Origin of the sequence: Buttiauxella cochleicola, from assembly GCF_021283185.1 — a bacterium.
GTDB lineage: Bacteria > Pseudomonadota > Gammaproteobacteria > Enterobacterales > Enterobacteriaceae > Buttiauxella > Buttiauxella massiliensis.
This window is the reverse complement of the sequence record NZ_JAJSOS010000004.1, coordinates 115344-171974: the sequence shown is the minus strand read 5'-3', so window position 1 is coordinate 171974 and position 56631 is coordinate 115344. Positions and strand designations below refer to the sequence as shown.

The following is a 56631-nucleotide window of genomic DNA, read 5'->3' as shown; positions in this document are numbered from 1 at the left end:
AGGACAATCTTTCAGGCATGAACCGCAGACGTTTTATCAAAGCCTCAATGGCTCTCGCCGCAGTCAGCGGCACGACCTCAATTGCCACGCTTTTCTCGCGCGCAGCTTATGCGGGTGAGTCTGAAATTGCCGATGGTCGCACCACCGCATTCGATTTCTCCGTGCTCCAGTCAATGGCTCATGATTTGTCGAAGAAACCATGGGTTGGCAAACCGCGTCCGTTGCCGGACACACTGGCAAACTTAACCCCACAGGCCTACAACGCGATTCAGTATGATGCTGAACACTCGCTGTGGAACAACATCGAAAACCGCCAACTTGACGTGCAGTTCTTCCACGTTGGTATGGGCTTCCGTCGCCGTGTACGCATGTTCTCCGTAGATTCAGCAAGCCATCAGGCACGTGAAATTCACTTCCGCCCTGAGCTGTTCAACTACAACGACGCAGGTGTTGATACCAAACAACTCGAAGGCCAGATTGATCTTGGCTTTGCCGGGTTTAAAGCATTTAAAGCACCAGAACTGGCGCGCCGTGATGTGGTTTCATTCCTCGGTGCGAGCTATTTCCGTGCGGTCGATAATACATACCAATATGGGCTTTCTGCTCGAGGCCTCGCGGTAAACACCTATACCGATCAGTTGGAAGAGTTCCCGGACTTCACCTCTTTCTGGTTTGAAACCGCGAAAGCAGGCGATACGAAGTTTGTGGTCTACGCATTGTTAGATAGCGCAAGCGTCACCGGGGCGTACAAATTCACTATCAGCTGTGAAGCTGAGCGCGTGGTGATGGATGTCGATAATCACCTGTATGCCCGTGAAGATATTAAGCAATTGGGCATCGCACCGATGACCAGTATGTTTGCCTGCGGCACTAATGAACGTCGTATGTGCGACACCATTCACCCACAAATTCATGACTCCGACCGCCTGGCAATGTGGCGTGGCAACGGCGAGTGGGTGACACGCCCGTTGAATAACCCGCAGAAATTACAGTTCAACGCTTATCTCGATAACAACCCGAAAGGCTTCGGTTTGCTGCAACTCGACCACGAGTTTGCCAATTACCAGGACATCATGGGCTGGTATAACAAGCGTCCAAGTCTGTGGGTTGAGCCGCTGAATAAGTGGGGTAAAGGCGCGATTGGGCTGATGGAGATCCCGACTACAGGGGAAACGCTCGATAATATCGTCTGCTTCTGGCAGCCGGAGAAACCGGTGAAAGCCGGTGATGAGCTGGAATTTAAATACCGTCTGTACTGGAGCGGTTTGCCGCCGATTCAGTCGCCGTTGGCGCGTGTTTACGCGACCCGCACCGGTATGGGTAGCTTCCCGGAAGGTTGGGCACCTGGCGAACACTTCCCGGAAAAATGGTCGCGCCGTTTCGCCATTGATTTCATCGGTGGGGATTTGAAAGCTGCGGCACCGAAAGGTATCGAGCCGGTTATCACGCTGTCTAACGGCGAAGCGCGACAAATTGAAATTCTTTATGTTGAGCCATTCGACGGCTATCGTATTTTGTTTGACTGGTATCCAACGGACGACTCAACTGCGCCAGTCGATATGCGCATGTTCCTGCGTTGCCAGGGCGATGCCATCAGTGAAACCTGGCTGTATCATTACTTCCCGCCAGCACCGGATAAACGTAAATACGTTGACGATCGGATCATGAAGTAACAGCTTAAGCCCCGTAACAAATACGGGGCTTTATCTTTTGTAGGTCGGATAAGTGCAGCGTCATCCTACAAATTCACTTTAGTTTCATCTGCTTGCTGAGCATTTCAACAATATAGCTATTTACCGACATGCGCTGTTCGGCGGCGGCAATCGCCAGGCGTTCGCCAAATGACTCGGGGTAGCGCAGAGTAAAGGTTTTGATCTTCTCTTCGCGCTCATACGGCTCAATGCCGCTTTCTTTGCAATCCGCAAGATACGCTTTCAGCGAAATCTCACCTTCCTGCATCAAGCCCTTAGCGCTATCTGCCACAAAATCGCAGTAGCCTGAAAGCCCAAGAAATTTGCCGCGAAATAGGCTGATTTCAGGAACCCAGGTGATTAACGCCGGTTGCCCGCAAATCACCATTGTGTTTGGAATTGAATGTGAATCCGTCATGGTGTTACTCCAATACTTTCAAACCATTCTCGTAAATTGACGATGGCACACTTTGTCAGTGTCAGGCGATGGGTGGGGGCGGTGAAAACGTGCAATGCTACCTTTTAGCAGGAAGCGCACTCTCGAACCGTTTCCGTTACTGACTTCGCCACCCAGCGCGAGTATCAACATCTCCACATCTTGCCATTTGACGCTCGTTGACGTGGGTTTGCTGAAAATCTGCTTTAACGTGCCTTGATGTTTATTTCTGAGGTAATCCTTGCCATAGCCCATGAACCCTTCCGTGAAGTCAATTTATGAAGTCATGCTAGCATATAAAAAAATGACGTCAATTTCTGACGTCATTTCTGGAACATCCTTCAGGATTTGAGTGAAATTTTGTGAAACTTATTCCAGCGGCCCACCGAGAATCGTTTCGCGCATGCCCGACAATACGCGCTCGCCGGTTTCGCTTTTTAGTTCTTCATACCAGCTATGAGTGATGTTCATATCTTTACCATGGGTCACATCGCAGCGTTTGCGCGCCTTGAGCACCAGGTCTTTTACGCGATATGCGCGCTTCTCCTGATAGCGTAGCAGTGCATCTTCTACGCCTAGCGAGTTGGTTTGCAGCGCGACGGCCAGTACAACGGCGTCTTCCATGGCAGCGCATCCGCCCTGGCCGATGTCCGGCGTGGTGCTGTGACCTGAGTCACCAAGTAGTGCAACTCGCCCACGGACTAATTGCATAAATGGCTCAATATCATGAATTTCTATGCGATTGGTGGTGTCGGGGTTAATTGTGGAAATCAACTTTTGCACCGGATCTGCCCAACCAGAAAAATAACGGGTTAAATCGGCTTTTAACGTGCTGCGATCTTCCGGCAGTCCTTTTTCTAATGGCACATCAAAGAAGAAGTAAAAACGATTGCCCGCAACAGGCATCAGCGACACGCGTTTGCCTTCGCCGACAAATGTCGTCCACTGGTTGGCAGGTGCAATAGATTCATCAATATCGACCAGACCATTCCAGTTAACGTAACCGGCATAACGGCGCTCTGTCTGGTGGCCGAGCACATAGGGGCGGATCACCGAATGGGTACCATCGGCGGCGATTAACACATCACCAACGGCAACATGACCATCTTCAAAATAAGCCCGCACGCCGCCATCGAACTCTTCGATACGCGCCACGCGTTTGCCAAACTGAATATCTGCACGCCCATAAGTATCAATCAGCATATCTTGCAATTCAGCACGGGCCACCGGATATGGGCGCTCGCCAACACTTTGAATTAAAGGATCGAGACTAAAGCGCGTCAGGGTTTGGCCGTGGACAAATTCTTTATAGGCCATAAATTCCATAGGCCCACCCAATTGCTGGAGCTGCTCTTTCATGCCGAGCCAGTTGAGGCACTTCACGCCATTTGGCCAAATCGAAATCGCCGCACCAACCGGTTTGATTTCTTTGACCGCTTCATAGACTTCCGTTGTAATGCCACATCTTTTCAGGGCAATTGCCGCCGAGAGTCCACCAATGCCGCCGCCAATTATGATCGCTTTCATCTAAGTCTCCTTTGGGTTACAAAGATGTTAAGCAATATCTATACCAGCATGTGAAGCAGCCCAGCAGCGGCGCGAGGCGTGCGTTAAACTGATTTGTGCATTGGTGGGGATCGTCTGTGGTGCAATCTATTTTTCTGCACCATTATTTTCCACAGATAAAAAGAAGGAGAGGGTGCGTGCGCGATTCTGATAACTGGCAAGACGACGTGATTAACATTGATGACCACATAACACTTCATTCAATCAATGAACGTTATGTGGATGAGATTTTTGCTTTGGTACAAAAGAACAAAGCCTGGTTACAAACAGCGATGGACTGGCCGAGGTTCGTGTTGTCGGTTGAGGACTCGCGCAAAATGGCGCAGGGCAACTATATCCTCCATCATCGTGGCTACGCGAAAATGTTCCTGATTTTCCAGGATGAAAAAATGGTGGGGGTGTTCTCGTTTAACCAGATAGAGCCGACCAATAAAACCGCCTATATCGGCTATTGGCTGGATAAAGATGTCCTGGGATTGGGAATCATTTCGCGAGCTTTAGACGCGGTCATTCGTAAGTACTCCAAAGAAGGGTTGGCCCGCCGTTTTGTGATCAAATGCATTGTCAGTAATGTCGCCAGTAATCAGGTGGCGTTGCGTAATGGTTTCCTGCTTGAAGGGCGCCTGAAACAAGCTGAGTTTTTAAATGGCGAGTTCCATGACCAGAACATCTACGCGCGGATTATTGGTTAACGCGACGGTTCTCAAAACACGCCATAAAACGGTGAGCGAGTAACACGCTGCTCGCCGTTAATATCCTTAATCCCACGTATATGAATGAGCTCACCGTCCAGCCCATCAACCGCCGCTTTATCGTAGATCTGCACATTATTCTCTATCAGAACATTGCCGGTGACCCGCGCCTGGCCGTAAATCTGCACCTGGTTATCTAATTGGATAGGGCCACCAATGAGTGTGGCATCGTCGAAGATATGCACATGGTGTTTTAGCACGCAGTCGCCTTCAATAAGCGCATTGCCGTAGACCTGCGAGGAGTAGCGAATGGTTGGGATCTGGTCATCACCACGCCCTGCGATAATACGCGCGTTGTCGAACACTCGGGCGCAGTCGCAGATCCAGATATTGTTCTCGTCATTGCCTTCGAGAATTGCCTGCCCGAACACTTCAGCGCGGTGTTCAATAAAGGCATTGTTCACCACCGCGTTACCAAAGATCTGTGCCTGATGAACCACGCGCGATGCGTTTACCGTAGCGTTGCCATAAATTTGCAGCACTTTATCGTTGTCGGCAGTCAGTCCACGAACCGCAATCACCTGGCTGCCGTTAACAATGCGCGCGGCATCGTAAATACGGCACTCACCGCTAATCAGTGATTCTTTAATGATGCTTTTCCCGCTGATATGCGCCTGGTGGCAAAGGGTGGAACTGCCATGAACTTGCGCATCATCGTTAACACTTGAGCCGCCGTATACCATGCAATCGCCGCCATAAATCCAGCAATTTCCTTGTTGGCTAAGGTTTTCTTCGTTTTCAATCCAGCCGCCCAGTTGCCCGGCTTTGATGTCGCTGAAATCACACAGGGCCATGACTTGCCAGAGTTTGACCTGCTGTTTTTTGCCATCGACCAGATAATCATGTAGCTGCGAATCACCCGTTAACTGATACTTGTTCATCATCTTCGCCTTAGTTTTCTTTCTGTTTAAAACTTAGCAGGTAAATCCTCAGATGGCGTTCTTCGGTGCAATCACATAAAATGCATCTAAAATACATTTTAAGTTTTAAACGAAATGAATAAATCAGTAACGCGAACCATGCTTAATCTCCCGGCCGGGTATTTTGGTATGGTTCTTGGGACCATCGGAATGGGTTTTGCCTGGCGCTACGCTGCTACGATTAGGCCAGTATCCCCGGTGATTGGTGAGGCATTCGAAAGCCTGGCAATTGCTATCTGGCTCGGTCTGGCGCTGGCTTTTATAGTGCGACTGGTGAAATATCCGCACACGGTTATCGATGAGGCTCGCCACCCGTTAAAGGGCAGTTTTGTGAGTCTCTTTCCTGCGACAACGATGTTAGTGTCCATCGCCATAGTGCCATTTATTCGCCCGTTAGCCGTGGGTATGTTTGCTTTTGGGGCGACAGTGCAATTGGTATACGCCGCATGGCAAAGTGCCGGGTTATGGCGTGGCAGCCACCCGCATACCGACACCACGCCTGGGCTCTATTTGCCAACAGTTGCCAATAATTTTATCAGCGCGATGGCCTGCGGTGCGCTTGGTTTCCACGACCTCGGTATTTTGTTTTTTGGTGCGGGCATATTTTCCTGGCTAAGCCTGGAACCGGCGATTTTGCATCGTTTACGCAGCGCTGGTGAGCTCCCGGAACCGATGCGAACTTCACTTGGCATTCAACTCGCACCTGCGCTGGTTGCTTGCAACGCTTATTTGAGTGTTAACGGTGGGCAACCTGATTTCTTTGCCAAGATGCTGTTTGGCTACGGGTTGCTGCAATTACTGTTTATGTTGCGCCTGATGCCGTGGTATTTGATGCAGCCCTTTAATGCCTCGTTCTGGAGCTTCTCGTTCGGTATTTCAGCACTTGCTGCCACGGCCCTTCATCTGGGCATGGGGAGTAACGACGGGCTTTTTACCGCACTCGCTGTGCCGCTATTTATCTTCACTAATTTCATTATTGGCCTGCTGCTGGTGCGCACGGTAATCCTGCTTTATCAGGGTAAATTACTGCTGCGTGTCGAACGGCCTGCAAAAAGGACAAACTAAGATGCTTTCTGAGAATTATTTCACCGAGAAATATGGCTTAACTCGCACCCATTCTGACGTGGTGAATGCGGTAACGGTTGTCAGGCCTGGAAGAACGTTGGATCTCGGTTGCGGTAGCGGACGTAACAGCCTGTATCTGAATCAAAAAGGGTTTGATGTAACAGCGTGGGATATAAACCCGATGAGCATTAGCAACCTGAATAAAATTATTGCAGCGGAAGGGCTGAAAAACATCACTGCAGATGTGGTCGATCTCAATACATTACATTTCGACGGTGAATACGATTTCATTCTCTCAACCGTGGTGATGATGTTTTTAGAGCGCAATACCATACCAGGGCTTATCAGCAACATGCAGCGCTGCACCAAAGTTGGTGGTTACAACCTGATTGTTGCTGCGATGGATACCGAAGATTTCCCTTGCACCGTCGGCTTCCCGTTTGCTTTTACTGAAGGTGAGTTGAGTCATTATTACGCGGGTTGGGAATTGCTGAAATACAACGAAGATGTCGGTGAATTACATAAAACCGACGCGGAAGGTAACCGTATCAAATTGCGATTCGCCACTATGCTGGCACGAAAAGTCTAAGCTGTAGGCCAGGCACGGTTTTGCAGCACGATGCGATAACCATCGTTATCAACAAAGGTGCGCCCGGCGATATCCCAGTACGGATTAAAACTGTTAATGGTTACAAAACCTGCATTCAGCATTTGCTGGCAGGTTTTTTGCCATTGAGCGTTATCCGGATAGTACAGCACTAAGAGGTCATCAACCGTTGCGGCGGGTTCGACCGGGTGGCGGTGGCAAACAGTAAATTCAAGATGCCAGCTTAAACCATCACGACCCAACATCACGCCGCTAAAACCGTCGTGCTCGCTAAAATCCCCGAGTTCTTGCAGACCCAATCCCAGACAGTACATCTCTTTGCTTTGAGCAAGATCGGTCACCGGACGAGCAATACGCAGATGTGGAATCATGGTTACTCCATATTTATTCACTGTATGTAAGATTATTTTATATACGAAAAACTATGTAGTTCGAGTTAAATAATGAGCATGTTAAAAATAAATTTCGAGGCTGTTATCTGAATTATGAAAAATAGCATTTATAACTTCATGCGCAATCCCAATTTTTTGCTATAACTGAAAGGCTTACATGCAATTTACAGGGATAAATTATGCGCACTTCTTTATGTGTTAAAGCCGCCTGCCTGACAGGCCTGTTAGCCTTGGCCGGCTGTTCATCATCTGTTACCGCTCCTGAGAAGTATTCGGGTTTTTTAAAAAATTATTCCGGTATTCAGGAAACAAAATCTGCATCTGGGAAAACGATTTTACGTTGGGTTGATCCGAGCTTCAAAAGCAGCAACTACGACAAACTTATCTTCAATCCACTGACTTACTACCCGGTGCCGAAACCAACTACCCAACTGGGTGCTCAGACACTGGATAAGATCCTTGCTTACGCCAATCAACAGTTGAAAGCGAGTGCCGAGAAGCGCATCCAACTGGTCAGCAAGCCAGGTCCGCGTACTTTGATTTTCCATGGTGCAATTACGGGTGTAGACAGCAGCAAACAAGGTTTGCAGTTCTATGAAGTGATTCCAGTGGCGATGATTGTTGCGGGTACTGAAGCAGCAACAGGCCACCGTACGATGGAAACAAACCTCTATTTTGAAGGGGAGCTTATTGACTCCTCAACCAACAAAGTTGTAATGAAAGTCGTACGTAAAGGCGAAGGTAAAACGGTAAGCAATGAAAGTGCACCGATTACCGTAGACTCGCTGAAATCAGTGATTGATGACATGGCGACAGATGCGTCCATGTTTGAAGTTAAATAACGCGCTATTACACGGAAAAGGGAGCTAAGCTCCCTTTTTTTACCTCTTATGCTGCCCGCTTGCGCCATGGCAGTGCACTAAACATCCCCGGTTTTGAAAACATCACCAGATTCCCCAGCAGGATCATGATAAGCCCGATAATGGCATTACTGTGCCAGACATAGCCTTCATAAATTGTTGACAGACTCAGCGCCACTAACGGGAACAGCAATGTGCTGTATGCCGCCGGGCCTGATCCGATACGCCCAACCAGCGTGAAATAAGCGCCAAACGCAATCACCGAACCAAAAATCGCCAGGTAGAACAGCGAACCAAGATAGCGCAGCGTCAATTCCGGCATAAACGAATCTCCGCGAACCAGCGCCAGCACACCCATAATAATGGTGCCGTAAAACATCGCGTAGGTATTGGTGGACAGTGTCTCAAGCCCACGGCGCTGATGGCGCGTGCTGATCATATTCCCCAGTGAAAAACCGAAGGTGCCCAGGGCGCTTAAACCAATTCCCAACAGCAATGATGGCGCGAGTTGTGTTGCGACCAAATCATGCCAGAACAGCGCAACAACCCCGGCAATGCCGAGAACTGCGGCCGGCAGTAAATTTTTGCTCGGGCGCTGACGGAAGAAAACCATACTATTGACTGCATTAAACAGCACAGCCATGGAGAAAATCACCGACTCAAGACCTGAGCTGATATACGCCGCGGCATGGTAAAAACACAAAAAGTTAAAGCCGAAAACGCAGCCACCTTGCAGCATACAAAACAGATGATCGCGCAAACTGATACGGCGCAAGCGCCCAAGTGCCAGTAACACCACCAGCATCACGACTGCCGCCACGGCAAACCGCCAGAAAATTGATACGGGCACCGACACCACGCCTTGCTGCATGTAAATAGCAAGCCAGGTCGTCCCCCAAATAACCACCACCGAAATATAAAGTATTGCATTCATTTTGTTATCTCCCTGTACCGATAGCGGGAGTATCCACATCTGCGCGTGCAGATGCTTTCACCTGCTTGCCTGGCTTGCATATTCTTGCGGTTTTTTTTACCTGATGGTTTGTTAATGGCTGGTAACGGAGGCGGCCACTACATACACTGTTATCCCGAACTTCGATGGTGTAAGTCATGACCCAGCCGTATCACGCATTTGAAAATCTTCGCCAGCACAACGCCGTGTTGGAAGATAATGTGCAACTGGGTTCCGGGATTCAACTGTCGGCCTGGTCAAACAGTCTCGACCGTGTGACGCAATGCAGCGATCACCATACGTTAAGCATGTATGTGAATGAAGGTTATGAAACCTACCAAAAAACCAATTCAGGTTGGAAAAATGGTGGTGGGCCAGATCGATTCTGTCTGATGCCAAAAGACGGAGAAACTACCTGGGATATTCGCAACCATTTTTCATTTGTGCATCTGTATTGTACGGATGAACATCTGCGTCATATTGCGGAGCAAATCTGGGATCGCAGCCCGGCCGCTCTTCAGCTCGATGAAAAAATCTTCAGCGAGGACCCGCGTATTACTCAGTTGTATCGCCACTTTCTACTCAGCAGTGATTGGCAACAGCAGGCGAACCATTTGATGTTGAGTACGGCATCAACACTGCTGCTGACCCACCTGGTTCAGACGTACAGCAACGTGCAGTGGCGTTTACCTAATGTGCGCGGAGGCCTGGCACCTGCGGTGTTGCGAAATATCCAGGCATATATTGAACAGCACCTTAGTGAGCCATTAACACTGACCGAACTGGCTCAAGAAGCAGGGCTCAGCGAGTTTCACTTTGCGCGCATGTTTAAGCAATCAACCCAACTTGCACCACACCAATTTGTGATGCAAAGACGCATGTTACGCGCCGAAGCATTAGTGAAAAATAGCCAGTTATCGCTGACGGATATTGCGATGGCCTGCGGGTTTAGCTCGGCAAGCCATTTCAGCAATCGTTTTAAAGCGACGATAGGCGTAACACCGTCACAGCTACGCGCGGCGGGTAAATGAGAACAACGCGTAACATATCCCGCCAGCCACCAACCCCCAAAAAGCAGAACCAATCCCCAGCAAACTGACGCCCGAAGCGGTGACCAGAAACGTCACTATCGCCGCATCACGCTCACGTTCATGATTAAGCGCCTGATACAAACTCCCGGCGATGGTACTCAGCAGCGCCAGCCCCGCCAGCGTATGAATATAGGCGACAGGCAAAGCCGTGAGCAGCGTGGTGATCGAACCGCCAAACACACCCGCCAGCAAATAAAACACGCCCGCCGCAGCGGCGGCAAGCCAGCGCTTCGACGGATCGGGATGCGCTTCAGAACCCTGGCAAATTGCGGCAGTGATCGCAGCAATACAAATAGAAAATACGCCAAAAGGTGCCAGTAACAGAGCTATCGCCGCGGTGACCACAATCAGTGGCGATACAGGAATCTCATAGCCGGAGGCTTTGAGTGTGGCAATACCTGGTGCGTTTTGTGACGCCATGGTCACCAGGAAGAAAGGGATGCCGATGCCTAACAGGCTCGAAAGTGAAAAATGTGGTGCGGTAAATTCTGGCATAACCATTGCGACCGGCACACTGCCGCTTTGTAGGCTTCCGCTCATGATGCAAACCAGCAGGCCGACCACCATTGCCACCACAACGGCATAACGTGGCGCCCAGGTTTTTGCCAGTAGCCAGCCGAACAACATACTGGCACAGAGTAAGAAATTCCCCTGCAAAGAAGTAAATGCGTCCAGGCCGAAGCGCAGCAGAATGCCTGCCAGCATCGCAGCGGAAAGTGTTGAGGGAATAAGGCGCATCAAACGGGCGAAGAGACCGGTCACACCGCACAGCAGAATTAAAAATGAGGCGAAAATAAACACGCCGATAGTTTCATTGAGCGAATGGCCTGGCAAACTGGTCGCGAGCAGAGCCGCACCCGGAGTGGACCAGGCAGTGAGAATAGGGGTGCGATACCAAATCGTCAGCACGAGAGTACTCACCCCCATGCCAATCCCAAGCATCGTCAGCCAACCCGCGATTTGCAGCGTGTTAGCACCAGCAGCTTCCGCCGCCTGCCAGATAATTGCCGCCGAACTGGCGTAGCCAACTAAAACAGCAACGAATCCAGCCAGGATCGTCGGCAATGGGATGGATATTGTGCGCATTTTATCCCTTCATGTTTATAGCGTCGTCGAACTATAACATCACAACTCATTAACAACAGACGTGATGATGTTGAAAACTCTGCAAGTTCGTTGTTATGCGAAATATTTGGCAAGGGCAAGAATAGGGGGGATTGCTCTCCGGGGGGAGAGCAATTAAACGTCTTATGCGTATTCGTTACAGGATTCTTGTTCTACGGCCTTGTTGATATAAACCAACGCATTTGGGCGTTCCAGTGGTCGTGAGAAATAGTAACCCTGCATATAAGGGATGCCACATTGCTCAAGTAACTGGCGCTGTTTTTCCGTCTCCACACCTTCGGCGATAACACTGAAGTTGAGGCTTCTGGACATATTCATCATCGCCTGAACAATAGATAGACCTTTGTGTTCAATATGCTGAATAAACGAGCGGTCAATTTTGATGTAATCAATATTCATATTCTGGATAACTGACAAACTTGAGTAGCCCGTCCCAAAATCATCTACTGAGAATTTCACGCCACATTGTTGTAACTGACTGACCTTTTCATTAATCATCATCTGTTCAGACTGGAAGAGTGATTCAGTGACTTCCAGATGCAGTAAATGCCCTGGTATTGCATAGCGTTCGATAACCCGGTTGACGTTATTGACGAACCCTTTGTCGTAAAATTGAATCAGCGAGATATTTACGCACATGCAAATTTGAGCATTTGTTTTATGCATTTGCGCCAGTGTTTTACAGGCTTCTTCCAGTACCCAGCTTCCCACCTGAACAATGCGGCCGCTTTGTTCCATTAATGGGATAAATTCAACTGGCGAAATCTCCTGCTCCTGATAACGCCAGCGCATCAAGGCTTCAAAACTGACTATTTGGCCGGTTGCGTCAACAATCGGTTGATACACAAGGCGGAACTCATCACGCTCAAGTGCACCTTTTAGTGCTTCATTGAGAGTCATCTTGCGGCGCAGGTTGTGTTCTAGTTCGAGATTATAGAAAGCAAAACGTTCAGGATATTTGCCTTTTTGCGAATACATGGCGATATCCGCAAGCTGAATCAGTCGCGTGATGGAAAAGTCATGCTCAGGACAAACTGAAATACCGATTGTTGCATTCAGGGCAATGGTTTGGTCATCAAGACGGATCGGTAGGGAGAGGCTGGCGATGATATTCTCAGCAAGCTCACTGGTAATGTCATGAGAACTTTCCTTAACCAACAGAATAAATTCATCACCACCCCAACGGCACATAAAGTTACCGTCCCCGATAAAGCTTTTAAGTCTGGTACTTAATGCAATCAGTACCTTGTCGCCGACATTGTGACCGAGGGTGTCATTAATATTTTTAAAACCATCAAGGTCGATAAAGAAAATGGAGAAGCCAGCAATATGGTTCTGCTCAAATTCGCGCTCAATGCCTTCTACTGCCGACAAAAAAGCAGTGCGGTTATACAGACCCGTGAGGGAGTCTATATTGGATATAACATACACTTCCTGCGTTCTTTCTCGGATGGTCTCTTCCATGCTGGAAACAAGTTTTTTGTTTCGGTAACGCAACAAGATAGCTTCTTTAATATAATTTGCTGAGCGTGCAGAAGAGATAATCATGATTAAAGTAAAACAGACGCCCAGCCCGCCGAGGTTAATTTTATATTGTTCTGGCTGCAGCATCAGCAAGACGGACATCGGCATTAAAATAATAATGTTATAGAGCGCGGATAGCAGAAAGCTTGCCGAGAGGATACTTGTGGCTCCGCCAGCCATCGCGGCAAGTATTACATTCGTAGAGCTAAGTTCTTCAATAGTAAATTGCGGATAGAAAGTGACCGCATAGACGCTCCACAACATGGCCGTTATTAAGCAGCCTATTGAAAAACGCACGACCCAGTCCTTTCTGCCTTTACAGTCGGCGTCACTTTTTATCCACATATGGGTATCAATGACTCGAATGACCAGAACCAGGGTCATGATCAGCCACCAGGTCATTTTGGCGTAAAAATTATTATGGTCGGTAAAAGTGAAGGCAAGAGTGGTAGACGCAATAAAAGTAATCAGAATGCCTGGTAATGAGTTGTTGTATAACAACTTAACGCCTTCTGACTTATAAAGCCTTGAATGTTCTATGTTTATGGTCATTTCCAATCATCGTAACTGAGTCATTCAACTAGCTCCCACTTTAATAGGTCTAATATGATCACTCTTTGTAATTATTCCTTATGGAAGTATAGGTGAAAACATTTTGTAATACACCGTCTTTAGCAGCCGCCAGCATTATTATTAGCCTATGTTGTTGCGCCGTTTCATATATGTTGGAAACTAACAAATTGAAGGTTGCTGGATGTTTCATTTGCTTTGGCCTGTGCAGATCTATACCCAAAATACTTCAAGTTGCAGGAAGCCAACGCACATGCAACTTGAAGTATGACGGCTATATGCTTACGCGGCCAATCTGACTACAATACCCGCCTTTCACCCATAACATAGAAACAGACCCACTATGCGCCTGCACGCCAATCATCTTGAATTACTCAGCCCAGCCCGTGACACCTCCATCGCCCGCGAAGCCATTCTGCATGGTGCGGATGCGGTCTACATCGGTGGGCCTGGCTTTGGCGCTCGCCATAATGCCGGCAACAGTCTGAAAGATCTTGCTGAGCTGGTGCCGTTTGCTCACCGTTATGGGGCGAAGATTTTTGTTACGCTCAACACCATCCTGCATGACAACGAACTGGAACCTGCACGACGTATGATCCACGACCTGTATCAGGTGGGCGTTGATGCGCTGATTGTGCAGGACATGGGCGTGCTGGAAATGGATCTGCCGCCGATTGAAATTCATGCCAGCACTCAGTGCGACATTCGCAGCGTAGAAAAAGCAAAATTCCTGTCTGATGCAGGCTTCTCGCAAATTGTTCTGGCGCGTGAGTTGAACCTCAACCAAATCCGTTCGATTCACGACAACGTTGACGCGACGATTGAGTTCTTTATTCACGGTGCGCTATGTGTGGCGTATTCCGGCCAATGTAACATTTCCCACGCCCAGACCGGGCGCAGCGCAAACCGTGGTGATTGCTCGCAGGCTTGTCGTTTGCCGTACACCCTGAAAGACGATCAGGGCCGCGTAGTGGCCTATGAAAAACATCTGTTGTCGATGAAAGATAACGATCAAAGTGCCAACCTTGCAGCATTGGTCGATGCTGGCGTGCGTTCCTTCAAAATTGAAGGGCGCTACAAAGATATGAGTTATGTGAAAAATATCACCGCTTATTATCGCCAGTTGCTGGATGAATTAATGGAGCAGCGCACCGATTTGGTTCGTGCCTCCGCCGGCAAGACTTCGCACTTCTTTATTCCGTCGCCGGATAAGACCTTCCACCGTGGCAGCACGGACTATTTTGTTAACGAGCGCAAAATCGATATCGGCGCTTTTGATTCTCCAAAATATATCGGCTTACCGGTAGGTGAAGTACTGAAGGTGGGCAAAGACTTCCTGGATGTTAGCGTGACCGACACGCTGACCAATGGTGATGGTCTGAACGTGTTGATCAAGCGTGATATCGTTGGCTTCCGTGCTAATACGGTGGAGAAAACCGGTAAAAATCAGTATCGCGTCTGGCCAAATGAGATGCCGGAGACACTAAAAAATGTGCGCCCGAACCATCCGCTCAACCGTAACCTTGACCATAACTGGCAGCAGGCGTTGACGAAAACGTCCAGCGAACGCCGTATTGCGGTGGATTTGGAGCTAGGTGGTTGGGAAGAACAGCTGATTTTGACCCTCACCAGTGAAGATGGTGTCAGTGTCACTAAAACGCTGGAAGGGCAATTCGAAGTGGCGAACAACCCGGAAAAAGCGTACTCGAACCTGCGTGACGGCCTGACGAAACTGGGTCAAACCATGTACCAGGCGCGAAAAGTAGAGTTGAATCTTCCCGCTCCATTGTTCGTACCAAACAGCCAGTTGAATCAGCTGCGCCGTGAAGCTATCGACGAACTGACCGATGCGCGCCTGCAACAGTATCAGCGCGGCACCCGTAAACCTGTTAGCGTTCCACCTCCGGTCTATCCGGATGAGCATTTGACGTTCCTTGCCAACGTTTACAACCATAAAGCGCGTGAGTTTTATCAGCGTTATGGCGTGAAACTGATTGATGCCGCTTATGAAGCGCATGAAGAGAAGGGTGAAGTGCCGGTGATGATCACTAAACACTGTCTGCGTTTTGCGTTTAACTTGTGCCCGAAACAGGCGAAAGGTTCAGTGAAAAGCTGGAAAGCCACTCCAATGCAGCTGGTGCATCAGGATGAAGTGTTGACGCTGAAATTTGACTGCAAACCGTGCGAGATGCACGTGATTGGCAAGATGAAGAACCACATTCTCAAGATGCCATTACCAGGCAGCGATATTGTGGCGTCCATCAGCCCGGATGAATTGCTGAAGACAATGCCGAAGCGCAACAAGTAAGCCATATAAGAGAGGGCATCCAATGCCCTCTTGTTAATTCTGCGCCCGCAACTGGTCAATCATCCAACGCCCGGCGGGGCCTGGTGGCGTTTTATTCGACCACAACACATCCACATCAATACGCTGCGGCCAGCCCGCAACCGGCAATTCCTGCAACACATCGTGACCAAACTGCTCCACCAGCCAGCGCGGTAAAATCCCCCAACCAAACCCTTGCTCGGCCATTTCCAATAGCATCAATAACGATGGTGATGACCACATCGAGCCGCCGCTTTTATTGCGGGTCGGATCGGTAAATGTACTCAAACAAAGCTGGCGTTCGGTCTGCAGCATATCCATTTCGACAATCGGCAAATGGGCTAACTCATGCTGGCGGTGAATAAAAATCGCCATCTCTGCACCGACCTGCAAACGCGCCACCGTGACATCAACCGGGTAGCGTGGCTGCACGCGCAAGACGCCGACATGCGCCCGGCCAATTTGTATCAGGTCGATGACATCTTCATCCTCAGCAATCAGACACTCGAATTCGATATCGGGGAAGCGCTGTGAAAAACGCTGCAGGATGGACTCGTGATGTGACGTTTGCCAGACATCCGACAGCACAAAACTCAGGCGCGGCTCAACGTTGCCTGCAAGGCGTACCGAGACTTCATTCAACCGCTCGCTCGCCGCCATGATCGACTGGATGTATGGCAAAACGTGCTTACCCTGGTCGGTCAGAATCGGCTGGCGGCTCTGGCGATCAAACAGCGTCACACCTAAATCCGCTTCCAGATTGGCAATCGCGCTACTCACCGTTGACTGGCTTTTTTTGAGTTTGCGAGCCGCCGCAGAAAACGACCCGGTCTCAACCGCATGTAAAAACGCTTCGAGGGATTCGGGGGAATATTTCATCGTCTATCGCTTTTCTCGATGGGTATTAACTTAATACTATCACTAATAACGATAATAATACGCCGCAGAGCCATATTGCTTTTATTTCGTCTGGAGTTGAATTATGCAGTCCCAAAAGAGAACATTTGCCGAACGCATCCTGCATGCGGTGGGTTTTGAAGTTATCGCTATTGCGATTTGTGCGCCGTTGGCGGCGTGGATTATGAATAAGCCACTGTTCCAGATGGGCGCTCTGGCGATCATGCTGTCCACCGTCGCGATGGTGTGGAACATGATTTATAACGCCGGTTTCGACAAATTCTTCCCGGTCGGGCAAAAACGCCGCTTGCCGCTGCGCATCGCGCACTCGCTGGGCTTTGAAGGGGGCTTTATTCTGATTGGCCTACCGCTGGCGGCCTGGATGCTGAATATATCCTTGCTGCAGGCGTTTATGGTGGAGATTGGTTTCTTCCTGTTCTTCCTGCCGTATAGCGTGATTTACAACTGGGCGTACGACACCTTGCGCGCCCGCTGGACGCAGTGCCAGGCGTAACGATAAACAACAGAACGCACCGCCATGGTGCGTTCTTATTCTGAGCGACTCTTTTTGCCTCAAAAACAGACAAATCCCCCCCTGAAATGCACCAAACACGGCCTGGCATATTTCCTGCTTAATATTTAGATAACTTTATCGATATACCCTAAGTCATTCGAGTTGCGTCGCGGCGGCAAGAGAACGAATCCCGATGAGCTTACATAAGTAAGTGATTATCTCGGCCCATCCATGGGCCTCACCCTTCGGGTCGCTGCTTGCAGCGTTCAAATCTGCTCCCGGCAGATTTGTCGGGTGAGTGAGCGTAGCCAACAAAGAGGCAGCTCGAAGGACGACGGGTAGAAGTGAGGGAATTATGATCAATATGGACCCTGGTGCTGCGTCTTTTTTTGATGAAATGTTTGCGCTCGACGGCAATCATCGTGGCCATTACGGCAATTACTGGAACTGGTTACAGCGTGCCGATAGCTCGGCGGTAATGCGCAAGAAACAGGAAGCGGCGCTGCTGTTTCACCGCGTCGGGATTACTTTTAACGTCTATGGCGACGAAGACGGAGCCGAGCGTTTAATTCCTTTTGATAGCGTGCCGCGCATCATTCCCGCCACGGAATGGGCAATGCTCGATGCCGGGATTCGCCAGCGCGTGCAGGCGCTAAACCTCTTTTTGCACGATATCTATCACGATCAAAATATCCTCAAAGCGGGCGTGATCCCGGCTGAACAAGTGCTGGCAAACGATCAGTATCAGCCGTGTATGCAGGGCATTAATCTGCATCGCGATATTTACGCGCACATCATTGGCGTGGATATGGTGCGCGGCGGTGACGGGCAATATTACGTGCTGGAAGACAACCTGCGCACGCCATCCGGCGTTTCCTACATGCTGGAAAACCGCAAAATGATGATGCGGCTATACCCTGAATTATTTGCTCAACAGCGCATTCGCCCGGTCGAACGTTACCCTTCGCACCTGCTGCAAACCCTGCGGGAAAGCTCGCCGGTTAATGACCCGACCGTCGTCGTTCTCACGCCTGGCCGCTTTAACAGCGCCTATTTTGAACACAGTTTCCTGGCGCAACAAATGGGCGTCGAGCTGGTGGAAAGCGCTGATTTGTTTGTCAAAGAGGGTGCGGTGTTTATGCGCACTACGCTTGGGCCATGCAAAGTCGATGTGATTTACCGCCGGGTGGACGATGCGTTTCTCGACCCGCTGGCGTTTCGCCCGGATTCGATGCTCGGCGTGCCGGGTTTGCTGTCGGTGTACCGCACTGGCGGCGTGGTGCTGGCGAATGCGATTGGCACCGGCGTGGCCGACGACAAATCCATTTACCCGTATGTGCCCGCCATGATCCGTTTTTATCTCTCCGAAGAACCGATTCTGAATAACGTGCCAACCTGGCAGTGTCGCCATGCGGATCAACTCGGTTACGTGCTATCGCGCCTTGAGCAAATGGTGGTGAAAGAGGTTCACGGCGCAGGCGGTTACGGCATGTTGATTGGCCCGGCGGCCAGCAAAGCGGAAATCGAAGCCTTCCGTGCGGTGCTCAAAGCTCGCCCGCAAAACTATATCGCCCAGGACACGCTGGCGCTGTCAACGTGCCCGACGTTTGTCGAAGAAGGCTTGGCACCGCGCCATATCGATCTTCGCCCGTTCGCATTGTATGGCGCTGAAACGCGCTTAATCGCAGGCGGCTTAACGCGTGTGGCGCTCAAAAAAGGCTCGCTGGTGGTGAACTCATCGCAAGGCGGCGGCACCAAAGACACCTGGGTTCTGGAGGACGACACATCATGCTAAGCCGCACCGCCAGTGAACTGTATTGGATGGCTCGTTATCTGGAACGCGCCGAAAACATTGCCCGCGTATTAGACGTCACCAACCGTTTATCAATGATGCCGTTTCGCGAAACCGGGCATCAGGATTTGCAGGTGCCGCTGAATTTAACCGGCAGCGGGGCGGCGTACTGGGAGTATTACCAGCAACTCACCATGCCGGGGATTTTCGACTACTTTGCGTTGGACACCCGCAATCCAAGCAGCATTTATAGCTGTTTCCAGTCGGCCTGGGAAAACGCCCATGCGGTGCGCGGCAGCTTGTCATCAGAAGTGTGGGAAAGCATCAACTCGGCGTGGATTGAGATGAAACGGCTGCGCAAAGAGGGCGTCAACAGCAGCAATGCCGATGACTTTTTTGACTGGGTGAAAGAACGCTCGCACCTGTTTCGCGGGGCGATGTTTGGCACCATGCTGCGCAATGATGCGATGTCGTTTATCCGCATCGGCACATTACTGGAACGCGCCGACAGCACCGCGCGTTTATTGGGCGTGAAAAACCAACTGCTGGATAACGACCCGGACGCCGTGCGCGAGCATTACCGCATGGACACTTTGCTGCGCGCGGTGAGTGCGCGCGAGGCGTATCACAGTATCTACAAGCAGCAACTGGTGCGCGAAATGGTGGCCGATTTGCTGATATTACGTAGCGAAAGCCCGCGTTCTTTGCGGTCGTGCATCGAAGAAGTGGTCAACCAACTGGAGCTGATCGGCGGCCACAGCGCCAACGCTCCACGTCGCCTGGCGCATGTTCTGCATGCCGAGCTACGCTTTAGCACATTGGATGACGTCATAGATTCCGGCCTGCAACCCTGGCTGACGCGCTTTTTAAGCCAGGTTAACGCGATTTCCGAAAGCATCCAATACACCTATCTGGAGGCACAATGAGACTGACAATCGAACACAGCACGCACTATAGCTATGACGAGTTGGTTAAGCACAGCACGCAATATTTGCGCCTCACGCCGCAGGAATCGCTGCATCAGCACATTATTTCCTGGGAGCTGGCGCTACCGGAAGAGGCGGTACAAACCACCGATGCTTTTGGCAATATTCTGCATGTTTTGACGCTCGACCGCCCGCATCAGTCGATCAGCATTAAAGCCACGGGCGTGGTGGAAATTGCCGAAGGTGAAGCGCTGGACGATGGCACTCACGAAGCACTTTCGCCGCTGGTGTGGTTGCGCCATACGCCGTTAACGCAACCGGATGGCGCGATTCTGGCCTTTGCCAATCTGCACTGGCGCGAATCCGCGCCGCTGGAAAGCCTGACAGTAATGATGGGTGAAGTGCTGGAACGCATGCCCTATACACCGGGCGGAACCGACGTTAAAGACAGCGCCGCGCAAGCATTCGAGGCTGGCGTGGGCGTTTGCCAGGATCACGCGCATGTGTTTGTCGCCTGTTGCCGCAGCCTGAATATCCCGGCGCGTTACATCAGCGGTTATCTCTACACGCCGGACAGCGCGCATGTGGCGATGCATGCATGGGTTGAAGCGCTGGTAGAAGGGCGCTGGCGCAGTTTTGATATCACCAACAATACGCGCAACACCTGCCACCACCTGAAGCTGGCGGTGGGGTTTGATTATCTCGATGCCTGCCCGGTGCGCGGCGTGCGCATTGGCGGTGGCGACGAAGGGATGGAAACGGTGGCGGCGGTGCAGCGCATGCAGGGCCAGCAATAACTCACATCAGGAATCAACCATGACCTACTGCGTTGCCATGCGCTTAGCCAGCGGCATGATTTTTGTCAGCGACTCGCGCACCAACGCGGGCGTTGACCACATCTCAACCTTCAAAAAACTGCACGTCTTCCAGCGTGGCGATGACCGCACGCTGATCATGCAAAGTGCCGGTAATCTGGCGACCACTCAGAGCGTCATCAACCTGTTGCAGCACCGCGCACAAGACGCCACCACGCAAAATCTCTACACCGTCAGCTCACTTTACGACGCTGCCGTTCTGGTGGGGCAAACCTTAAAAGAGGTGATCGCCCGGGACGGTGCAGATTTCACCGCCACCTTTATTCTCGGCGGGCAAATTCGCGGCGAATCCACGCGCCTGTTCCACATTTATGCCGAAGGGAATTTCATCGAAGCGACCAGTGACACGCCGTATTTCCAGATTGGCGAAAGCAAATATGGCAAACCGATCATCGATCGTATTGTCAGTTACGACACCAGCCTGGAACAGGCGGTGCAGTGCGCGCTGATTTCGATGGACTCAACACTTAATTCGAATTTATCCGTCGGCCTGCCGCTGGATGTGATGATGTATCACGCCGAAACTTTTGATGATTCACAACAATACGCCATCACTGCGCAACATGAGTATTTCAGCGAGATTCGCAATATGTGGGGCAGTTGCCTGCGCTCGGTATTTGACCAGTTGCCACCGCTGCGGCTGAGGGGATAATCCGGCACATTTGCAGGATTGTGCAATCATCTGACAGCATTGCTCTAAAGAAAAATAAGCCTTCAGGCGACACTAAACGCGTCAAAACACACCTGGAGCGCAACATGAAAACCATCAATAAAATCTATATTAACGGCCAGTTTGTTATTCCGCACGGTGAAGAAATACTGGAGTTGGTCAGCCCGGTAACAGAAGAAAAAATCACGCAGGTCAGACTGGCTGATGTTGTGGACACGCAGCTGGCGATTGCAGCGGCAAAAGCGGCGTTCCCTGCTATGCGCTTATCAACACGTGAACAGCGAATGGCCTGGTTACAACAGCTGCATAACGCAGTCTCTCTGCGCAAAGCAGAAATGATCGAGACGATGGTTGAAGAATATGGTTGCGCGGTGGGATTTGCCGAAGCGACGTTCAACCATGCCTGCGACAGCTTCCTGCAAATGCGCGACGTGTTATCACGATTCCCCTTTGAAACCCGTGTCGGCAATGCCCGTGTGATCATGGAACCGTTGGGTGTGGTTGGCCTGATCACCCCATGGAACGGCAACTACGGTTTTATCGCGACTAAACTTTCAACGGTCATAGCCTCCGGTTCAACCGCCGTGATCAAACCCAGCGAATTCAGCGCACGGCAAACAGAGTTAATCACCGAATGCCTGCATGCGGCGGGTTTGCCTGACGGCGTGTTCAACATTGTCACCGGGCGCGGTGATGTCGTGGGCGCGGAAATCACCCGTCATCCGGATATCGCTAAAATTTCATTTACCGGGTCGACCGTTGTCGGCAAAACCATTGCCCGTGGCGCGGTGGATACCTTAAAACGTGTGACGCTGGAATTAGGCGGGAAATCAGCCAACGTGCTGCTCGACGATGTGGATCTGGAAAAAGCGATTCCACTTGCGTTGCAGGTGATGTCGTGGAATAGCGGCCAGGCGTGTATCGCCGGTACACGTTTGTTAGTCCATGAAAGCCGCCTGGAGGCCGTGACAGCGCAAATACTCAACGACATTCCGTGCCTGGTGCCAGGGGAAAATCACGGTACGGCGGTGACGGCACAGCAATATGAACGCGTGCAGGCATACATCCGCAAAGGGATTGAAGAAGGTGCTGAATTACTCTGCGGGGGGGAAGGCCGCCCGGAAGGGTTTGAACGCGGTTACTTTGTGAAGCCAACTGTTTTTGTGAATGTTCGCAACGATATGACTATCGCCCAACAAGAAATTTTTGGCCCGGTGCTATCGGTGATTACCTATAAAGATGATGCAGAGGCTATCGCGATTGCCAACGATACCGTTTACGGATTACAGGCATATGTGAGTGGCAAAGATGCGCAACGTACACAGATAGTTGCAAGCCAACTTATCGCCGGACGAGTGTTCGTCAATGGTGTTTATAATGAGCCACAAGCCCCATTTGGCGGTTTTAAACAGTCAGGGATTGGACGTGAATTTGGTACTTTCGGGTTGGAAGGGTATCTTGAACCAAAAGCCATAATGGGGCAGTGATATGCCGGAACGAGAAAACATTCTGCGGCCTGAGGGCCGCATTTTAGCTGAACTTTGTAAAAGCGTGGCGCGGCATTACCAATGCGCAGAAACATCCGAGATGGAACTGCAAACCGCAGTGCCATGGCTTCGATTTATCCGCGTATCTGAACCGACACTGTTTAACCGAGGCATGCTGGAACCGTCGATGTGTATGCTGCTTCAAGGGCGTAAAAAAATGCTTATCGGTGACAATGTCACGGAATATGGCCCAGGGAACTACTCGATGGCGGCGGTAGACATGCCGGTCTCCGGTCAGGTGACTCAGGCCACTGTGTCCGAGCCTTATTATGGCGTGCGCATAGACCTCAATAGCCGAGAAATTGCCGATTTAATCGTCTCATTACAAATTACGCTGCCTGAAAAACAAGGTGAGAGTGTCAATCCTGGGGCCTGGATATCCAGCGCGGATGAAGCGTTGCAGGATGCCTTTTTACGGCTGGTGAAAGTGTTGGATACCCCTGATGATTTACCGGTGATGTCTAAACTGATTAAGCAGGAAATTCTTTATCGCCTGGTGACATCGCGATCAGGTGCGACGTTCTGGAAACAGACGCTCTCCTGGAACCAGGGCAAAGGCGTGGGGGAAGCTCTGGCTTGGATTAAGCGCCATTTTGCTGAGCCGCTAAAAATTGATGAACTGGCAAAGCGTGTCGGCATGAGTACTTCAAGCCTGCATCATCGCTTTAAAGCCCTGACCGTGATGAGCCCATTGCAATATCAAAAGCAGATCCGTCTGCTCGAAGCCAGGCGATTATTACTCAGTGGCGGCCAGGATGTGGCGAACGTCGCCTGGCAAGTAGGCTATGAATCGCCATCGCAGTTTAATCGTGAGTACCGCCGTTCGTTTGGCGCAGCGCCTTTGCAGGATGTCGAAACGCTACGCCAGATGGGCGTTACGCTATAGTTTTTCTTGCCACAATAAACAGGCGTGGGAACAGCATCAGCACATTGCCATCGTGTCGCGGTGGATAGGCCTGTTGCAACAACTGGTGGTAACGTTCAAGAAACGCCTGTTGCTGAATGCTGTCCAGGTTTGCGAGATAAGGCCGTAAACCGGTAGAGCTCAGCCATTCAATAATCGCCTGTGCTGACGGCATGACGTGGAAATAGGTTGTACGCCAGATATCCACCGTACAGCCCGACTGCGCCAGCAAATCGTAATACTGTTGTGCAGGTAGCAACGCTTCTCGCCCGGAGTCAGGACTCCCCAATTCAGCAGCGACCTGGCGCATTAATGTATGCGTTGGCTCCTGCCAGTTATCCGGCATTTGCACCGCTAATACGCCGCCTTCAGCCAGTTGCGCGACGAGGTGTGGAAACAGTGACGAATGATCGCCCAGCCACTGCAATGACGCATTCGCATAAATCACATCTTGTTTCACCGCCGGTTGCCAGTGGGCAATATCGGCGCTCTCAAACTGACAATTCGGCAGGGCGACACGCGCTTTTTCCAGCATCGCTGGAGAATTGTCGACACCCGTTACGGTCGAATGTGGAAAGGCTTTATGCAATAGCGCCGTGCTATTGCCGGGGCCACAGCCTAAATCTGCAATATGTTTTGCTTCGGGGTGTTGAATGCGCGCGGCGAGTTCTGCTGCCGGGCGCGTACGTTCAGCTGCAAACTGCAAGTAAAGGGCGGGGTTCCAGTCCTGCATAGGTTTCTCCAGTGACTTAATTGCATTAAGCGTAGTGATGAATTAAGAAATTGTGCATGGTTTAGAATCTGATTAATTACTGTAACGTAGTGACTAAACTCAGGTAAGGAAAACCGCTATGAAAGTGACTCGCAAACAGGAAAAGATCGTCAAGCGCACACTGGAGGGCTGGCGTAAGGAAGGGGTGATTGATGCCCCAGAACAGCAGCGTTTGCAACAAAACCTCTCGGTTCAGCTGTTCGACTGGCAACGAATGAGCCGCTATGCATTCTGGATAGCGCTGGCCTGCTTCATTATCGCAATGGGCAGCCTGGTTGCTGATGAATATTTGATGGCGTTGCTATTTAATTTTGGCTACCTCACGCGTGCGGTTATTTTGCTGCTTATCGCTATTGCCTTTTATTGCTGGGGATTCTACCGCCAGAGAAAGATGCCGGATAAACGCTACAGCAATGAGGCTATTCTGTTCCTGGGCGTATTATTCACCGCGCTATTTTTATGGCAGCTCGGCATGGCGCTCGATAACGGCAGCGGAAATGTAGCACCGCTATTTTTGCTCGGCTGCGCGATTTACGGCGTCATTGGCTACCTGAGCCGTTCGGGTCTTATCTGGCTATTTTTCCTACTGGCATTAGGGAGCTATTTCGGGACATCGACAGGGTATTCTTCTGGTTGGGGCGCTTACTGGCTCGGTATGAACTACCCAATTCGTTTTGTATTATTCGGCGGGGTATTACTCGCGGCATGTTACCTGCTTAAAAAACCTTTACTGCAACGTAACGTGTTTGCAGTCAGCAAAGCGATGGGGCTGCTGTATCTGTTTATCGCCTTGTGGATTTTGTCGATCTTTGGCAATTACGATTTGGATATCTGGCAAAGTGTGCGCCAGATTGAGCTGTTGCACTGGTCATTGCTGTTCGCCCTGGCGGCAGGTGCATGTATCTGGATTAGCCTGAAAACAGACGATGGCATGCTGCGCGGATTCGGTCTAACGTTCCTCGGTATTAACCTCTACACCCGCTATTTCGAGATGTTCTGGGACGATACCAATAAAGTGATTTTCTTCCTGCTGCTCGCCATCTCGCTGGCCCTTGTCGGGCGCTATGCCGAGAAGATTTGGCGGCTGGGGGAGAAGTGACATTCGCCTGGCGGGTAAGCACAACATTACCCGCCAGCGAGTCGCACAGATCATTCAGGTGTAAAAGTCAGATACCCGGCCACGCCACCGCCGCCATCTTTCGGGTGATGGATGCCATCCATCACCGTGACTTTCGGGAAATCGAAAGGTGAAACGCCTTCAATGCAGGCGACATTAACGCCATATTGCTCAGGGTTTGAGCGGCGCTGGTGAAAAGTATAAATCCCGCATACGGAACAGAAGAAATGCACCGCCGCTCCGGTGTTAAAACGATACTCGGTGAGTTTATCCTGCCCTTTAGTAACCTTAATCCCCGACAACGGAGCAGAGACAGCAACCGCGCCGCGCATACGGCAAAATGAACAGTTACAGCGGCGGATAGTGTTAAAACCATCGCTAAGCTCGACGGTAAAAGCGACAGCACCACAATGACATTGAGCAGAAACTTTTTGTTGCATAGCCCACCTCAGTCCAGATTTTTAATTCTCCTGAGTTTAGTGGTTAACTGAGTCTTGTCATTACGCTCAGGCTGTCTTTTCGCGTCATCTTTTGCGAGGATAGCGCGGAATTTACACCTATCAACAAAAGGTAACGATATGGCTAAGCATCCAACGGGTAAATATTTGCGCGCCCCAATTACATCCAACGATAAAAATCTGCTGATTTACGTGGTGCGTGGCTCGAAAATTGACGATATGCCACCTGATGAAGATGAGGATTATCCGGGCGATATGCAGATGTTGATGCCACAGTTATCTAAAGATTTTGATGCGGAATTAAACGATTCGCTCGACGAGTGCGAGTCCGGTGATGTGATTGTCTTTATGTGTACGACGGATATGATTTTTGAGCACGCTTACTCGAAGATTAAAGCTATGCTGCGCGCTTAATTAACGCCTGTTTGAAAACCAAACCCCGGTGCGATGACCGGGGTTTGTTCTGTTAGTGGCCGTAAAAAATCTCACCTTTCATGGCACGCACAATTTTGCCTTCCGCGTCGGTAATCAACACGTAATTCCCGCCCATGTATGTCCAGTGGCTTCCCGCCTCTGGTGCTGGCAGGTGCCTGATTTGCCAGGCATCAATGCGGTACTCCTTGGTGCGATACAAATCCGGTACGATGTCGCCAATTTTATATGGCTTGTAATCGGCATGAAATTCTTGAATTTCAAACGAGGAAGCTGGCTGCGGAGCGGCTGGTGCAGGTGCGACAGCAGGCGCATCAGCTGCTTGAGCAGTCATCGCCAATGGCAAAGAACCGGCCATCAGGGCCACAGAAAAAACAAACACATTCAATTTACGCATATCTTCTCCAGATACATTCATCTGCTAACTTTCAAATAATGCCGTTATCTCTATCACGTTGTTTCACTGGTGATAATCAATTTTTCGTTACTTGAAGTAAATGACTTGCGGTATGCGGCGGGTGTGGTGGAGAACTTAGCGCGGAAATGGTGGCGCAGGGTTGCCGCACTGCCAAATCCAACACGTTCGGCAATTTCATCAATGGAGAGTGTGCTGATTTCCAGTAAATCCCGACAGCGCGCCAGGCGCATATTAAGCAGCCAGCGTGCGGGCGTAGTGCCGGTTGTTGCGGCAAAACGGCGTAAAAATGTTCTCGGACTCATGCCGGTAAACACCGCCAGCGACTCTACAGAGTGTTCATCAGCCAGATGGATTTGCAGATAATCGAACAGTGGGCTTAGACGCTTGCTCTCATAGGCAACTGGAATAGGTTGCTCGATAAACTGAGCCTGCCCGCCAACGCGATGAGGGGGGACGACCAGGCGACGCGCCACGCTGTTTGCGGCAGCCTGGCCGTAATCACGCCGCACCAGATGCAAACTCAAATCGATACCGGCGGCGCTTCCGGCAGAGGTCAGCACCGATCCGTTATCGATATATAACACATCTGGCATCACCTGAATGGCAGGATAGCGTTGCTGAAGTTTTTCGGTATAACGCCAGTGGGTTGAGGCTGGTAACCCATCGAGCAGGCCGCTGGCTGCCAGCACGAATACGCCGGAGCATATCGACATAATCCGCGCACCGCGTGAATGCGCCGTGCGTAACGCTTCACACAACTGTGGTGGAACCGGTTCGTCGGTACCTCGCCAGCCGGGCACAATAATCGTTCCGGCGTCTTCCAACAAAGAAAGACCACCATCGACCGCCAGTCGGATACCGCCGGTCGCTCTAAGCTCACCGGGTTCGATTCCTGCGACCGCAAACCGATACCAGTTATCACCCATTTCCGGACGCGGCAGGCCAAACACTTCAACAACGACACCAAATTCAAAGGTACACAGACCGTCATATGCCAGCGCAACAACTAGAGGGTTTTGCAAAGGGGAATCCCGAACGATTGTCATGATCTTCACGTTATCTGTCATTTCTGCCATACGTCAAGCTACACGCTGCGCTCTATAGTGAGATCTCACCATCATGAGGAGTATTTATGAGTTACGTTACTGACTATCCAGCCGCCGCCCCAGAAATCGCTGCCGCTCATTTTCTCCAGCGTTTGTGTCTCGAAACAGACTGCGATGATGTCCATAGCGCGATGAAAGATGAAGATATGGATTTTGTTCTGCTGCATGTGGTCGGCTCCCCGGAAGCATTCACCCGTCGCCATATTCCGGGCGCGTTGCATTTGCGTCATCGGGATATGTCGGCTGAACGCATGGCCGAATGGCCTGCTGATACTTTATTCGTGGTTTATTGCGCCGGGCCACATTGCAACGGTGCGGATCGCGCAGCGTTAAAACTGGCGCGTCTGGGCCGTCCGGTGAAAATTATGATTGGTGGAATCACCGGTTGGGCAGATGAAGGATTTAGCTTTGCCTGAGCCGTGAATTTGCTATCCGCAGGGCGCTAACTGGGTGTAATCTTTGCCTCAAATTTGTCATATCTAAAGGAAGCCATAATGTCGATTTACAGTGAAACCAATGCGCAGTTCATCCTGGGTCTAAGCAACCTGTCTGCAATCCTTGAGAAAGCGGCTAACTGGGCGAAAGAGAACGGCAAAACGGAAGAGAGCCTGCTGACTGCATCACTGGCGGAAGATATGTATCCGTTGGTGCGTCAGGTGCAAATTACCACCGATATGGCTAAACGTGCCGTTGCTCGCCTGGCAGGTGTTGATGCTCCGGTGATGGAAGATAACGAAACCACTATTGAACAGCTTCAGACCCGTATCAAAGCAACGGTTGAGTTCATGAAAGGCATTAGTGATGAGCAACTCGCTGGCGACGACGAGCGCCCAATTGTTGTGATGGCTCGTGAACACGAATTGCGTTTCACCGCTCGCAACTACGTGTACAAATTCGCTACGCCGAACTTCTATTTCCACTTCACTACCGCTTACGACATCTTGCGTCAGGCGGGGGTGCCGTTAGGTAAGCGTGATTTTGTCGGCCCAATCTTCTAAGCCGCTTTACCCGTCATACTTCAAGCTGCAGGGGTGTTGGCTGCACTCACAAACCCCAGTCACTTACTCAAGTAAGCTCCTGGGGATTTGCTCTCTTGCCGCCTACCTGCAACTTGAATTATTTAGGGTATGCATGAATAAATAGTGCGCCTAGCTCAGCCGATAATAGCGATTCGGGCGCAACTTCTCAGGCAGTTCTTCCCTCTCATCCATATCCTGCAAATCCCGCTCAATAGTGTTGCAAATTGCATCCAGCGGCAGGTCGTTGTCTTCGGTGCCAAACGGCTCTTCCAGCTCTTCAGCCAGCGTATCAAGCGAAATAAAGGTATATGAAACAAATACCGACAAGAACGGTGTCATGTAGTGTAGGTCGGTGACCAAAGCGAACGGCAGCATGATGCAGAACAGGTAAACGGTGCGGTGCAAAATCAGCGTGTAGGCAAACGGCAACGGAGTGTTGGCAATACGCTCACAGCCTCCGGCAACCGCGGAAAGATCGTTCAGATGATGATTCAGGCTGCTCCACACTACATCGGAAATCAGGCCCTGTTTACGCTTATCGGCGAGCCAGTCACCCATCAGCAAGAGTATGCGGTTACAGGGCGCGTGGCTTTTCATCACCCACTGTAATTCATCGGCAGTTAAGAATTTTTTCAGCGTCTCTTCCATCGGGCGCTTACGCAATGTGAGCCTGAGTGCGTGGCAAAAGGCAATCTGCAAATTCACAAACGACGTAATCTGACTCTGGTTTTCACCCAACAGACTTTTAGTCTCGCGCAAAAACGAACGCTGAGTAATCGCCAGTTGCCCCCACAAGGTGCGAGCCTCATTAAAGCGTGCGTAACAGACGCTGTTTCTGAACCCGAGAAAAATCGCTATCGCCACACCAAGAATACTAAAGGGTGCTGTAGTCAGCTTAATGCCGAGGGTTTCATACCAGGGGAGAAAGAAAATGACGCTTATGGAAAGCGCGAGGTTCAGTAATAGGCGTGAATAGATTTTTTGTAGAACCGAACCATGCCAGACAAATAAGCGAATAAACCAGTGTTGATGCGGGCGAACAATCATAATCGGGAGGCTCAAAAACAGGACGTCATATTAGACGGCAAAGTGTGATGTAGATCAACTTGCAATTCACATCGCCTTAACAACATGAATTATTTTCAATAACCATGAAAGATCTTCGTTTGTCCTCATGTTCAGCATCTGCCATTCTCAATCACACAAATAGCCGTCCAGATGGCTAAATATTCAAATAATGAATTATCACCTGACTAAATTAATTAGCCGGGTTAGCGGAGAAAACACATGCCACAGTCAACACTACATCGCGCTCCATTCCGTGCCGACATCGTCGGTAGCTTCTTACGTCCAGCGACTATCAAAAATGCTCGCCTCGCGTTTGCTGCAGGTGAAATCGATGCCAGCCAGTTGCGCAAAGTTGAAGATGATGCGATTCGTGCTTCGGTCGAGCAGCAGTGTGCTTGCGGTCTGCATGTGGTGACAGATGGCGAGTTCCGTCGGGCGTGGTGGCATTTTGATTTCTTCGACGGCCTGCAAGGTGTGGAACGTTATGAATCAGAGCAGGGTATCCAGTTTAATGGGGTACAGACCAAGGCGCATAGCGTGCGTGTGGTGGGTAAACTCGGGTTTGGTTCGCACCCAATGCTGGAAGATTTCCGTTATCTGAAAAGCATCAGCGGCAACGCGGTGCCAAAAATGACTATTCCAAGCCCAAGCGTGCTGCATTTCCGTGGCGGCCGCAATGCTATCGACAGTAATGTATACCCTGATTTAAAAGAGTATTTTGACGATCTGGCGACGACATGGCGTGATGCGATTCAGGCTTTTTACGCTGCCGGTTGCCGCTATCTGCAACTTGATGACACCGTTTGGGCTTATCTGTGTTCCGATGCCCAACGTAAAGAGATCCGCGAGCGTGGGGATGACCCAGACCAACTGGCGCAAATCTATGCTCAGGTACTGAATAAAGCGCTGGAAGGAAAGCCGGACGATTTAGTTATCGGCCTGCATGTTTGTCGCGGTAACTTCCGCTCAACGTGGATTTCTGAGGGTGGTTACGAGCCAGTTGCTGAAGTGTTATTCGGCAGCGTCAATGTGGATGCATTCTTCCTTGAATACGATAACGACCGTTCCGGTGATTTTGCACCGCTGCGCTTTGTGCGTCCGGGTCATCAGCAGGTCGTTTTAGGTTTGATCACCACCAAAAATGGTGAGTTGGAAAACCCGGAGTTGATTCAGGCGCGAATTAACGAAGCGGCACAATATGTCGATATCAGCCAAATCTGCCTCAGCCCACAGTGCGGGTTTGCCTCAACAGAAGAGGGTAATAGCCTGACTGCCGAGCAGCAGTGGGACAAAGTGCGCCTGGTGACGGAACTTGCCGAAAAGGTCTGGTAAAACGGTGATTGTGTCGGATGTCGCTGACGCGAGATTCGACACAATCACATCTTATAGTCAGCGAGGATCGTGAAGAGGACATGCGAGTCAGGATAAAACGTAGTTAGTCATGCCATCAACAGGTAATATGGCGACGCGCGGAAAGTACGCCATCAATATTGCTGCTTTATCGCGTCTATAAATGTTTGGGAGGGTTCAATGTCTTCAGCTTTACAACATCGTTTCATTCTGACGGGTGGCCCGGGGTCAGGCAAAAGCACGATAATTGATACGATCATAAAACGAGGGTATTGGTGTTCAAAAGAAGCTGGAAGAGGTGTTATACAGGACCAGATTAACATAGAGGGTGATGCATTGCCGTGGGCCAATCGAACAGCTTTTGCAGAGCTCATGCTATCTTGGGAAATGCGTTCGTGGCACGAAGCGGAAGGGCAAACACGACCATGCTTCTTCGATCGTGGAGTTCCTGATGTTGCGGGTTATTTAAGCCTTGAAGAGCTTACCATACCGAGGCATCTGGATAACGCCATCGCGAAATTTCGTTATAACCGTACCGTATTTATTGCACCACCCTGGCGTGACATATATGTACAGGATACAGAGCGCAAGCAATCTTTCGATGTCGCCGTCGAGACATATCACGCGATGGTGAAAGCATACCGTATATATGACTATCAGTTGATTGAATTACCATGCGTTTCTGTAGAGGAACGTGTGGATTTCATCCTTTCCAGGATATTACGCTGATAGAACGGTAACTGCGCTTAATGATGAATCACCATGCCTGAACCTGCCATATTCTAGTGAATATAGAACTTCCGCTCCTGGCACAGACCTGCCTGTGAAAAAATCCAGGGACTGCGTTGAACGGGATGCCGACGTTATTCTCCCGTTGACTTAATTGACTGCGCCAATTCAGGACTCCGTTTGGGAAACGGAAAATATTGTACGTTATGATGGTTTTCTGTACTGACTGATTTCAATCAGGCGAAAAGGTCAATACTTTCCTTCAACCAGCTTTCTATTGTTTCGCCAAATATTTCCGCATCAGTGCATTTTGTAGTGTCACGCCACGACGGACAGGAAAACCCCGTTCCACTACATGAAAGCCGTGTCGTAGAAAGAACTCTTCCGCAGCCTTACTCACATTTGAAGTAAGTTCAGCAATTCCAAGTTGTCTAGCTTCTTCATGAATGCAATTCATCAGTAGCATCCCTACTCCCTGTCTCGGGTAGGTTCCTGAGACAAAGAAATGGTCAATGTACCCATTCGGCTGAACATCTGCATATCCAGCTATTTCCCCATCCACTTCAACAACAAAGGGGCGCAGCTCCTCCATGTAATTGGCCCATTGTTCCGGGTCGATATCTGGTGGAGCCCAGGCCTCTATTTGTTCATGTGTGTAGTAGTGTGATGCGATGGTATGTACAGAAGATAAAAAGACCCTGAATAACGCAATTTCATCCCCATTAGTGAACCTTCTGATTTTCATAAAACCTCGTTAGTCGTAACGCGTTCTGCCTGCAGGTAAAGGGTCTGGATGCTACATACTTGAGAGCAACTATAGCCTGTGGCATCTGCTGTTTCCCGGATATTCAGTTTTATAACCTGTCGGTAGTACAGTACTTTCTGGTGCCTAATGGTTTTAACAGCAAGCGAGCTGTTTTTAGTCTGGGGATCTGCATACGTTCATCCCCTTACTCAGAAGTAGTACGGTTTTATCGTAGTTACTCAGGCACCACTCATGCTTTTTGATAACCGCCGGTGGGACTTTCTCTATATCTTTGACGGTACCAAATCCCATTGACCCGTAAAAACCTTCAAGCTCAGCAAAAGGTAAACAGTAAAGAACTGACAGACCTGAGTTCTTAATTAGGAAATCTACCACCTTACGGGCGATCCCCAGACCCTCATTGCCGGGAAAAACATAAATTCCCCCAAGCTCGCCGTTTTCTGTATCGATTGTTACAACTCTACCTTGACCAACAATATTATCGCCATCAGTCGCCAATACGATTAGTTCCCCTGCATGTGACGGAACAAAATCAATCTCAGCATAGCGCTCGTTAACGATGGCGAGATCAGCGTTGGTGGCGATTCTTAAAGAAATTTGCATCATTCTCCCTACATCTCTTTATCTGTATTTTTCAGCTTTTGATTTTCAACCATAATATTTGCAGTAAATATCAAACAATAACGATCAAGAAACATATTAGATATAGCCTAAATGTTTGAATATTTTCTGATAGATTTCACGCACCACTTTGCTTTTATTTTCGTGATATTGTTGAATATCTAAGCTACAACCTTTAATTGCATCTAATTTAACGTCAGCATATAGCTGGCAGTCCTTCTTTGACTGTCGCAACCAATCTCGAAAAAGCACATGTCGGATTGTTTCAGGAGTGTCTTGAGTGAAAACATGAAGGTTAACTCTGGGATTATCGTAATGAAAAAGACGATGTCCATGGAAGCGAGGCTCACGCACAATTAGTTTATACCCAAGACTCTCAAGTGCTAACACATAAGTTTTTTCATCTGTAGCGTCAGCAACTGTCAAATCAATATCAATAACGGGTTTGGCAGCGAGACCAGGTACTGCTGTAGAACCCACATGATCAATTTTTAGTACATGCGAACCTAATTTATTCTTAATTTTAGATGCCAGTGTTGAATATATATCCGGCCACAAAGGATCATACGCAACGACCACTACACTCTCAATCGGCGGTACACCATTAACAAAATAACTATCCTGAGGATCAATGACATAATGCTGCATTATTTCTTTTGGGCTAACCATAAACCGACACCTATCGACCATAAAAATTATGAACAATAGCGTACAGGAGATGGGTTTGGATGTCTCTCAAACGTCCGCTCCAGGCACAGAGCGGACTGTCACATCAGGTTAAGCTCGATGGTATGACGATGTCAGCTCAGGTCTGAGCTAATACACATCACGCGAGCTTAAATACCGCTACCGTTTCATTTAACGCTTGCGACTGCTCTTTAAGCGACATTGCCGCCGCCGACGCTTGTTCCACCAACGCGGCATTCTGCTGCGTCACCACATCCATTTGCACCACAGCCTGGTTAATCTGCTCGATACCGCGGCTTTGCTCGCCTGTAGACACCGCAATCTCTTCCATCAGCCCGGTCACTTCTTTGATAGCGTTGGAAATACGCTGCATGCTTTCGCCCGCACGGTTCACCAGACTGCTACCGATATTGACCTGCTCGCCAGAAAGCTCAATAAGCTCTTTGATCTCTTTTGCGGCCACCGATGAACGCTGAGCCAGGTTGCGTACCTCTGTTGCTACAACGGCAAACCCGCGGCCTTGTTCGCCTGCGCGTGCGGCTTCAACCGCGGCGTTCAGCGCCAGAATATTGGTCTGGAAAGCAATGTCTTCGATAATGCTGATTATGTTGTCGATTTTGCTGGAACTGGACTCAATATTACGCATTGAATCAATCACCTCGCTAACAATCTCGTTGCCGTCATTGGCGGCAATCAACATGCCATTTGCCAGCTTATTTGCCTGGTGAGAATTGTCGGAAGTAGATTTCACCGTCACGGTTAACTGTTCCATGCTGGCCGCAGTTTCACCCAGCGATGACGCTTGCTCTTCGGTGCGTGCAGAAAGGTCGGTGTTACCGGCGGCAATTTCTTCGGAGGCGTATGCTACGGTTTGGCTGGACTCGCGCACCTGGCCAATAATGCTTGCCAGTGATACACGCATTTGCTCAAGCTCGCGCATCATCGCACCAATCTCGTCATTGGCACTGGCAACAATCGGCGTATGCAACATACCGCTGGCGATTTCAGTGCAATGCTCTTTGGCTTTATCCAGTTCGTTGAGTACCCGTTTTTTCAGCAGCCAGAACACTGCACCGAGAATAACGGCGAAGATCAGTGCAAAAATCGCGATACTCATCAGGCTCTGTTTGAAACCAGATTGAGCATCTTTGTTGAGCTGCTGCGCATACTGCTGGCGGAATGCCAGTAATTTATCCAGTGCGACTTCAAATTGCTTATCCAGTTGTGGCAGGGTGGATGTCACCAGCGCACGAGCACGCGGAATGTCGTTGGCGCGGACAGCATCCAGCAGAGGCTGTAAGCCTTGCTCACGATAATTCACAAACGCGCTCTGGTAGGAATCAGTCAACACCTGTTCACCAGGCTGTTTTGGTTCCTCAAAATAAGCCTGAAATGCGGCGTTTGCCTTCTCAAGTACCGATTGTGCGCCGTTGAGTGCCTGTTGCCCCTGATCGTTTAACCCTTGTTCACGCTCTTCTAACGCTTCCATGGCACGAACACGCATGGTGCGGCTGTGGTTGATTGGGTCGATTACCGATAACACCACACGGATTTCGCGATTTACATTATCCAGAGATTGGTTGCTACGGGTGAGTGACCAGATGTTGGAAGCTGTGCTGATTAAGAAAATAAGCAGCAATGTGCTGAAAACTAAAATAGAAAAACGCCTTACGGACATGAAATACCCTTATCGTTAGAAATAAACCTGACTCGTTTCAGCCAGTGCTTGTGGGTTATCGGCATTCGGGGCGAGAAATTTAGCGGACTTATTTTCGTCATATTTCTGTCATAAGGCTGCTTTATAAATCGATGACCAAAATAAGGGATGCGAACATCATGAAATTAAAACCATTTGCGCTGTTATTGACCTCTTTATTTCCTCTGGCAAGTCAGGCAGCACAACCGCAGGTTGACCGTTACGTTGTCACATTTCCGCAAGGTGACCATGTTGAATACAAAGGGTCTTATGCCAGCAACTTCCCGGATGGTTTACCGGTTGGCGTGGGCTCGGGGCTGCAATTTATTCGTAAAGATGGCGATGCGCTGGTGTTTGCTACGGTGACGGATCGCGGTCCGAATGCCGATTCCCCGAAAGCCGGTAAAAAAGACTCGAAGATTTTTGCCAACCCGAAATTTACACCATTACTGATGACCATCCGCGTTACTGATGGCAAAGCCCTGGCTACCGATGCACATGCGTTACATGATGAGAATGGCCCTATCAGCGGTTTACCGCTGCCGGAAGGTTTGATTGGTGCAACCAACGAAATCGCTCTGAGCGATACCTTGCAGCAGTTATCGAGTGATAAACGTGGCCTGGATACCGAAGGGATCACCCCGGACGGCAAGGGTGGTTACTGGTTGTGTGACGAATATGGCCCGTTCATCATCAATATCGACGCTAATGGCAAAATCCTCAAAAAATATGGCCCGCAAGCAGAACAAGGTGAGCAGGGTGTGGCGGGTGGCTTGCCGAATATTATCAAATGGCGTCAGGCTAACCGTGGTTTTGAAGGGATTACACGCATGCCCGACGGGCGTATTATCGCCGCCGTGCAAAGTACGTTGGATATCGACGGGAAAAGCAAAAACAGCGCGCAGTTTACCCGTCTGGTGAGCTTTAACCCGGAAACCGGCAAAACGGAAATGTACGGTTATCCGATTGACGTAGATGTCTATAAGAAAGCCAAAGACGCTAAAATTGGTGACATCGTCGCACTGGATAACAACCGCCTGTTGCTGATTGAGCAGGGTGGCGACAAAAACAAAGTCATGCGCAACCTGGTTTATGTGGTTGATCTTAGCCAGGCCAGCGATCTGAGTTCGTTTGATAAAGACAAAGCACCAGAATTTGACGACGTGGCACAACTGCAAGCGCGCGGTATTAAACTGGCGAGCAAAAAAGAAGTCGTCGACTTGCGCAAACTGGGCTGGCAGCAGGAAAAAGCCGAAGGGATGACATTGATTGATAACCAAACTATTGCGGTGATTAACGACAATGATTTCGGTTTACAGCCGGTGCTGGAAAACCCTGATGCTGACGCGAAAAAGGCCGACGATTACGAAGTGGATGGCAAAGGGCATTTAACTCGCGAAGGAAAAGAAGTCGCGACAAAAATATCCTTAAAACTGCTGGAAAAACCTGAGTCACAAAATGAGCTTTGGGTGATTAAGTTGCCGGAAGCGTTAAAGTAGTTTTCTAGGGGCAACGGAAACGTTGCCCCTAAGTTATTCCGCCGATGAACTTGCCATTACATTTCGAATGGACTCCACCAACGCCGTTGCAGCAGGTGAGAGTTCACTTCCCATCAACCTGGAAATACCTATCTGCTCAAGAACCAGCGGTTCAAATGACGGCAAGCGCACAAGATCATTACTATAAGTAATATCCGTAACGATGGAATGTGGCAGAATACCTAATAAGTCAGTCTTTTTTAAAAGCCATAATATATTAAAGAATGAAACAGTCTCGATAGTGGCATGGGGCGGATCGATATTTTCATTGTAAAATGTATTATTAAATTGTTTACGTAGAGTGGTTTCAATTGGCGGTAATATCCATGCTTCCTTTTTTAATTCTTCAATGGATATGTGTAGATTTTGTTCCAATGGATGGCCTTTACGGGCGACAACTATCGCGTTTTCACTAAATAAGGCTTCCTGAGAAACTACAGCACTGGAACTAATATCCGATAATCGACCAATTAAAAAATCCAGTTCACCAGAAACCAGTCGCGGTAATAACTCTCCGCTGACACCTTCAATAATTTTTATGCGTATTTCGGGCCGTGAAATACTCAGCTTAGCAATAGCTGCGGGAACCAGATAACTCGAACCGGTTAATAAACTGCCAATAGCGACTCTTCCGGCATGACCCGTTCCCAACGCACTGATGGCCTGCGAGACATGGTCGAGCTGTGCCAGCACCATTTTGCTGCGGTCAACAAATGCGCGCCCCAGTTCAGTGGGGGTAACCCCACGGCGATTTCTTAGGAATAGTTTTGCCCCGACCGCATCTTCAAGATCGAGAAGTAGCTTACTGGCTGTAGGTTGCGAGACATTCAGCGATCGGGAAGCGTGAAGAACACTGCCGTATTCGAAAAGGGCGATTGCCAGGCGAAAGTGCCTGACTGTTGCCCAGCGTTCAAGTCTATCGAGTTTCATAAGATATCCATTTTTTGCATACCACATGCAATATATATGTTATTTACGCATACCACAAACATCCATATACTCGATTTTAATTAATCACCCCGGAGTTATTACGATGAGTTTAAATAATCTTGAGACAGTGAAAAAATACTTTAAATATTGCGTTGATGGAAAAGATGCAGATCGCGTTAAAGAGTATTTTGACAAGGACGTTATTATTCATCGACCTGATTGTGACGCACCTATTCATGGCGTTGAAAACTTCAAAAATGCACTGCTTGAACATGTAATTAATCGCTATGAATCTATTGTCACGACATTCAGCAAAGAAGTCATCACTGAAGATGTCGTCGTGGTTCATCTGAAACATGTGGCGCGTGGTTCTAATACCTGGCATGGATTTGATGTCCATGGCAAAGATGTGACGTGGACCGCACTGACTTATTTCCGCTTTAATGCCGAAGGGAAAGTAGTCGAAGAGATCGTCGAGAGAAATGAATTATTCATGGCGAAGCAGGTTGGTATTATTGACTATCAATAACGGAATATAAGTAAAGCGCTGAATGCAGATTCAGCGTTTATTTTTTACAAAAAACCTACACCGATCCCCGTACCAATAACTTCCAGTCCAGAATCTCATTCACGGTTTCAACTTCCGGGTTATCAATGCGCTCGAGCAGCAACTGCACGCTGCGAACACCGAGCTGGTGCATCGGCTGTTCGATGGTGGTGAGCGGCGGGTAGGTGACGGAGCCAAACGGCACGCCGTCAAAGCCCATAATTGCCACATCTTCAGGCACGCGCAGCCCTTGTTCGTGGGCGTAATGCAGCGCACCACCTGCCAGTGCGTCAGAAATGGCAAATACCGCATCTGGCGGTTCCGGCAGGGTAAACAGTTCGGCCATCGCTTGTATGCCAGCCTGGTATTCGAGGCTGTCGGCATAGACTACCGCTTGCCAGTTTTTGCCACAGGCTGCGCGATAACCGGCTTCACGCTGTTGCGAGTAGAGATAACGCAAATCGCCGTTAATCAGCGCAATGCGCTTATAGCCAGATGTCATCAGGTGATTGACCGCGGCGGAAGCCGCTTTGAAGTTATCAATGGTCACCGATGATGCGTTATAACCTGGATCGCCTTCGCCACATTGCACCCATGGCGAATCGCCAATTAGCGTGGTTAGCCCCGGCAAGCAACTGATGGCATCCATGGTGATAACACCATCAACCACTTTGCCGCTTAACAGGCGCAAATAGGCCGATTCACGCGTCAGGCGGGATTCAGAATTGCACAGCAGAATGTGGTAGCCGTGCTTTTCCGCTTCTTCTTCAATGCCGCGCACCACGCGCGCGCAGAAAGGGTTAGTGATGTTCGACACCAGCACCAGCAACATACGGCTGCGTGAAGTGCGTAACTGGCGTGCCAGCAGGTTAGGTTGGTATTCACACGCCTCGATCGCCGCCAGCACTTTGTCGCGCGTGTCCGGTTTAACGGCAGGGTTGCCGTTTAACACCCGGGAAACAGTCGCGGTAGAAACACCAGCAATTCGCGCCACTTTATCTATCGACATGTTGATCCTTTGCACGATCGGTTGATTTGTGAACCACATTCCAGATTCGAATCAATACTACCAAATAATTCACCCGCATGATGGAAGTCTCAATGAAATCGATTACATTTTTATTGATATGCGAATGTAATCGATTACAAAATTTACCCGTCATACTTCGCGTTGCAGGTTCGTTGGCCGCACTCAGTTACCCGAATCACTTACTTGAGTCAGCTCATCGGGATGCCTTCGATTGCCGCCTTCCTGCATCACGAATTATTTAGGGTAAACAACAATAACAAATGCAAACTCTGTACCGGAGGATTTATGTCTTCTCAGTCGGCCGTTGGGGCACAAGTGGTTACCCATAAATGGGTGATCCCACGCCTGTCGTTAATGATGTTTCTCGAGTTTTTCGTCTGGGGGGCCTGGTATGTCACCCTCGGGGTGGTGATGGGTAAATACGGCTTGAGCGCGCTAATTGGTGATGCGTATTCCACCGGGCCGATTGCTTCCATTTTGTCGCCATTTGTCCTCGGCATGCTGGTGGACCGTTTCTTTGCCTCGCAAAAAGTCCTCGGCGTGTTGCACCTGATTGGCGCGGCATTGCTGTGGTGGTTGCCGGGCGCGTTTGAAAGCGGGCAAAGCGGCCTGTTGTGGATAATCTTCGGCTACATGCTTTGCTACATGCCAACCATTGCGCTGAGCAACAATGTAGCGTTCCACAGCCTGGCAAACAGCGAAAAAGGGTTCCCGATTGTGCGTGCGTTCGGCACCATCGGTTGGATTGTGGCGGGGCTGATTGTCGGCACCAGCGGTCTTTCAGACAGCACTGGTATCTTCACTCTGGCGGCAGTCGCTTCCGTGGTATTAGGGATTTACAGCTTTACGCTGCCCAATACGCCCGCGCCAGATCGCGGCAAACCGCTGTCGATGCGCGACCTGGTTTGTGCAGATGCTTTCGCACTGCTTAAACAGCGCCACTTTATGGTGTTTATCATCTGCGCCACGCTTATCTCTATTCCTCTGGCGGCTTATTACGCTTACGCCGCACCGTTTATTTCCGCGGTTGGCTTCGAGAACGTCAGTGGAGTGATGGCATTAGGGCAGATGTCTGAGCTGCTGTTTATGCTATTGATTCCGTTCTTCTTCCGCCGTCTGGGCATCAAAATGATGCTGCTTATCGGTATGCTGGCATGGTTTGCACGTTACGCGATGTTTGCTCTGGGCATCACCGAAGAGACACGCTGGATGATCTACATCGGCATCATTCTGCATGGGGTATGTTACGACTTCTTCTTTGTGATCGGCTTTATCTATACCGATAAAGTGGCGGGCAACAAAGTGAAAGGCCAGGCGCAAAGCCTGCTGGTACTGTTCACATACGGGCTTGGGATGTTGATAGGTTCGCAAATTAGCGGCGCGGTATTTAACCGCTCGGTCACCGCACAAGGGGCCGAAGGCTTGCTGCAATGGCAACAATTCTGGTGGATGCCAGCGATAGCAGCGGTGGTGATTGCGGCGATCTTCTTCTTTAGTTTCAACTATAAAGAGGGCGAGCAGCATGGCAAATAAGCCGCTGCGCGTGCTGGTTGTGGGCTGCGGGAATATGGGGGCTGCCCACAGCCTTGCGTATCAGCACCTGGACGAATTTACTCTCTGCGGGCTGGTGGCCCGTGGGGATTCTAAAGCCCGGTTGAAAGCTCGACTCGCAGCGGATATCCCACTATTTGATGATTTAAAACTGGCGATTGCACAAACTCAGCCCGATGCCGTGTGCATCGCCACCTGGCCCGACTCTCATGAAGCGTTGGCATTAACGGCGCTCGCCGCAGGCTGCCATGTGTTCCTCGAAAAACCGCTTGCCACCACGGTGAGCGGGGCGAAACGCGTTATTGCCACCGCGCGGCTGGCAGGTAAAAAACTGGTGGTCGGCTACATCCTGCGCCACCACCCGGTGTGGCAGCAGTTTATTGAGTTATCCCACGGACTGGGCAAACCGCTGGTGATGCGCATGAACCTCAACCAGCAAAGCAGCGCCAGCGCCTGGCACACCCATAAAATGCTGTTGCAGTCGCTTTCGCCAATCGTCGATTGCGGTGTGCATTATCTGGATGTGATGTGCCAAATGGTGCAATCCACCCCACAGTCGGTGAGCGCTATTGGCGTGCGCTTAAGCGATGAAATCCCATCCGAGCAGTTCAACTACGGCCAGCTTCAGGTACGTTTTGAAGACGGCTCCGTCGGCTGGTATGAGGCGGGATGGGGGCCGATGATGAGCCAGACGGCATTCTTTATTAAAGATGTGATTGGCCCACAAGGTTCTGTTTCGATTATCGCCCGCGAAGCCGCTGGCGAAGGGCAATCCGCCAATGTCGAGGCGCACACGCGCACTGAATCACTGCGCGTTCATCACTCTCAATTAAACGCACAGGGCGAGTTTGTTCACCTGGATGAATGGGTAACGGCAAGCGATGAGCCCGATCACTTTGCCTTGTGCCAACTCGAACAACAGTTTTTTGCCCGCGCCATTTTCGACGATAGCGATCTTTCGCAGCACTTGCAGCAGGCGGTTGAAAGCCTGGCCGTAGTGCTGGCGGCAGACCTTGCCGTTCGCGAGCAACGCACGGTTTTAATTAAGGAGATGTTGTAATGAAAACCCTGAAAGGGCCGTCCATATTTCTCTCACAGTTTATATCCGACCAGCCGCCGTTTAACTCACTCGACACCTTAGCGGCCTGGGCTGCGGGTCTGGGCTATAAAGCGGCGCAAATCCCCACGCATCTGCCACATATATTCGACCTCGCCAAAGCCGCTGAAAGCCAGGAGTACTGTGCTGAAATTCGCAATATGCTGGCAAATGTTGGACTGGAAATCAGCGAGCTTTCAACCCATTTGCAGGGGCAACTGGTCGCCGTGCATCCGGCATATGACGCGGCATTTGCCGGATTCGCTCCACCGGAACTGGCGCACGATGCCATTGCGCGTCAGCAATGGGCGGTAAACAGCCTGAAACAAGCCGCTCGAGCCTCGCAAAACTTAGGCTTAAATGCGCACGCGACATTCTCTGGCGCACTGGCCTGGCCCTATTTTTACCCGTGGCCGCCGCGCAATGAGCAACTGCTTGATGAAGCGTTTCATGAACTTGCTGCCCGTTGGAAGCCGATTCTGGACTGCTTCGACGACGGGGGCGTAGATGTCTGTTTTGAGCTGCACCCCGGCGAAGATTTGCATGATGGTGTCACGTTCGAGCGTTTTCTGGCATTGGTTGATAACCACCCGCGCTGCAATATTCTCTATGACCCAAGTCATATGCTGCTGCAACACATGGATTACCTCGGTTTTATCGACCACTACCATGCACGAATCAAAGCTTTTCACGTCAAAGATGCCGAGTTTCAAATTTCGGCAAAAAGCGGTGTTTATGCCGGTTATCAGCCATGGATTGAGCGCCCTGGGCGTTTTCGATCCCTCGGCGACGGGCAGGTTAATTTCAACGGCATCTTCAGCAAACTTGCGCAATATGACTACAGCGGATGGGCTACGCTTGAATGGGAGTGTTGCCTGAAAGCAGGCGATGCAGGCGCGCGGGAAGGAGCAAAATTTATCTCGGAACACATTATTCCGGTTGCCGAATATGCCTTTGACGACTTTGCGCTGCGCGACAGCGACAAATCAGCGGTGCGTCGCATGCTCGGGCTGGAGGAGTAACCATGAAACGTATTCGTTTAGGTATGGTCGGCGGTGGTGAAGGCTCGTTTATCGGCGGCGTGCACCGTATCGCGGCACGGCTGGATGACCAGTTTGAGCTGGTTGCCGGGGCATTTTCATCCTCGCCGGAAGTGGCAAAACGCAGCGGTGAAGCGCTGTTTATCGAAGACTCTCGCTGTTATGCCAGTTGGCTGGAAATGGCGCAAAGCGAGGCATCGCGCCCGGACGGCATTGAAGTCGTCTCGATTGTCACCCCCAACCATCTGCACGTTCCGGTAGCAAAAGTCTTCCTGGAACACGGTATTCACGTTATCTGCGACAAACCGCTTGGGGTAACGCTTGCCGAGGCCCAGGCCCTGGCGCAGATTATCGACGCTACCGGTCTGCAATTTATTCTGACTCATAACTACAGCGCGTTACCGATGGTGCGCGAAGCCCGAGCGCGCATTGCTAACAGTGAAATCGGTGATATTCGCGCCATCGAAGTGGAGTATTTGCAGGACTGGCTCAACGACAGGCTGGAGTTGACCGACAATAAACAGGCGAGCTGGCGCGGAAACCCGGCTATGGCGGGTGCCGGTGCGATTGGTGATATCGGCACTCATGCCTGGCAACTCGCGGCGTTTGTCAGCGGTATGGAGCCAGAAACCGTGCGTGGCGAATTGCTGACACGTATTCCAGGCCGCGTTCTGGACGACGAAGTGTACGCTGAAATGCGTTACGCCAACGGTGCGCGCGGGCGTTTGTGGGCAAGCCAGGTGGCTCCCGGTTTTGAAAACGATCTGCGCCTGCGTATCGTGGGAAGCAGGGCGACAATCAGTTTCCGCCAGCAACAGCCAGAAATCCTGGAAATCCATCCGCATCACGGAAACAGTTACGTTGTCACGCGAAACGGTGTCAATAACCATGATTCCGTACGCCACCAGTGCCGCACACCTGCAGGGCACCCGGAAGGTTATCTGGAAGGTTTTGCGCAAATCTACCGTGAAGCGGCTGTTAAAATTCGCGGTGGCGATGCACCGTGGCTACCGGGCATTGCCGAAGGGGTTGCGGGGATGAAATTTATCGAGACTGTGCGAGAGAGTAGCAAGCGCGGGGGGGAATGGCTGGAGTGGTGAGTTTCATGTTTCACTCAGCCATGGAGTGAAGATGAAAACCCACCGAAGCGTAACGCCGTTAGTTTAAGAACGAAATTTCCGGGGCGACCATCGGGTTTGGCGTCCCTCCGGGAACCAAATCCCGGTATTTCCCCTAATTCATTGGCTTAAGTGAACGGTGTTACGCCGAAGCGTGTTTTTTCGCTAAGCAGCCAGGATATGCTGAATAGCCAGAAACATCGGAACTGCACCAAACGCGTTTGGCGGTTCTTTGAGTTGCACAAATCCAAGACGAGAGTAAAAATTGATCGCCTGCGGATCCGCATCCAAATACACACCTTTCACAGGTAGTGACTCATGGATTAATTTCACTTGCTCAAAAAACTCCATAAGCAAGTCTTGCCCGTAGCCTTTATTTTGTTCTTTAGTGGCCACGCCTAACATTATCAGGCGTATTACACTGACCTCATTGGGTAAGGAACCTGAGAAAACACCCGCTAACTTTCCCTTATCGAGAGAGTAACCAGTGAAGGTACATGCCCCAAGAAGTTCACCTGTCCTTGAATCAATTAACGCCTTAGCAGCGCAATTTCCATCCTTAACACTTTTCTTTAAAGAATTGCGCACATAAGAGTTAATGACTGCATTCCCGCAATCAAAATGCTTATTACCAGGGTAGGTGATATCAGCCTGGTAGGCACAAACCATGACATCGAATTGATCATTTAGTGTGTCGACCATCTTTCTTTCTCCGCATTAACGCTTGTAACGCCAGCGTTGGTGCCGCAGGTTCAGAAAGAAGTTGGTTCACTTGCTGCCAACTTTGAGTGGAAAGCTGTCGGCGACGCTGATTGTCCAGCACGCTTTCTGCTCTTTCCAAAGCTGCATTTAAGATAAACGCACTCAAATCCAAACCCGCAGCCGTAGCCGCTTCGCGAAGCATATCTTTTAATTCGGCGCTGGTTTTGAGTTCCACCCGCGCATTTTTGACGCTTCGACCGTCACCCGGAAATACCGCTACTTTGGACATATTTACCTCTCTAAACTTTTACCTGGCGCGGAATATGCCTTTACTTAGAATTCTTATACGGCTAACAGCCGTATGTTCACAATTTACGCTAGTCATAAATTCCTGTCAATTAGTACGGCTATTAACCGTATGAAAATCCTTGTAGCCCGTCTCACGAAAAAGTGAAATAAAAAATAACGTTACGTGCACCGCGTCGAAAAATCGTGCAAAGGTTAGCCAGCTAAGTTGCCGTCTGGCTCGATTGTTAACTAGCTTTTTTATTGGTGCGTTTAAAACACACTCCCTCCGGTTTGGTCTGAACAAAAGAGGAAACAATGAAAAAGCTGACGTTAAGTCTTATTACCTTAGCGCTTGCGGGCGTTTCTAACGCTGCGTTTGCCGATACCCTGCGCATGGAATGCCCGATCTCGCCTGGCGGTAAGGAATACTGCAAATACGTCAAAGACCGTTTTGAAAAACAGACCAGCAACAAGCTGGAGTTTATCGAGTTCCCGGCGGCGTCTGACGAAAAGCTGGCTCTGCTACAACAACTGTTTGCCGCCAAAGATGAAAAGGCGGTGGACTTGTTCCAGTCGGACACCATCTGGGTAGGGTTACTTGATAAACAGACTCTCGATTTAACCGATGCAGTCGGCGATATGAAAGGCGATTTCTTCCCTGGCCCGTGGGCGAACGACACGGTGAACGGTAAAGTGAAAGCGGTGCCGGCGTATCTGGATACCGGTGTGCTCTATTACCGCAAAGACCTGCTGGAAAAGTACAACGAGCAGCCGCCGAAAACCTGGGAAGATCTGACGCGCATCGCGACCAAAATTCAGGAAGAAGAGCGCAAAGCGGGGCACAAAAACTTCTGGGGGATGATCTTCCAGGGCAAATCGTATGAAGGGCTGACTTGTAACGCGCTGGAGTGGATTGACTCTTACGGCGGCGGCACCTTTATCGACGAAAAAGGGAACGTGACCATTAACAACCCGAAAGCGGCTGCGGCGCTGGATATGGTCGCTGGCTGGATTGGTAAAATCACGCCGAAAGGGGCGCTGGGTTACAAAGAAGAAGAATCGCGAGCGGTGTTCCAGAATGGCGATGCGCTGTTTATGCGCAACTGGCCGTACGCGTATCTGCTCTCGCAAGGCGCGGATAGTCCGCTGAAAGGCAAAGTCGGCGTAGCACCGCTTCCGGCCGGGCCGGATGGTAAATCAGCCAACGCCCTGGGTGGTTGGCAGTGGTCCGTCAATGCCAACACCAAAAACAAAGATGCAGCGATTGCGCTGCTGAAAATCCTCACCGATGCTGATTCGCAGAAAATGCAGCTGAAATATCTCGGCTTCGCACCTACGCGTTCGGCCCTGTATGAAGACAAAGCGGTTCTGGAAACCGCACCGCATCTGACGATGTTTAAGGATATCTTCGCCAATGCAGTTCCTCGTCCGGCAACGGCCACCAAAAGCCAGTATCCGCGCGTCTCTAACGCCATCTTTAACGTGACCTTTAAAGTGCTCAACGGCAGCAGCGATGGCAAAACTGCAGTAGCCGATCTGCAAAAACGCCTTGAGCGCGTGAAGGGTAAGGACTGGCATTAATTGGCACATACAGGCTATCAACAACGGCGTCGCCGTATCGCATGGATACTGGTGGCGCCAGCGCTGTTACTTCTGGCACTGGCGGCGGGATGGCCGCTGGTGCGTACCTTCTTTTTCAGCTTCACCAACGCGATGCTCGACAACCCGTCCGAGTACCAGATGGTGGGGCTGGCAAACTATTACGCGACACATGACGGCGACAGCAGCGGCGTGTTGGTTGACCCGCTGTGGTGGCAGGCTGTCGGCAATACCTTGTGGTTTACCGTGGTATCGGTTGGCATCGAGCTATTCCTGGGGATGTTGCTGGCGCTGCTAATGAACCAGAAATTTCGCGGCCAGGGCTTAGTGCGCACCGCGATTCTGGTGCCGTGGGCGATTCCGACCATCGTCAGCGCCAAAATGTGGGGCTGGATGTTCCACGACCAGTACGGCGTAGTGAACGATTTACTGGCGAAAATATTTGGCTATCAGGCACATCTGGCGTGGATTGCCGAGCCGTCGCTTTCCATGTGGGCGGTGGTGATTGCCGATGTCTGGAAAACCACGCCGTTTATGGCACTGATGTTACTGGCAGCACTGCAACTGATCCCCAGCGATCTGTACGAGGCGGCGCGTGTGGATGGTGCCAGCCCGTGGCAGCGGTTTAAACGTATTACGCTGCCGTTGATTATGCCGGCAATGATTGTGGCGCTGATTTTCCGCGTGATGGACGCGATGCGCATTTTCGATCTGATCTTCGTGCTGACCTCCAACAGCGAGGCGACGATGTCGGTTTCCGGTTATGCCCGTGAGCAGATTATTTCCTATCAGGATATGGGCATGGGTTCGGCGGCATCGGTGCTGGTGTTTATGATGGTGGCAGGCATTGCGGCCTGCTTTATCCGCGTCTCACGTTTAAACGAGAAGGAGAAGCGGTGATGAAAATGACCCGTCGGCAGCGCAAATTCGGCCATAGCATGGTTATCTTCGTTGGCGCGACCTGTGCCGTGCTGTTCTGCGTTTTCCCGTTTTATTACGCAATTATCACGTCGTTACGCACCGGGCAGGAGCTATTTTTACCCGCCTATTTACCTAGCGGCTACCACTGGAGCAACTACGTCACCGCGTTGGTAGATAACGGCATCGCCCGCAGCCTGCTTAACTCGGTGCTGGTGGCGACGATTACCGTCGGCATCTGCCTGCTGGTGTCGATTACCGCCTCTTTTGCGCTGGCACGCGTGCCGTTCCGTGGGCGTAAATTCCTGCTGTTCACCATTCTGTGTGTCTCGATGTTCCCGCAAGTGGCAGTGTTGACGGGCATGTTTGAGCTGGTGCGTTTCCTCGGGCTTTATGACTCGCTCGGCGCGCTGGTGCTCTCGTATACCACGTTTTCGCTGCCGTTCACCGTTTGGGTTTTAACTACCTTTATGAAGTCGATTCCCGTTGAGCTGGAAGAGGCGGCGATTGTTGATGGCGCGAAAACCTGGACCATTATTCGCCGGGTGTTTGCCCCAATTCTCGCCCCCGCGCTGGTTACCACCGGGTTGCTGGCCTTTATCGGCGCGTGGAATGAGTTCATGTTTGCGCTGACGTTTATTATTTCTGGCGACAAACGCACGGTGCCGGTCGCCATCAGCATGTTCAGCGGCGCTTCAACGTTTGAGCTGCCGTGGGGCAGCATTATGGCGGCGTCGGTGGTGGTGACGCTGCCGATTATCGTGCTGGTGCTCATCTTCCAGAAACGCATTGTCAGCGGGCTTACCAGTGGAGCGATTAAGGGATAACCATGGCGCAACTCGTACTCGATAAAATTCAAAAACGCTACGGCGCGGCATCTGAGGTGATCAAACCGCTCGATCTGGAAATCAACAGCGGGGAATTTGTGGTGGTGGTTGGTCCGTCCGGCTGCGGGAAATCAACGCTGCTACGCATGGTTGCGGGCCTTGAGGAGATAAGCGGCGGTGAGATGCGCATCGACGGGGTATGTGTAAACGACGATTCCCCGTCAGAGCGCGGTATCGGCATGGTGTTCCAGTCTTACGCGCTCTATCCGCATATGACGGTGTACCAGAATATGGCGTTCGCGCTGGAAATGGCGAAGCTGCCGCTCAAAACCATCGACGAAAAAGTGCGTGAAAGCGCGCGTATTTTGCAACTCGAGCATTTGCTCGACCGTCGCCCAAAAGATCTCTCCGGCGGCCAGCGCCAGCGGGTGGCGATCGGGCGGGCGATTGTGCGCGAACCGAGCCTGTTTTTGTTCGATGAACCGCTCTCAAACCTTGATGCTTCATTGCGCGTGCAGATGCGCATGGAAATTGCCGCGCTGCACAAACGCATCAACGCCACTATTTTGTACGTCACTCACGACCAGGTCGAAGCGATGACGCTTGCCGACCGCATCGTAGTGCTTAACCAGGGGCAAATCGAGCAGGTGGGCACGCCACTGGAATTGTACGACCGCCCGGCAAATGTGTTTGTCGCGCAGTTTATCGGTTCACCAAAAATGAACCTGATCCCCGGCGTTTTGGTTTCTGGCAACGCCCAGCGCACCGATGTAATGCTGGAAAACCGCCAGCTTATTTCGCTGCCGGTCAACGGCGCGGGTGTGCCTGAGGGGCAGAAAGTGCAGTTGGGGATCCGCCCGGAACATATCCAGATAACGGAACTGGCGCAGGCGGATATCGAAGGGGAAATTTTATTCGTTGAGCAGATGGGCAACGAGACGTTGCTCTACGTAAATAGTGGTTACGGTAGCGAACCGCTGGTGATGCGCCATACTTTCAGGCTTGAGATAAAAGCTGACCGACGCATCGGCCTGAGGCTGCCGCCTGAGAATTGCTATTTGTTTAACAGCGACGGGCGGGCGTTTGTGCGAATTTAAGGTGAATGGACTGACAAAACAAGGAGAAACAAAGTGGAAAAAAAATGGTGGCACAATGCGGTGGTGTACCAAATCTATCCGCGCAGTTTTATGGACAGCAACGGTGATGGTATTGGCGACATTAACGGTATCATCAGTAAACTCGACTACCTGCAACAGCTTGGCATCAACCTGATTTGGCTCTCGCCCGTTTACCGCTCGCCGATGGACGACAACGGCTACGACATTTCCGACTACCAAGATATTGCCGCCGAATTTGGCACCATGGCGGAAATGGAAACCCTGATTGCGCAGGCGAAACAGCGCGATATTCATATCCTGATGGATCTCGTCGTCAACCACACCTCTGATGAACACCCCTGGTTTATCGAAGCGCTGAAATCGAAAGATAACCCGTTCCGTGATTTTTATATCTGGCGCAAACCTGCGGCAGACGGCGGCCCGCCGAACGATTTCCGCTCGTACTTTGGCGGCAGCGGCTGGGCACTGGACGAAGCCAGCGGTGAATATTACTTGCACCAGTTCTCAAAACGCCAGCCGGATTTGAACTGGGACAACCCGCGCGTTCACGATGAAGTCCATGCAATGATGAACCGCTGGCTTGCTAAAGGCATCGGCGGTTTCCGCATGGACGTTATCGACCTGATCGGTAAAGAAGTGGACGCACAGATTATGGCGAACGGCAAAAATCTGCACATGCTGATCCGCCAGATGAACCGCGCCACGTTCGGCAAAGGAGATTACGTCACGGTCGGTGAAGCCTGGAGTGCCACACCTGAGGACGCGCTGCTCTATAGCGGGGAAGAGCGCGAAGAACTTTCCATGGTTTTCCAGTTTGACCACATCAAACAGTTCTGGGATGAGCACGCCGGGAAATGGCGCAGCAAGCCGTTTGAACTGGCAAGTTTCAAAGCGGTGATTGAGAAATGGCAAACCGCGCTTGCGCACCAGGGCTGGAATTCACTGTTCTGGAGCAACCACGATTTACCCCGCGCGGTGTCTAAATTTGGCGACGAAGGGGTGTTTCGTGAGCCGTCGGCCAAAATGCTCGCCACCGCGCTCCACTGCCTGAAAGGCACGCCTTATATCTATCAGGGTGAAGAGATTGGCATGACCAACGTGCGGTTCGGGAACATCGACGAATACCGTGACATTGAAAGTCTGAATCTTTATCACGAGCGACTGGCGCAAGGCGTCAGCCATGAAGAGATGATGCTCGGCATTCATGCTAACGGGCGCGATAACGCCCGCACGCCGATGCAGTGGGACAACGGTCCGAACGCAGGTTTTACCACAGGCAGTCCATGGATTGCGGTGAACCCGAATTATCGCCAGATAAATGTGGCCACGGCTCTCGCCGAACCGGATTCAATCTTATGGTATTACCAGAAAATGGTGGCGCTGCGTAAACAGTACCCGGTTTTGGTTTATGGCGATTTCCAGCCTGTTTTGCGCGACCATCCGCAGGTTTTCGCCTGGCTCAGAACGTTGGGTGACGATCGTTTGCTGGTGATCAACAACTTTACCGCCGAGCACCTGACGCTCGACATTCCGCCTGAAATGCAGAACTGGCACGGGGAATGTTTGATCAGCAACTATGCACCGCGCGACCAGTTGGCGGTGAGTCTCGAGCTACAACCTTATGAGTCTTTTGCTTTATTAATCGGGAGGTAAACGATGGCGAGCTGGTGGAAAGAGGCGGTGGCCTACCAGATTTATCCGCGCAGTTTTAAGGACAGCAACGGCGACGGCATTGGTGATCTGAACGGAATCACCGAAAAACTCGATTATCTCAAAGACCTCGGAATCGATCTGATTTGGATCTGCCCGATGTACAAATCGCCAAATGATGATAACGGTTATGACATCAGCGATTATCAGGAGATCATGGCGGAATTTGGCACGATGGCTGATTTTGACCGCCTGCTGAGTGAAGTTCACGCTCGCGGAATGCGGCTAATTATCGACTTAGTGGTCAATCACACGTCCGATGAACACCCGTGGTTCCTTGAATCCCGCTCCTCACGCGATAACCCAAAACGCGACTGGTACACCTGGCGCGACGGTAAAAATGGTGCAGAACCCAACAACTGGGAAGGGATTTTTAAAGGCTCAACCTGGGAATTTGACCCGGTAACCGAGCAATATTTTCTGCATCTGTTTACCCGTCGCCAGCCGGATCTTAACTGGGAAAACCACGATGTGCGCCGCGCCGTGTACGACATGATGCGCTGGTGGCTGGATAAAGGTATCGACGGGTTCCGTATCGACGCCATCGCACACCTGAAAAAAGAGCCGCTGCTGGCTGATGTGCCTAACCCCGATAAACTGCGCTATGCGCCGTCGATGAAAAGCCATCTGAACTACGACGGGCTGCTGGATTACGTCGACGATATGAGCCGTAACGTTTTGCAGCACTACGATATTGTCACCGTGGGCGAAATGAACGGCCTGTTTGCCGACCATGCCGAAGAGTGGGTGGGTGAGCACCGCAACCGCCTGAGCATGGTATTCCAGTTTGAACATGTGCGGCTGTGGGAACCAGAAGCCGGTTTGCGCCCGGAACCTGCTGTATTAAAGAAAATTTTCACCGCCTGGCAGGAGGCGCTGGAAGGAAAAGGCTGGAACGCGCTGTATGTGGAAAACCACGACCTGACACGTATCACCTCGCGCTGGGGCGACACGGAACATCACTGGAGGGAAAGCGCGACATGCATCGCCGCACTCTATTTTTTGATGCAGGGCACGCCGTTTATCTACCAGGGGCAGGAAATCGGCATGACCAATACCCGATTCAACAGCCACGACGATTTTGATGACGTGTCAGCGAAAAATATGTGGCGTGAAATGGAAGCGCAGGGCAAAAGCGAAGAGGAGATTATCGCGTTTCTCACCAACACCGGGCGCGACAATTCCCGTACGCCAATGCAGTGGAACGCCTGGCCGAACGCTGGTTTTAGCGATGGTGAGCCGTGGTTTAAGGTGAATGCCAACTTTGAAATGATTAACGTCGCCAGCCAGCAGCAAGACCCGGATTCAGTGCTGAACTTCTACCGCGCGTTAATTCAGCTACGCAAAAAGGAGCGCGCGCTGATTTACGGGCGTTATCAGTTGGAACTGGCAGACAACCCGCAAATTTATGCTTACCGACGCGTGCTCGACGGCGCGGAGTTCGTGGTGCTGTGCAATATGTCCTCGAAATCGGCCCGCTGGACGAGCGATGAGTTGCCGCTCGAATGGGCAGAATGTGTGTTGGGGAATTACCCGCAGGTGGATGAGATTTATCGGCTGCACCCGTGGGAGGCGCGAATTTACAGGCTAGCGTAAACACAAGACTCAGAGCAACCTGATGTAGTAACGGCATTGCCTGCGGTATGATGTGCGCTGGTTTTTAACAAGGAGGGGTTATGTTGACGACAACATTTCCAGCTTTGCAGCCGACGACCATCAATGCCATTAATACGCTTGGCGAATGGCTTTCTCATAATGAGTTTGCAGCGCCACCTGCGGTTTGCGATGGTGAATTGATTATCCTCGCGGGTAATGCCGTTATCCCTACCATTAATGCAGCCTGTGAGCTTGCGGCCAATAGTGAATTGCCGCTGCTGATTACCGGCGGGATTGGCCATTCGACCACTTTTTTATACGCGGCGATTGCGAAGCACCCGCGCTACAACACCATTCCCACCACTGGCCGAGCAGAAGCCGCCATTCTCAAAGACATCGCGACCGAGTTCTGGAAAGTCCCGGCAGAAAAAGTGCTGACCGAAGAGAAGTCCACCAACTGTGGCGAGAACGCGCGCTTCACTTATGAATTAATGCAAACGCGGGAAATAACGCCCGCTCGCGCGATTATTATTCAGGACCCGACCATGCAGCGACGTACCGTCGCGACCTTTGAACGCGTTTGGCAAAGTGATGCGCATCAGCCGCAGTGGAAAAGTTGGCCGGGTTTTGTGCCGCACTTAGTCAGTGACGAAACCCATACCGCATTTAGCCTGCATGAAAAGGGCTTATGGCCGGTTGAGCGATTTATTTCTCTGGCGCTGGGGGAAATCCCGCGTATCAGAGATGATGCGCAGGGCTACGGGCCGAATGGGCGTGACTTTATTAGCCATGTTGATATTCCGCTTACGGTAATGAATGCCTGGGAAATTCTCGCCAATGACGCCGCGCTGGAGCAATTAATGCACGAGCGCGGCTTATAAGTCATTAACGGTGCAGGTAACAGTTAACCCCTAAATACTTGCTGAATGCTTCCTGCAATACCACACCCGTCGCCGAGTGGTTCATGGCGACGTGGTGTTCAAAGCCGTTATTACAAATCCACGCCAGTAAATTCTCCAGATGTGGTACTTCAATGACCGCGCGGCAGCCAACGGTATCTAACGCATCATCAACAGATTGCCCTTCGCCCACATAGGCTTTAACTTCGCCGGTAAAATCATCAGATGACAGACGGAAGTAAGTTAGCGGACCGCTTTTCAGGCGACCATGCACCGCGCCGCAGGTGTTTTCTTTACCGACCGTCGTGCCGATGATATCGGCGGTGCCCATCGACGGGGATTCCAGGCTGCTGCTGGCGAAGTTCCCGCAGTGGAACAACACGCATTTGTTGCGATCGTCACCGAAGTTGTTATTCCAGTCGGCAATCGAGGCTGGGTTAAGCGACGCACTTGCGAGGGCGTACATCGACAACGCGCCCATCACGTCGACTTCGCAGGCGCTTGGCATCAGTTGCCCGGACATCACGCTCATAATGGAGCAGACGTTAATGCCGAGGTTTTCCTGAAGCGACGTCCAACACTGGATCGCCGTGGTGTCGATGTCGTTTGCCACTACCCATTCGCTGATCACCACAAACAGTTTTGCCATTTGGGTTAACTTCTCGGCGGGAATGCCGCTGGCATCGGCGTTTTCAATTAAGATGCCGCGCTTCTCATGGACACGCAGATCGTCATCGCTGATATGTTTGATGCGGGTGAAAATTTCCGACAGGTCGAGGGTTTCAACCGCCACGCCCATTTTTTCGAGCAGTTTTTCGCTGTAACGCACGGTGTTAAAGCTGGCCGGACGTGCACCAATCGCCCCGATACGCACGCCCTGCATTGATTTCACCACCCGGCAGATTTGCGCGAAGCGCTGTAAATCTTGTTCGAACACTTCACCGCTTAACGCACAAACATGCTGCGTGGTGAGCGTGAAGGGGATGTTGTACTGGCGCAGGTTGTTGCACAGGGAAATTTTCCCGCAAAAACTATCGCGGCGTGTCGCCAGGCCCATTTTGTCGAGATTGTCCTCTTCGGCCTGGATTAACACCGGGACTTTCAAACCGGAAAGGCGAATCGCTTCTGCCACGGCTTTTTCATCACCAAAATTTGGCAACAGCACCACCACACCATGAATGTCGTCACGATGCTGGCGAAAGAGTTCGGCACAGACTTTGGCATCCTGACGGGTTTCCACACCGCCGAGATGCGTTTGCCCATCTTTTAACATCACGGTTTTGATACCCAGTTTGCCAAACAGGGCTTCGGCCTGTTCATGCGCCTGCGCTACTAAATAGCTTGGGAAGAACCCGCGGTTACCGATGATCACACCGAAGGTCAGTTGTTTAGGGATTCTGGACATAGCTTCACTCCGCTCAAAATAGATTTAATTCGGCATAAAGCGGCAGCGCGCCACTGCTTCAAGCCATTGCTTATAGTTTTGTTGCATTGTTTTTTGTTGTTCTGCCTGTGGTTGCAAACGCTCGCCACAGTTGGCCAGTGCAGCAAGCGGTGTGCCGTCTTGCCACCAGCCAAGAGTTTTCCCGGCTAACAGTGTTGCGCCGAGTGCGGAGATTTCAGCCGCGGGCTGAATAATTAACGGGCGTTGCAGCACATCTGCCTGTAACTGCATCAGCCAGCGGTTTTGTGTCGCGGTGCCATCCACACACAATGATTCAAGACGCTCACCGGTCGCCTGTTCCATCGCGAAAAAGACATCAGCAATTTGATAGACCAGCGATTCCAGCGCGGTTCGCGCCAGCACCGCAGGGGTAGCGGCGTCCGTCAGGCCACAAATCATGCCGCGGGCGTGGAGATCCCACCATGGTGCACCAAGCCCG

The 56631-nt window shown here is 50.8% G+C and carries 56 protein-coding genes and 1 pseudogene (1 of these 57 cut by a window edge); 33 read left to right on the top strand and 24 right to left on the bottom strand.

The genetic code is table 11. The features are described from left to right. Positions 1 to 17: 17 nt before the first annotated feature. A complete protein-coding gene (locus LVQ76_RS07970) occupies positions 18 to 1673 on the top strand; it encodes a glucan biosynthesis protein D (protein WP_232864519.1) in 1656 nt (551 codons plus the stop codon). A 73-nt stretch (positions 1674 to 1746) separates the two neighbouring features. Here the strand turns inward: LVQ76_RS07970 and LVQ76_RS07965 are convergent, their stop codons facing one another. From LVQ76_RS07965 to hpxO, 3 genes and pseudogenes are all read right to left on the bottom strand, one after another. After that, complete coding sequence (locus LVQ76_RS07965) at positions 1747 to 2109, bottom strand: type II toxin-antitoxin system HicB family antitoxin (protein WP_151993365.1); 363 nt, start codon at positions 2107 to 2109, stop codon at positions 1747 to 1749. After that, a pseudogene (locus tag LVQ76_RS07960) lies at positions 2106 to 2382 on the bottom strand (type II toxin-antitoxin system HicA family toxin). Before LVQ76_RS07960 ends, LVQ76_RS07965 begins: the two are co-directional and overlap by 4 nt. A 114-nt stretch (positions 2383 to 2496) precedes the next feature. Beyond that, a complete protein-coding gene (gene hpxO / locus LVQ76_RS07955) occupies positions 2497 to 3654 on the bottom strand; it encodes an FAD-dependent urate hydroxylase HpxO (protein ID WP_232921371.1) in 1158 nt (385 codons plus the stop codon). Positions 3655 to 3830: 176 nt separating this feature from the next. Between hpxO and rimL the strand changes: the two genes are divergently transcribed. Further along, entirely contained in the window at positions 3831 to 4385 is a 555-nt protein-coding gene (gene rimL, locus LVQ76_RS07950) for a 50S ribosomal protein L7/L12-serine acetyltransferase (protein ID WP_232903657.1), read from the top strand. Positions 4386 to 4396: 11 nt separating this feature from the next. Here the strand turns inward: rimL and ydcK are convergent, their stop codons facing one another. Next, positions 4397 to 5326 (bottom strand): YdcK family protein, encoded by a 930-nt coding sequence (gene ydcK, locus LVQ76_RS07945; protein ID WP_232921370.1) that lies wholly within the window; start codon positions 5324 to 5326, stop codon positions 4397 to 4399. Between the two features lie 114 nt (positions 5327 to 5440). Between ydcK and tehA the strand changes: the two genes are divergently transcribed. Both tehA and tehB read left to right on the top strand, forming a co-directional pair. Then, entirely contained in the window at positions 5441 to 6430 is a 990-nt protein-coding gene (gene tehA / locus LVQ76_RS07940) for a dicarboxylate transporter/tellurite-resistance protein TehA (RefSeq protein ID WP_232921369.1), read from the top strand. 1 nt (position 6431) lies between these two features. Beyond that, the gene (gene tehB, locus LVQ76_RS07935) at positions 6432 to 7019 is read left to right on the top strand and encodes a tellurite resistance methyltransferase TehB (RefSeq protein ID WP_232921368.1); all 588 of its coding nucleotides are present in this window, start codon (positions 6432 to 6434) and stop codon (positions 7017 to 7019) included. Here the strand turns inward: tehB and LVQ76_RS07930 are convergent. Further along, positions 7016 to 7408 (bottom strand): VOC family protein, encoded by a 393-nt coding sequence (locus LVQ76_RS07930; RefSeq protein ID WP_232864492.1) that lies wholly within the window; start codon positions 7406 to 7408, stop codon positions 7016 to 7018. The genes tehB and LVQ76_RS07930 overlap by 4 nt on opposite strands. 200 nt (positions 7409 to 7608) lie before the next feature. Here LVQ76_RS07930 and LVQ76_RS07925 point away from each other — a divergent pair, with 200 nt between their 5' ends. Next, entirely contained in the window at positions 7609 to 8271 is a 663-nt protein-coding gene (locus LVQ76_RS07925; protein ID WP_232864493.1) for a DUF3313 domain-containing protein, read from the top strand. 46 nt (positions 8272 to 8317) lie between these two features. On the opposite strand, the gene LVQ76_RS07920 is transcribed toward LVQ76_RS07925, so the two are convergent. Next, the gene (locus tag LVQ76_RS07920; RefSeq protein ID WP_232864494.1) at positions 8318 to 9223 is read right to left on the bottom strand and encodes a DMT family transporter; all 906 of its coding nucleotides are present in this window, start codon (positions 9221 to 9223) and stop codon (positions 8318 to 8320) included. A gap of 176 nt (positions 9224 to 9399) precedes the next feature. Between LVQ76_RS07920 and LVQ76_RS07915 the strand changes: the two genes are divergently transcribed. Further along, positions 9400 to 10272: an AraC family transcriptional regulator gene (locus tag LVQ76_RS07915; RefSeq protein WP_232864495.1), complete on the top strand. Its 873-nt coding sequence runs from the start codon at positions 9400 to 9402 to the stop codon at positions 10270 to 10272. On the opposite strand, the gene LVQ76_RS07910 is transcribed toward LVQ76_RS07915, so the two are convergent. Both LVQ76_RS07910 and LVQ76_RS07905 read right to left on the bottom strand, forming a co-directional pair. Further along, positions 10252 to 11418, bottom strand: coding sequence for a benzoate/H(+) symporter BenE family transporter (locus tag LVQ76_RS07910; protein WP_232921367.1), 1167 nt, complete (start codon positions 11416 to 11418; stop codon positions 10252 to 10254). The genes LVQ76_RS07915 and LVQ76_RS07910 overlap by 21 nt on opposite strands. A gap of 162 nt (positions 11419 to 11580) precedes the next feature. Further along, complete coding sequence (locus LVQ76_RS07905; protein ID WP_232864497.1) at positions 11581 to 13533, bottom strand: putative bifunctional diguanylate cyclase/phosphodiesterase; 1953 nt, start codon at positions 13531 to 13533, stop codon at positions 11581 to 11583. A gap of 361 nt (positions 13534 to 13894) precedes the next feature. Between LVQ76_RS07905 and LVQ76_RS07900 the strand changes: the two genes are divergently transcribed. Next, complete coding sequence (locus LVQ76_RS07900; RefSeq protein ID WP_232921366.1) at positions 13895 to 15859, top strand: peptidase U32 family protein; 1965 nt, start codon at positions 13895 to 13897, stop codon at positions 15857 to 15859. 33 nt (positions 15860 to 15892) lie between these two features. On the opposite strand, the gene LVQ76_RS07895 is transcribed toward LVQ76_RS07900, so the two are convergent. Then, positions 15893 to 16756, bottom strand: a complete 864-nt coding sequence (locus LVQ76_RS07895; RefSeq protein ID WP_232921365.1) for a LysR family transcriptional regulator — start codon at positions 16754 to 16756, stop codon at positions 15893 to 15895. A gap of 103 nt (positions 16757 to 16859) precedes the next feature. Between LVQ76_RS07895 and LVQ76_RS07890 the strand changes: the two genes are divergently transcribed. The 7 genes from LVQ76_RS07890 to LVQ76_RS07860 all read left to right on the top strand — a co-directional run bounded on the left by LVQ76_RS07890 (position 16860) and on the right by LVQ76_RS07860 (position 23984). Further along, a complete protein-coding gene (locus LVQ76_RS07890; protein ID WP_232921364.1) occupies positions 16860 to 17288 on the top strand; it encodes a multidrug/biocide efflux PACE transporter in 429 nt (142 codons plus the stop codon). Positions 17289 to 17643: 355 nt separating this feature from the next. Further along, positions 17644 to 19083 (top strand): circularly permuted type 2 ATP-grasp protein, encoded by a 1440-nt coding sequence (locus LVQ76_RS07885; protein ID WP_232903935.1) that lies wholly within the window; start codon positions 17644 to 17646, stop codon positions 19081 to 19083. Then, a complete protein-coding gene (locus LVQ76_RS07880) occupies positions 19077 to 20006 on the top strand; it encodes an alpha-E domain-containing protein (RefSeq protein WP_120064180.1) in 930 nt (309 codons plus the stop codon). The genes LVQ76_RS07885 and LVQ76_RS07880 overlap by 7 nt, the downstream gene beginning before the upstream one ends. Next, positions 20003 to 20803, top strand: coding sequence for a transglutaminase family protein (locus LVQ76_RS07875; RefSeq protein WP_232864502.1), 801 nt, complete (start codon positions 20003 to 20005; stop codon positions 20801 to 20803). Before LVQ76_RS07880 ends, LVQ76_RS07875 begins: the two co-directional genes overlap by 4 nt. Positions 20804 to 20822: 19 nt before the next feature. Further along, entirely contained in the window at positions 20823 to 21533 is a 711-nt protein-coding gene (locus LVQ76_RS07870) for a proteasome-type protease (RefSeq protein ID WP_232921363.1), read from the top strand. Positions 21534 to 21637: 104 nt separating this feature from the next. Continuing rightward, positions 21638 to 23038 (top strand): aldehyde dehydrogenase family protein, encoded by a 1401-nt coding sequence (locus LVQ76_RS07865; protein ID WP_232921362.1) that lies wholly within the window; start codon positions 21638 to 21640, stop codon positions 23036 to 23038. Positions 23039 to 23138: 100 nt separating this feature from the next. Further along, the gene (locus LVQ76_RS07860) at positions 23139 to 23984 is read left to right on the top strand and encodes an AraC family transcriptional regulator (protein WP_232921361.1); all 846 of its coding nucleotides are present in this window, start codon (positions 23139 to 23141) and stop codon (positions 23982 to 23984) included. Here LVQ76_RS07860 and tam read toward each other — a convergent pair. After that, positions 23974 to 24735, bottom strand: coding sequence for a trans-aconitate 2-methyltransferase (tam, locus tag LVQ76_RS07855; RefSeq protein ID WP_232921360.1), 762 nt, complete (start codon positions 24733 to 24735; stop codon positions 23974 to 23976). The genes LVQ76_RS07860 and tam overlap by 11 nt on opposite strands. Before the next feature lie 118 nt (positions 24736 to 24853). Between tam and LVQ76_RS07850 the strand changes: the two genes are divergently transcribed. Then, the gene (locus LVQ76_RS07850; RefSeq protein ID WP_232921359.1) at positions 24854 to 25873 is read left to right on the top strand and encodes a DUF2157 domain-containing protein; all 1020 of its coding nucleotides are present in this window, start codon (positions 24854 to 24856) and stop codon (positions 25871 to 25873) included. A 50-nt stretch (positions 25874 to 25923) separates the two neighbouring features. On the opposite strand, the gene LVQ76_RS07845 is transcribed toward LVQ76_RS07850, so the two are convergent. Beyond that, a complete protein-coding gene (locus LVQ76_RS07845; protein WP_232864507.1) occupies positions 25924 to 26331 on the bottom strand; it encodes a GFA family protein in 408 nt (135 codons plus the stop codon). Between the two features lie 138 nt (positions 26332 to 26469). Here LVQ76_RS07845 and LVQ76_RS07840 point away from each other — a divergent pair, with 138 nt between their 5' ends. Then, positions 26470 to 26763, top strand: coding sequence for a hypothetical protein (locus LVQ76_RS07840; protein ID WP_232921358.1), 294 nt, complete (start codon positions 26470 to 26472; stop codon positions 26761 to 26763). Between the two features lie 52 nt (positions 26764 to 26815). On the opposite strand, the gene LVQ76_RS07835 is transcribed toward LVQ76_RS07840, so the two are convergent. Together LVQ76_RS07835 and ftrA are read right to left on the bottom strand one after the other, a co-directional pair. Further along, entirely contained in the window at positions 26816 to 27178 is a 363-nt protein-coding gene (locus LVQ76_RS07835) for an RcnB family protein (protein ID WP_232921357.1), read from the bottom strand. Positions 27179 to 27231: 53 nt separating this feature from the next. Further along, the gene (gene ftrA / locus LVQ76_RS07830; protein WP_232921430.1) at positions 27232 to 28266 is read right to left on the bottom strand and encodes a transcriptional regulator FtrA; all 1035 of its coding nucleotides are present in this window, start codon (positions 28264 to 28266) and stop codon (positions 27232 to 27234) included. A gap of 65 nt (positions 28267 to 28331) precedes the next feature. On the opposite strand from ftrA, the gene LVQ76_RS07825 reads away from it, so the two are divergent. Together LVQ76_RS07825 and LVQ76_RS07820 are read left to right on the top strand one after the other, a co-directional pair. Next, positions 28332 to 28721 (top strand): rhodanese-like domain-containing protein, encoded by a 390-nt coding sequence (locus tag LVQ76_RS07825; RefSeq protein WP_151993391.1) that lies wholly within the window; start codon positions 28332 to 28334, stop codon positions 28719 to 28721. A gap of 78 nt (positions 28722 to 28799) precedes the next feature. Beyond that, the gene (locus LVQ76_RS07820; RefSeq protein ID WP_134182823.1) at positions 28800 to 29303 is read left to right on the top strand and encodes a DUF1993 domain-containing protein; all 504 of its coding nucleotides are present in this window, start codon (positions 28800 to 28802) and stop codon (positions 29301 to 29303) included. Between the two features lie 150 nt (positions 29304 to 29453). Here the strand turns inward: LVQ76_RS07820 and LVQ76_RS07815 are convergent, their stop codons facing one another. Continuing rightward, complete coding sequence (locus tag LVQ76_RS07815; protein ID WP_232903640.1) at positions 29454 to 30371, bottom strand: bestrophin family protein; 918 nt, start codon at positions 30369 to 30371, stop codon at positions 29454 to 29456. 240 nt (positions 30372 to 30611) lie between these two features. On the opposite strand from LVQ76_RS07815, the gene LVQ76_RS07810 reads away from it, so the two are divergent. After that, entirely contained in the window at positions 30612 to 31724 is a 1113-nt protein-coding gene (locus tag LVQ76_RS07810; RefSeq protein ID WP_232921356.1) for a cobalamin-independent methionine synthase II family protein, read from the top strand. Between the two features lie 198 nt (positions 31725 to 31922). Next, on the top strand, positions 31923 to 32471 hold the full coding sequence (locus tag LVQ76_RS07805) for an AAA family ATPase (RefSeq protein WP_232921355.1): 549 nt from the start codon (positions 31923 to 31925) through the stop codon (positions 32469 to 32471). Positions 32472 to 32745: 274 nt separating this feature from the next. Here LVQ76_RS07805 and LVQ76_RS07800 read toward each other — a convergent pair whose 3' ends face one another. From LVQ76_RS07800 to LVQ76_RS07785, 4 genes are all read right to left on the bottom strand, one after another. After that, positions 32746 to 33216, bottom strand: a complete 471-nt coding sequence (locus tag LVQ76_RS07800; protein WP_232865896.1) for a GNAT family N-acetyltransferase — start codon at positions 33214 to 33216, stop codon at positions 32746 to 32748. A 174-nt stretch (positions 33217 to 33390) separates the two neighbouring features. Continuing rightward, a complete protein-coding gene (locus LVQ76_RS07795) occupies positions 33391 to 33843 on the bottom strand; it encodes a GNAT family N-acetyltransferase (protein ID WP_232865895.1) in 453 nt (150 codons plus the stop codon). A gap of 93 nt (positions 33844 to 33936) precedes the next feature. Beyond that, entirely contained in the window at positions 33937 to 34527 is a 591-nt protein-coding gene (locus LVQ76_RS07790) for a GrpB family protein (protein ID WP_232865894.1), read from the bottom strand. Positions 34528 to 34684: 157 nt separating this feature from the next. After that, positions 34685 to 36223, bottom strand: a complete 1539-nt coding sequence (locus LVQ76_RS07785; RefSeq protein WP_232921354.1) for a methyl-accepting chemotaxis protein — start codon at positions 36221 to 36223, stop codon at positions 34685 to 34687. Between the two features lie 158 nt (positions 36224 to 36381). On the opposite strand from LVQ76_RS07785, the gene LVQ76_RS07780 reads away from it, so the two are divergent. After that, positions 36382 to 37740, top strand: coding sequence for an esterase-like activity of phytase family protein (locus LVQ76_RS07780; protein WP_232921353.1), 1359 nt, complete (start codon positions 36382 to 36384; stop codon positions 37738 to 37740). A 33-nt stretch (positions 37741 to 37773) separates the two neighbouring features. On the opposite strand, the gene LVQ76_RS07775 is transcribed toward LVQ76_RS07780, so the two are convergent. Then, entirely contained in the window at positions 37774 to 38709 is a 936-nt protein-coding gene (locus tag LVQ76_RS07775; RefSeq protein ID WP_232921352.1) for a LysR substrate-binding domain-containing protein, read from the bottom strand. 103 nt (positions 38710 to 38812) lie between these two features. Between LVQ76_RS07775 and LVQ76_RS07770 the strand changes: the two genes are divergently transcribed. Then, a complete protein-coding gene (locus LVQ76_RS07770; RefSeq protein ID WP_151993410.1) occupies positions 38813 to 39238 on the top strand; it encodes an ester cyclase in 426 nt (141 codons plus the stop codon). A 55-nt stretch (positions 39239 to 39293) separates the two neighbouring features. Here LVQ76_RS07770 and LVQ76_RS07765 read toward each other — a convergent pair whose 3' ends face one another. Next, positions 39294 to 40265, bottom strand: a complete 972-nt coding sequence (locus LVQ76_RS07765) for a LacI family DNA-binding transcriptional regulator (protein ID WP_232921351.1) — start codon at positions 40263 to 40265, stop codon at positions 39294 to 39296. Between the two features lie 306 nt (positions 40266 to 40571). Between LVQ76_RS07765 and LVQ76_RS07760 the strand changes: the two genes are divergently transcribed. From LVQ76_RS07760 to LVQ76_RS07745, 4 genes are read left to right on the top strand one after another with little or no spacing between them, the layout of a single operon-like run. Further along, positions 40572 to 41819, top strand: a complete 1248-nt coding sequence (locus LVQ76_RS07760) for an MFS transporter (protein WP_232921350.1) — start codon at positions 40572 to 40574, stop codon at positions 41817 to 41819. Continuing rightward, the gene (locus LVQ76_RS07755; RefSeq protein ID WP_232921349.1) at positions 41809 to 42897 is read left to right on the top strand and encodes a Gfo/Idh/MocA family oxidoreductase; all 1089 of its coding nucleotides are present in this window, start codon (positions 41809 to 41811) and stop codon (positions 42895 to 42897) included. Before LVQ76_RS07760 ends, LVQ76_RS07755 begins: the two co-directional genes overlap by 11 nt. Next, the gene (locus LVQ76_RS07750; RefSeq protein WP_232921348.1) at positions 42897 to 43955 is read left to right on the top strand and encodes a sugar phosphate isomerase/epimerase family protein; all 1059 of its coding nucleotides are present in this window, start codon (positions 42897 to 42899) and stop codon (positions 43953 to 43955) included. Before LVQ76_RS07755 ends, LVQ76_RS07750 begins: the two co-directional genes overlap by 1 nt. A 2-nt stretch (positions 43956 to 43957) precedes the next feature. Next, entirely contained in the window at positions 43958 to 45073 is a 1116-nt protein-coding gene (locus tag LVQ76_RS07745; RefSeq protein ID WP_232921347.1) for a Gfo/Idh/MocA family protein, read from the top strand. A 183-nt stretch (positions 45074 to 45256) separates the two neighbouring features. Here the strand turns inward: LVQ76_RS07745 and LVQ76_RS07740 are convergent, their stop codons facing one another. Together LVQ76_RS07740 and LVQ76_RS07735 are read right to left on the bottom strand one after the other, a co-directional pair. Continuing rightward, a complete protein-coding gene (locus LVQ76_RS07740) occupies positions 45257 to 45793 on the bottom strand; it encodes a GNAT family N-acetyltransferase (RefSeq protein ID WP_232865886.1) in 537 nt (178 codons plus the stop codon). Further along, positions 45774 to 46082, bottom strand: a complete 309-nt coding sequence (locus LVQ76_RS07735; RefSeq protein WP_232865885.1) for a type II toxin-antitoxin system TacA family antitoxin — start codon at positions 46080 to 46082, stop codon at positions 45774 to 45776. Before LVQ76_RS07735 ends, LVQ76_RS07740 begins: the two co-directional genes overlap by 20 nt. A 314-nt stretch (positions 46083 to 46396) precedes the next feature. Here LVQ76_RS07735 and LVQ76_RS07730 point away from each other — a divergent pair, with 314 nt between their 5' ends. The 7 genes from LVQ76_RS07730 to LVQ76_RS07700 all read left to right on the top strand — a co-directional run bounded on the left by LVQ76_RS07730 (position 46397) and on the right by LVQ76_RS07700 (position 54730). Continuing rightward, a complete protein-coding gene (locus tag LVQ76_RS07730) occupies positions 46397 to 47662 on the top strand; it encodes an ABC transporter substrate-binding protein (RefSeq protein ID WP_154150323.1) in 1266 nt (421 codons plus the stop codon). Continuing rightward, complete coding sequence (locus LVQ76_RS07725) at positions 47663 to 48580, top strand: carbohydrate ABC transporter permease (RefSeq protein ID WP_232865884.1); 918 nt, start codon at positions 47663 to 47665, stop codon at positions 48578 to 48580. It begins immediately after the preceding gene. Further along, positions 48580 to 49425: a carbohydrate ABC transporter permease gene (locus LVQ76_RS07720; RefSeq protein ID WP_232921346.1), complete on the top strand. Its 846-nt coding sequence runs from the start codon at positions 48580 to 48582 to the stop codon at positions 49423 to 49425. The genes LVQ76_RS07725 and LVQ76_RS07720 overlap by 1 nt, the downstream gene beginning before the upstream one ends. A gap of 2 nt (positions 49426 to 49427) precedes the next feature. Continuing rightward, positions 49428 to 50522 (top strand): ABC transporter ATP-binding protein, encoded by a 1095-nt coding sequence (locus tag LVQ76_RS07715; RefSeq protein ID WP_232921345.1) that lies wholly within the window; start codon positions 49428 to 49430, stop codon positions 50520 to 50522. A gap of 33 nt (positions 50523 to 50555) precedes the next feature. Beyond that, entirely contained in the window at positions 50556 to 52196 is a 1641-nt protein-coding gene (locus tag LVQ76_RS07710; RefSeq protein WP_232921344.1) for a glycoside hydrolase family 13 protein, read from the top strand. A gap of 3 nt (positions 52197 to 52199) precedes the next feature. Beyond that, positions 52200 to 53849 (top strand): glycoside hydrolase family 13 protein, encoded by a 1650-nt coding sequence (locus LVQ76_RS07705; protein WP_232921343.1) that lies wholly within the window; start codon positions 52200 to 52202, stop codon positions 53847 to 53849. Positions 53850 to 53929: 80 nt separating this feature from the next. Next, on the top strand, positions 53930 to 54730 hold the full coding sequence (locus tag LVQ76_RS07700; protein WP_232921342.1) for a YdcF family protein: 801 nt from the start codon (positions 53930 to 53932) through the stop codon (positions 54728 to 54730). A gap of 4 nt (positions 54731 to 54734) precedes the next feature. On the opposite strand, the gene LVQ76_RS07695 is transcribed toward LVQ76_RS07700, so the two are convergent. Then, on the bottom strand, positions 54735 to 56153 hold the full coding sequence (locus LVQ76_RS07695; protein ID WP_232865878.1) for an L-fucose/L-arabinose isomerase family protein: 1419 nt from the start codon (positions 56151 to 56153) through the stop codon (positions 54735 to 54737). A gap of 24 nt (positions 56154 to 56177) precedes the next feature. Next, a protein-coding gene (locus tag LVQ76_RS07690; RefSeq protein WP_232921341.1) for an FGGY family carbohydrate kinase crosses the window boundary here: on the bottom strand, positions 56178 to 56631 show its 3' portion. The gene runs 1037 nt beyond the window's last position; 454 of the gene's 1491 nt are visible here — the last part of the coding sequence; the start codon falls outside the window, past its right edge — the gene reads right to left on this strand; its stop codon occupies positions 56178 to 56180.

Coding starts and splice junctions, on each gene's coding strand:
- LVQ76_RS07815 (WP_232903640.1), bottom strand. CDS start 30,371: ATGATTGTTCGCCCGCATCAACACTGGTTTATTCGCTTATTTGTCTGG.
- LVQ76_RS07965 (WP_151993365.1), bottom strand. CDS start 2,109: ATGACGGATTCACATTCAATTCCAAACACAATGGTGATTTGCGGGCAA.
- LVQ76_RS07890 (WP_232921364.1), top strand. CDS start 16,860: ATGCAGTCCCAAAAGAGAACATTTGCCGAACGCATCCTGCATGCGGTG.
- LVQ76_RS07930 (WP_232864492.1), bottom strand. CDS start 7,408: ATGATTCCACATCTGCGTATTGCTCGTCCGGTGACCGATCTTGCTCAA.
- LVQ76_RS07705 (WP_232921343.1), top strand. CDS start 52,200: ATGGCGAGCTGGTGGAAAGAGGCGGTGGCCTACCAGATTTATCCGCGC.
- LVQ76_RS07740 (WP_232865886.1), bottom strand. CDS start 45,793: ATGGTCGACACACTAAATGATCAATTCGATGTCATGGTTTGTGCCTAC.
- LVQ76_RS07780 (WP_232921353.1), top strand. CDS start 36,382: ATGAAATTAAAACCATTTGCGCTGTTATTGACCTCTTTATTTCCTCTG.
- LVQ76_RS07835 (WP_232921357.1), bottom strand. CDS start 27,178: ATGCGTAAATTGAATGTGTTTGTTTTTTCTGTGGCCCTGATGGCCGGT.
- LVQ76_RS07805 (WP_232921355.1), top strand. CDS start 31,923: ATGTCTTCAGCTTTACAACATCGTTTCATTCTGACGGGTGGCCCGGGG.
- LVQ76_RS07880 (WP_120064180.1), top strand. CDS start 19,077: ATGCTAAGCCGCACCGCCAGTGAACTGTATTGGATGGCTCGTTATCTG.
- LVQ76_RS07820 (WP_134182823.1), top strand. CDS start 28,800: ATGTCGATTTACAGTGAAACCAATGCGCAGTTCATCCTGGGTCTAAGC.
- LVQ76_RS07700 (WP_232921342.1), top strand. CDS start 53,930: ATGTTGACGACAACATTTCCAGCTTTGCAGCCGACGACCATCAATGCC.
- LVQ76_RS07715 (WP_232921345.1), top strand. CDS start 49,428: ATGGCGCAACTCGTACTCGATAAAATTCAAAAACGCTACGGCGCGGCA.
- LVQ76_RS07865 (WP_232921362.1), top strand. CDS start 21,638: ATGAAAACCATCAATAAAATCTATATTAACGGCCAGTTTGTTATTCCG.
- LVQ76_RS07925 (WP_232864493.1), top strand. CDS start 7,609: ATGCGCACTTCTTTATGTGTTAAAGCCGCCTGCCTGACAGGCCTGTTA.
- LVQ76_RS07810 (WP_232921356.1), top strand. CDS start 30,612: ATGCCACAGTCAACACTACATCGCGCTCCATTCCGTGCCGACATCGTC.
- LVQ76_RS07915 (WP_232864495.1), top strand. CDS start 9,400: ATGACCCAGCCGTATCACGCATTTGAAAATCTTCGCCAGCACAACGCC.
- LVQ76_RS07735 (WP_232865885.1), bottom strand. CDS start 46,082: ATGTCCAAAGTAGCGGTATTTCCGGGTGACGGTCGAAGCGTCAAAAAT.
- ftrA (WP_232921430.1), bottom strand. CDS start 28,266: ATGACAGATAACGTGAAGATCATGACAATCGTTCGGGATTCCCCTTTG.
- LVQ76_RS07785 (WP_232921354.1), bottom strand. CDS start 36,223: ATGTCCGTAAGGCGTTTTTCTATTTTAGTTTTCAGCACATTGCTGCTT.
- LVQ76_RS07720 (WP_232921346.1), top strand. CDS start 48,580: ATGAAAATGACCCGTCGGCAGCGCAAATTCGGCCATAGCATGGTTATC.
- LVQ76_RS07875 (WP_232864502.1), top strand. CDS start 20,003: ATGAGACTGACAATCGAACACAGCACGCACTATAGCTATGACGAGTTG.
- LVQ76_RS07910 (WP_232921367.1), bottom strand. CDS start 11,418: ATGCGCACAATATCCATCCCATTGCCGACGATCCTGGCTGGATTCGTT.
- LVQ76_RS07775 (WP_232921352.1), bottom strand. CDS start 38,709: ATGAAACTCGATAGACTTGAACGCTGGGCAACAGTCAGGCACTTTCGC.
- LVQ76_RS07870 (WP_232921363.1), top strand. CDS start 20,823: ATGACCTACTGCGTTGCCATGCGCTTAGCCAGCGGCATGATTTTTGTC.
- LVQ76_RS07860 (WP_232921361.1), top strand. CDS start 23,139: ATGGAACTGCAAACCGCAGTGCCATGGCTTCGATTTATCCGCGTATCT.
- tehB (WP_232921368.1), top strand. CDS start 6,432: ATGCTTTCTGAGAATTATTTCACCGAGAAATATGGCTTAACTCGCACC.
- LVQ76_RS07920 (WP_232864494.1), bottom strand. CDS start 9,223: ATGAATGCAATACTTTATATTTCGGTGGTGGTTATTTGGGGGACGACC.
- LVQ76_RS07905 (WP_232864497.1), bottom strand. CDS start 13,533: ATGACCATAAACATAGAACATTCAAGGCTTTATAAGTCAGAAGGCGTT.
- LVQ76_RS07825 (WP_151993391.1), top strand. CDS start 28,332: ATGAGTTACGTTACTGACTATCCAGCCGCCGCCCCAGAAATCGCTGCC.
- LVQ76_RS07750 (WP_232921348.1), top strand. CDS start 42,897: ATGAAAACCCTGAAAGGGCCGTCCATATTTCTCTCACAGTTTATATCC.
- LVQ76_RS07795 (WP_232865895.1), bottom strand. CDS start 33,843: ATGATGCAAATTTCTTTAAGAATCGCCACCAACGCTGATCTCGCCATC.
- LVQ76_RS07970 (WP_232864519.1), top strand. CDS start 18: ATGAACCGCAGACGTTTTATCAAAGCCTCAATGGCTCTCGCCGCAGTC.
- LVQ76_RS07695 (WP_232865878.1), bottom strand. CDS start 56,153: ATGTCCAGAATCCCTAAACAACTGACCTTCGGTGTGATCATCGGTAAC.
- LVQ76_RS07850 (WP_232921359.1), top strand. CDS start 24,854: ATGAAAGTGACTCGCAAACAGGAAAAGATCGTCAAGCGCACACTGGAG.
- LVQ76_RS07745 (WP_232921347.1), top strand. CDS start 43,958: ATGAAACGTATTCGTTTAGGTATGGTCGGCGGTGGTGAAGGCTCGTTT.
- LVQ76_RS07895 (WP_232921365.1), bottom strand. CDS start 16,756: ATGAAATATTCCCCCGAATCCCTCGAAGCGTTTTTACATGCGGTTGAG.
- LVQ76_RS07900 (WP_232921366.1), top strand. CDS start 13,895: ATGCGCCTGCACGCCAATCATCTTGAATTACTCAGCCCAGCCCGTGAC.
- LVQ76_RS07885 (WP_232903935.1), top strand. CDS start 17,644: ATGATCAATATGGACCCTGGTGCTGCGTCTTTTTTTGATGAAATGTTT.
- LVQ76_RS07730 (WP_154150323.1), top strand. CDS start 46,397: ATGAAAAAGCTGACGTTAAGTCTTATTACCTTAGCGCTTGCGGGCGTT.
- LVQ76_RS07840 (WP_232921358.1), top strand. CDS start 26,470: ATGGCTAAGCATCCAACGGGTAAATATTTGCGCGCCCCAATTACATCC.
- LVQ76_RS07765 (WP_232921351.1), bottom strand. CDS start 40,265: ATGTCGATAGATAAAGTGGCGCGAATTGCTGGTGTTTCTACCGCGACT.
- LVQ76_RS07845 (WP_232864507.1), bottom strand. CDS start 26,331: ATGCAACAAAAAGTTTCTGCTCAATGTCATTGTGGTGCTGTCGCTTTT.
- tehA (WP_232921369.1), top strand. CDS start 5,441: ATGAATAAATCAGTAACGCGAACCATGCTTAATCTCCCGGCCGGGTAT.
- LVQ76_RS07755 (WP_232921349.1), top strand. CDS start 41,809: ATGGCAAATAAGCCGCTGCGCGTGCTGGTTGTGGGCTGCGGGAATATG.
- tam (WP_232921360.1), bottom strand. CDS start 24,735: ATGCAGGACTGGAACCCCGCCCTTTACTTGCAGTTTGCAGCTGAACGT.
- hpxO (WP_232921371.1), bottom strand. CDS start 3,654: ATGAAAGCGATCATAATTGGCGGCGGCATTGGTGGACTCTCGGCGGCA.
- LVQ76_RS07790 (WP_232865894.1), bottom strand. CDS start 34,527: ATGGTTAGCCCAAAAGAAATAATGCAGCATTATGTCATTGATCCTCAG.
- LVQ76_RS07760 (WP_232921350.1), top strand. CDS start 40,572: ATGTCTTCTCAGTCGGCCGTTGGGGCACAAGTGGTTACCCATAAATGG.
- LVQ76_RS07800 (WP_232865896.1), bottom strand. CDS start 33,216: ATGAAAATCAGAAGGTTCACTAATGGGGATGAAATTGCGTTATTCAGG.
- ydcK (WP_232921370.1), bottom strand. CDS start 5,326: ATGAACAAGTATCAGTTAACGGGTGATTCGCAGCTACATGATTATCTG.
- LVQ76_RS07770 (WP_151993410.1), top strand. CDS start 38,813: ATGAGTTTAAATAATCTTGAGACAGTGAAAAAATACTTTAAATATTGC.